This window comes from Afifella marina DSM 2698, from assembly GCF_900102695.1.
GTDB lineage: Bacteria > Pseudomonadota > Alphaproteobacteria > Rhizobiales > Afifellaceae > Afifella > Afifella marina.
The window spans coordinates 967,529-1,019,668 of record NZ_FMVW01000001.1 but is presented as its reverse complement, the minus strand read 5'-3'; the positions used below and the strand labels follow the sequence as shown (position 1 = coordinate 1,019,668).

The window sequence follows — 52,140 nt, the reverse complement described above, 5'->3', positions numbered from 1 at the left end:
CGGTCGTGATCGGCCTCCGACGCCTGCATACGGAGCTTTTCCATGCGCTCATGCGCGGCCACATCCATGGCGCGCGCCGGATACTCATAAAGCTCGCGTTTGGCATTCTCCGGCAGCTCGACGAGCGAGGGCGTCTCGGCCGAGGGCACCGTGTTCGGCGTCTCGAAGTTCCAGTCTGCGCCGGAGCGTTTGCCCGACACATAGGAATAGCGCCGCCGCCATGCGTCGATGCGATTGCGGTCGGATGATCCTTGCGCGATGCGCATCGCCGCCTCGCCCTCAGCCGCCGCTGACGGCTTCGACCAGGCGCTCTGGTGGTCGCCCACCATCAGCTTGTGCCGGCCCTCCTCGTGCTCGAACCAGTAGAACAGGCCATCCTCTTCGAAGCGGCGCAGCACATAGGCGAGGTCCGTCTCGTTCCATTGCACCGAATAATGCTGCGCCGGCGGATTGAGGATCACCCCGGAAAAATCCGGCGCCGTCAGGCCGTGCTCGGCAAACAGGAGCTCGCAGACCTCCATCGCCGTCTTGTCGAGAAAGATGCGGCAGTCGGAACGCCGCGACAGAAGCCACATTTCGGGACGCAGCGTCAGCGTGTAGGAGCGCACGCCGCGCGTCACCATCGGCCCCTCGTCGAGATCGGTGACGAGCGCGTTGAAGGGACGGCGGATCTTGGAATCCTCGCCGCCCCCGCCGCCGAAGCCGCCGCCCTCCTCGCCGGCACCCTGCTGGATCTCCACCAGCACGTCGATCCGCCGCCCGATCAGTTCGCCCGGCTCGACCGCCTCGCGCTTGGCCCTGACCACCAGCTCGATGGAAAAGAGCTCGTTCACCCCTTCGACGATCGTCGCGCGTTCCGGCAGAAGCACATCCTCGCCCAGGGGCGAGACCACCTTCAGAACACGCCCGGCCTGGATGAAATCCGAAGCCGAACCCGTCTCGATCGTATCCGTCAGGTCGTCCATCACTTTCTCCAGTTAGCGCGGGCCAGTTGGCGCAGGCCGTTGCCCGCTCTGCGAGCCAGCCAATCAGCCGACCAAGGCCTCGCGATTGCCGAAGCGACGCAGGAACTCCGGCAGCAGACGCGCCCGCTCCGGGCTCTCGATCACCTCAAAGCGGCGCGTGCGCGTGTTGTAATAGGCGGCGGCGAGCGGCGGCAGGTCGCCGCGCTGGACGAACGGCACCATCGGGTTGCCGTAAAGCACCTTATCGGGCGCCGGATCGTCGCCGACGAGATCGACGAAAGGGGTGGCGAAGTCGACGAGCTTCTTCTGCATGGCGATGGCCACGACGACGTTCTTCTTGCCCGTATAGGCGTGCAGCACCGAATAATTGCCGTTCGGACGGCTGGTGATCTGCTCGCCGGGCTTCAGCCATTCGGTGACGAATTCACGGATGCCCGGCATATGATCGAGCCGGCGGCCCTCGAAATAGACGTCCTCGGCTTCGACCAGCGTGTAGACGTAGCGCATGATCTGCACATGCAGCGTCTTGGCGACGGTGATGCCGCGCGTCTTGAGGCTGGGACCGGCCATATTGGCCACACTTTCCGTCGACGTGTATTCGACGATGAGGTGCTGCGCGGTCGGCGACACCTTTTGGATATCATCAAGCGCCATCGCGAATGGCCTCCCTGCGATCAACGGGATATCGCCCGCGCGCTGTGCGTCCGCGGGCAGGTAGCCGGCCGCCAGCCTCATGCCGGCGGCCGGAGATCGGTTGAGGCAGACGTTACGCCGCCTTCGTCGTCGCCAGATCGTAGGAGGCGATCATCGGCGATTGCGGCGTCTGGTTCTCGTCATAGGGCGTGTACTTCACTTCCATCTTGGTGAAGTTCAGCTTGATCGTCTCCACCGGGCGATCGCCCGAGGAATCGATCGAATAATTCGCGATCAGCGTGTTGGTGAGCGTGTATTCGAGATAGGTGTTTCCAGGATTACCCGTCGTCACCATGTGGATCGTCGCCCTCTTGCCGGTGGACCCGGAACAGGCCTCCTGAAACAACTTGGTCGCCGAGGAATCGCTCACCTTGGTCAAAACGACTTCCGAAACGGTTGGCTCGGAGGCTTCGCGGTTCGCAGCCGAGCCGGCCGACGTATTCATATTGCGCGACACGTTCCAGTGGATCGCCTCGATATCCATCCACTTGCGGTGCTGCTCGTGAGTCGCATCGCCTTGGATACCGTCGATTTGGAGATAGATGGGCATGACGTCTTACTCTCCTGTTATCCTCGTTGGGACGAAAAAATTGTCAGGACGCGGATGCCTGACGGCGTTTCGCGGCGTCCGGTCCGCGCAAGGCGGTGCCGGGCATCACGCGATCCGACGGCTCGTCTTTTGAACCGCCGAATTCTTGCTCTGGCTCGCCATAAGTCGGCTCGACGCCGAAGCCTGCGATCTCGTCGTAGCCGACGCTCACCCGACAAACGCGTCGACCTTCAAGCGTCGACTGCAGAAAGAGGCTCGAAATCTGCGGCAGCAGATCCCGGCCGATCATCGCCTCGATCACGCGCGCTCCCATTTCGCTGGCGCGCGCGACCGACACCAACCGATCGCGGGCCGCATCGCTCAGCGCGAGCTCGGCGCCGTAGCGCTCAGCGACGCGCTCGCGGATCTTCTCCAGCTGCAGCGCCACGATCTTGGCGAGCGCCGCCTCATCCAGCGGCCGATAGGGCAAAATGGTGGTGCGGCCGAGGAATGCCGGTTTGAAATGCCTCTTCAATTCCTCGGCAATGAGCGCTTCGAGCGCATCTCCGGCCGGCATTGTGTCTGGATCTTCGGCAAGCTGCGCTAGGAGTTCCGCGCCACTGTTCGCGGTCATCAGGATGGTCGTGTGCTTGAAATCGACATCCCGACCTTCGCCGTCGCGCAGCATTCCCTTGTCGAAGACCTGGAAGAAAATGTCCTGGACGCCCGGATGGGCCTTGTCGATCTCGTCGAGGAGGAGAACCCCGTAGGGGCGGCGACGCACGGCCTCCGTCAGTACGCCGCCTTCGCCGTAACCGACATAACCGGGAGGCGAGCCGAGAAGCATCGAGACCTTATGCTCCTCCTTGAACTCCGACATGTTGATCGTCGTCATGTGCTGTGGCCCGCCGTAAAGAAGATCGGCCAGAGCCAGCGCCGTCTCGGTCTTGCCGGTGCCGGACAAACCGACGAGGAGGAACACAGCGGGCGGGCGACGCGGATCCGACAATCCGGCACGGGCAGAGCGCATTGAGGCTGAGATCCGCTCAAGGGCCGGATCCTGGCCGATGATGCGCTCCTTCAAACGCTCGTCCAGCGACCTGACCGTAGCGATGTCATCGGCCAACAGCTTGCCCACCGGGATACCGGTCCAGCGGGCGACAACGGCGGCGACGGTGTCGCCGTCGACGACACGTGGCACCAAGGGGTCGGCTCCGGCCTCCTCCTTCATCCTCCGCTCGGCCTCGGCGAGCGCGTCCTGAAGCGCACCCCGATCCTGCTCGCCATCCAGAGGCAAGGCCACGATTGCATCATCATTTTCCCGTGCATGGCGGGGTGAGGATTCGTCGTTCGAGCCGCTCTCCCGGCCCGGCTCGGAGCGAGCAAGCAGCGCCTCGATCCGATCGGCATCGTCGGCGAGCCGGCGCTGGGTCTCATAGCGCCGCTCGACATCGGCGATCGTCTCTTCAAGCTCGCCCTGCCGCGCCAGAATGGCGGCGAGCCGCTCGCTTGCCTCGGTGTTCGCCGGTTCGCGCGAAAGCCACCGATGTTCGGCATCGAGACGCTGTTTCTCAGCCTGCGCCGCGCGGATTGAATCTGGCAAGCCATGGCGGCTGAGCGCGACGCTCGCGGCCGCCGTGTCGATGAGGCTGATCGCCTTGTCCGGCAATTGCCGGTCGGGAATGTAGCGCGCGGACAACGAGACGGCGGCGGCCAGCGCGCTATGGCGGATGACCACCCCATGGTGCGCTTCGAACCGATCGGCGATGCCGCGCAGCATGGCGACGGCGCGGCTTTCGTCTGGCTCGTCCACCTTGACGGCCTGAAAGCGGCGGGTCAGAGCCGCATCCTTTTCGATATAGCGCTTGTACTCGGAGAAAGTGGTCGCTGCGAGCGTGCGCAACTCGCCTCGCGCCAGCGCAGGCTTCAACAGATTGGCCGCATCGCCCTGGCCAGCCTGAGCCCCCGCCCCCATCAGCATGTGCGCTTCGTCTATGAACAGAATGATCGGCTCGGGGCTCGCCTTCACGGCATCGATCACACCGCGCAGCCGCCTCTCAAACTCGCCTTTGATTCCGGCGCCGGCCTGCAAGAGGCCGAGGTCGAGAGACAGGAGACGGACGCCGGCCAGCTGTTCCGGTAGCGCACCAGAGACGATCTCGAGCGCCAGCGCTTCAGCGATCGCGGTCTTGCCGACACCCGCCTCGCCGACAAGAATCGGGTTGTTCTGACGCCTGCGCATCAGGACGTCGACCACCTGCCGCAGCTCGCGCTCACGTCCAATCACCGGGTCGATCTGCCCCTCGCGTGCCGCCACCGTCAGATCCTGAGTGTACAGAGCCAGAAAATCGTCGCCCTTACCGGCTCCGGCGGCCAACGGCAGCACGCGCGCGTCTTCCTGATCGCCTCCCGCCGCCAAAAGTTCAGCGTCCAGCGCCTCACTCGACAGAGCCCTCAGGGACGGTGCGGCGCCTCGCAGAATCGCCCGCAACGTCGGCTCATCCAGGAGTGCCGCGAGCAAATCACCCGACGAAATTCGGGATCGACCATATTGCAGATTGGCGAGCGTGAAGGCTTCCCGCGCCCAAAGGATGAGGTTCGGCGAAAGCGTCAGCGATTGTCCGTCGGCTCGGGGCAAATCATCGAGCGCGAACGTCAATTCGCGCCGTGCCGATTCAACTGAAACGCGATTACGATCAAGCAGTTCCTGCACCTCCCGCTCATCGAGAAGCGCGGAAAGCCAGTGGGGGATGTCCACCGTCACATTAGATGATCCGGCCGCAATTACAGCAGCTCTCTCCAGAGCTGCCCGGCAAACCGAATCTAAATTCTCTATAATTTTATCTATGCTGATCCGCGACATGGATAAATCACTCGCCCACCAGTCAGGCCGCTATCATCGCGGGCAGCCCATTTCAAGAATATGGCAGAATTAAAAAACTCCAAGATATTTTTTTTTGCGAAAGCCGTCTTTACTGACGAGATATTGGCGATAAAACAATCTTTCCTGAGCTTCTGCGCAGCGACGTTTTCGCCGCGTAGGGGCCCATGTTTCAGAAGGGTCGCTCTTTGACGGCCTCGTCGATTAGGTTGCGCTGTAATCCGAGGTTGTATCGTGCATTTGGACATTCCTGCCATCACGGCCACGTTCGATTCACGGACGCCATGCGGTGGGAATCCACGCAGCTCTCCGGAGACACGGGAGCTCTATTACCGGATCAAGGACAGCCGGAACGCCGCTCGCAGCGAAGAGCGTTCGATCGCTCCCGGCGAGCCCATCCGGCTATCTCAGAAATGGCGCGAGGTTCATGAGCTCGCAAACGACATCCTGATCAACCGCGCGAAGGACCTCGAAATCCTCGCTTGGCTCGCCGAGGCTCAATTGCGGCTGGAGGGCTTCGCGGGGCTGCGCGACGTCTTCACGGCCATGACAGCGCTCGTCACGGACCAATGGGATCATCTGCACTCGGTCGGCGATGGCGACTTGGAGGACAAGGTGGCTCCGTTGGCCGGCTTGAACGGCATCGGTGGCGAGGGCAGCCTCATTCAGCCTGTCCGCCTCACCCCTCTGGTCCCAGGAGCGCATTTCGGCGAGCACAGCCTGTGGGATTACCAATTGTCGCAACGCGACGACAACGCCGACCGGAAGGAGGCGCTGGAAGAAGCGGTCAGCGAAGCCGGAACCGGCGCGATGGCCACCCGCCATCAGGAGGCGATGGAATGCCTGACCGCGTTCAACGAACTGGTGGCGGTCGTCGATGAGCGGTGCGGCGCCGGCGCTCCAGCGAGTTCCAACACGCGCACTGTCCTCGCCGAGGCAGCCGCTGCTATTCGTGTCCTCGCTAACCTCAAAGACGATAGCGCGGCAGCGGCCGACGAGACCGGCGCACGCCCCTTTTCCAAGGCAAAAGAAGAAATCTCGCAGCGCACGCCCGGCAACGGCGCGGATGAAACCGAGGGCGCTGTCGAACTGTCAGCACCCAGGATCGGGTCTCTGGTCATCGGATCGCGCGATGATGCGTTTGAGGCGCTTGGGCTGATCGCTCGGTATTTCCGCAGGAGCGAACCCCATTCGCCCATTGCGGCTTCGATTGAAACGCTGGTGCGCCGCGGGCGGATGGATTTCGTCGATCTGCTCGGCGAGCTTTTGCCCGATCCGGCAACTCGCAAGCAGGTGCTTACGGCCGCCGGCATCCAGCCACCTAAAGCTGGGGCCGAAAACGGCGAGGCCGCATCGTGACCATGGCGAGCATGTCGTCGCAACGTCCGTCAATTGCTTGAAGGAGCGAACCAATGGAAAGCGTCCACCAGAAACTGGAAAGGGTCCGCAAGCCGAGGGTCCACATCAAATACGAGGTGGAAACCGAAGGCGCGATGGTGGTCAAGGAGCTCCCCTTCGTCGTGGGTGTCCTCGGGGACTTTTCCGGCGATCCGACCGAACCTCTAAAGCCGTTCGGCGAGCGCAAGTTCGTGCAGATCGATCGCGACAATTTCGATGAGGTGATGCGGCGCATGACGCCAGGCCTCAACCTCTCGGTCGAGAACACGTTGGCGGACGACGGCACCGACATGCAGGTGTCGCTGCGCTTCGATAGTCTTGCCGACTTCGAGCCAGGCGCCGTCGTCAATCAAGTACCTGCACTGAAGGCTTTGCTCGATGCTCGCAACGAATTGCGCGACCTGATGAGCAAGGCCGATCGCTCTGAAGATCTGGAGCGGCTTCTGGAGGACGTTCTGCAGAACAAGGGCGACCTCGACAAGCTTGTCGGCGAACTGTCCACGCGCCGACGGACCGAGGCGACCAGTCGTGAGCCCGAATAGAGTCGAGGGAGACCTGACATGAGCCAGGAAACGCAACTTGAGCCGAAGGCAGAGGTCGCGGTCGAGGAGGAAAATCTTCTTGCCAAGGTCGTCTCCGCCACCCGGCAAACGACGCCCGACCGTGCCGAAAACCTCTTGCGTACCCTGACAGATCAGGCGCTCAAGGGAACAGTTGTCTACGACCGCAACCTCACCGTCACACTGAACAAGGCGATCGCCGAGATCGACCACGTCATTTCGCGTCAGCTCGCTGCCATCATGCACACGCCTGAGTTCAGCAAGCTCGAGGGGACATGGCGTGGCCTTCACTATTTGGTCAAAAACTCCGAGACCAGCGCCAATCTCAAGATCCGCGTACTCAACGCGACCAAACGGGATCTGACCCGCGACCTCGACAAGGCCGTGGAATTCGATCAGTCGCTGCTATTCAAGTCGATCTACGAAGATGAGTTCGGCACGCCCGGCGGCGAGCCCATGGGCGCACTCGTCGGCGACTACGAATTCGACAATTCATTCGAGGACGTGCAGCTCCTACAGGGCATCTCGGCAATCTCGGCAGCATCGTTCGCGCCTTTCATCGCCGGCGCCAGCCCGAAGATGATGGGCTTCAACGATTTCCGGGAGCTGGCTCGTCCACGAGACCTCGAGAAGATCTTCGAGACCGTGGAATACACGAAATGGCGCTCCTTCCGCGAAAGCGACGATTCTCGCTTTGTGGCACTCGCCATGCCTCGGGTTCTCGCCCGAATGCCCTATAGCCCCGAGACGGTGCGCATCGACGAATTCGCTTTCGACGAGACCGACGGCGCGAAGGGCGCAGAACTCCCGCACGAGCATTATTGTTGGATGAACGCCTCTTATGTCATGGGCACACGGCTCACCGACGCCTTCGCAAGAAGCGGCTGGTGCACGGCAATCCGCGGTGCCGAGAACGGCGGCAAGGTGGAAAACTTGCCGACACACGTTTTCGCCAGCGACGACGGCGATATGGATTTGAAATGCCCGACCGAAGTTGGGATTACCGACCGTCGCGAGGCGGAGCTCGGTAAGCTCGGTTTTCTGCCGCTGTCGCACTACAAGAACACCGATTATGCGGTCTTCTTCGGCGCGCAGACCGCCCACAAGCCGAAGATCTACGACCTGCCCAGCGCCACGGCCAACGCAGCGATCTCGGCACGGCTTCCCTACATGATGGCGACCTCGCGCTTTGCCCATTACCTGAAGGTGATGGGACGCGACAAAATCGGCTCGTTCATGGAAGCCGATGATGTCGAGAACTGGCTGAATCGCTGGATTTCAAATTATGTGAACGCCAACGAGGAAGCCGGCGAGGAGTCGCGCGCAAGCTACCCCCTGCGCGAAGCCAGGGTAGAAGTTCGCGAAGTCCCGGGACGGCCAGGCTCCTACAACGCAATCGCCCATCTTCGGCCATGGCTGCAGCTCGAAGAGCTGACCACGTCGTTGCGCATGGTCGCGCGTATTCCATCGAAGGGTTAGAGGCTCGACTTGGACCGGCCTTCTTGGCGCCGGTCCGGCCAGTCGCGGGGGGCGACATGGATACGACTGGCAATTCGGAATGGCGCAACGAGGTCGTTCGGCTGATCGCGCGCATCGACATTGCGCTCGAACGCCAAGTGAACGCCATTCTCCATCATCCAAGGTTCATGGAGATGGAGGCGCGCTGGCGTGGTCTGGCCCTCGTCGTGCGCACGGCGGCGCGCAGCGAGGAGGTCAAGGTGCGCATCATCTCGGCAAGCCGCCGAGAGCTGGCGCGCAGCCTGGAGCGGGCGGGCGATTTTGACCAGAGCCATCTCTTCGAGCTCGTCTACAGCCGGGAGTTCGGTATGCCGGGGGGCGAGCCGTTCGGCCTTCTCATCGCCGAATACATGATTTCGCCGGGAGACAGTGGTGAAGAAGGCGACCCGATCGGGATGCTGACCGCCATCGCCAGCGTCGCCGCGGCGGCGTTCTGTCCAGTCGTGGCCGGCGCTTCACCAAATGCGGCCGGCCTCGGCCATTTTCGCGATCTCAATCGCGTGCAGAATCTGGCGCAGGCGCAGAGTGACCCTTCGATGATCCGTTGGAACACGCTGAGAGCACATGACGATGCGCGTTTTCTCGGGCTAGTGGCTCCGCGGATCCTTCTGCGTTCGCCACATCGTGCCTACGCTCGCCACCGCGACGACGGCTTTCCATTTCGCGAGACCATTGCGGCCGACGCGTCAACGCTTCTCTGGGGCAACGGCGCCTTCGCCTTTGCAATGGTCGTGATCCGAACTTTTATCGAAACCGGCTGGTTCGCAGATCTGCGGGGCGTCAGCCAGGACCGGATCGATGGCGGCATGCTTGGCGCAGCCGAGCTTCAGCCATACGACTTTGCCACAGAAAGCGGCGGTCTCTCCGCCCAGCCGCCGGTCGAGGCGCGCATCACCGTCCGACAAGCACAGCAATTGTCCGATCTCGGCATCGTGCCAATCGAGACGATCTATCTGTCGTCCGGCATCGTATTCAACTCCAATCAATCACTGCACGCACCACCGCACCATTCCAGCGAGAGCGTACGCCAAAACGCGCGGTTGGCCGCAATGCTGCAATATGTGCTCTGCGCCTCGCGCTTTTCGCATTATCTGAAAGTGATCCTGCGCGACGAGATCGGCCGCCTGTCCGATGCGCCGACAATCCAACGCCGACTGGCGGACTGGTTGGCCGGCTATACGCTCGGCAACGACGACGCCAGCAGCGAACTGCGCACACGCTTTCCTCTACGCTCTGCCGGCATCGAGGTCGGCAATCTTCCGGGCAAGCCGGGCAGCTACATCTGCACCGTGCGTCTGCAGCCACATTTCCAACTCGACGACGTCACCACGAGCTTCCACCTCGTCGCCGAGACAGAGGCCGAGACCGCCCGACCTCAACGCGGCGAGGCGGGTCCCGAGGAAAGGATCTTCGCATGATGATCGCCGACACAATCGCTGACTATCTCGATAAAAATGCTCTCGAAGAGGCGATAGAGCATGCGGGTGCAGCAGTCCGCGAAACTCCACAAGACCGAAAGACACGCGGACTCTTCATCGATCTTCTCATTCTGGCCGGCGCCTATGAACGCGCCGACAAACAATGCGCTCTGGCCACGTCCCTAGATCCGGAAGAAGCGGTAGGCCTAGGCCGGCTCAGGGCCGAGTTACGCGCCATGGCTGCGCGCGACGCTTTTTTCGAAACCGGGGCCGTGCCTGATTTTCCGGGCGGACCAAGCGAGCGCGACCAACTCGCGCTGAAGCTCTCGATCGCCCATCGTGAGGCCGATCGGGATACGGCCTTGGCCACGCTGGAAGCCCTGGAGACGGCTCGCGGCTCCCAAGCGATGACGGTCAACGGAACAGCTGTCCAGGATTTCCGGGATTGCGACGACCGCATTCCCCACGCCCTGGAGGTTCTGACGTCCGGCGGCGCCTATCTGTGGATCGACTTTGAGCGAATCCAGACACTTTCGGTGGCGCCGATGACGCGGCCGCGAGATCTCGCCTTCCGTCCGGCAGAACTCGGCCTCACCGATGGCAGTGCCGGACCAATTCTTCTGCCGATCATTTATCATGGCGCGGATGCCGGACCAGCTCTGCGGCTCGGTTGGGAGACCGCGTGGGACGAATGTCCGAGCGGAATCATTGTCGGGCGTGGCCAGCGCTGCTTCCTTGCAGGCGATGCGCTCATGGCCGCGCGCGAGATCGAAAGCCTCGGTCAGGCTGCAGGTGATACAGGCGCGGCGGAGGCAAGCTATGGCTGACCCTCTCGACCGTTTTGTGCCTGGTCGCGGCAGCATCTCGCAGCCGCTGCTCGACCGTCTGCTCGATGCCGAGCCGGATCGCGACGAAGACCAACCATTACGGCCGGTGGACGAAGTGCGTCGCTTGCGCGAGGCGATACGCCGCGATCTGGAGGCGTTGCTCAATACACGCCAGCCCCCGGTTTCGCCGCCTCCCGGTCAACCGCATCTGGACAGCGCACTCACCTCCTTCGGCATCGAAGGTTTCGTCGGGGCCAGCCTCGGCTCGCCCGCCGCCAAAGCGCGTTTCGCACGGGCGATCGAACGGCGCATCGAACTCTTCGAGACGCGGCTGTCCAACGTCCAGGTCACCGTTCTCAAGGGTCGCGGCGACGGCGACCGCGCGTTGCGGATGCGCATTCAAGCTCACTTCCGGGTGAACGAGGCAATGCCGCCGATCCGCCTGGAATCGATGGTCGACCCCTCCACCAACCGCATCGAGCTCGAGGCGCCCGGTGACTGACGGTTTTTTCGCACGTTATAACGAGGAACTCGACGCGCTGCGCCAGCGTGCCTCCCGCTTTGCTGCGGCGTTTCCGAAAGTGGCCGGGCGCCTGCGACTGACAGGAGAGGTCGCCGACGATCCTCATGTGGAACGACTGGTTCAGAGTTTCGCCTATTCGGCGGCACGCGTGCGCCAGAAGCTCGACGACGAGTTTCCTGAGCTGACCGACGGACTGCTCGAAACTCTCTATCCGCACTACCTCGCACCCATTCCCTCCATGTCCGTGGTGCGTTTCGAGCCGGATGCAAATCTGGCGAACGTGCGGCTGATCCCGCGCCATTCGGAGATCCGCGCGGAACCCGTGGGCGGAGAGAGCTGCCGCTTCCGCACCACGCAGGATGTTCCCGTCGCGCCGATCAAACTCACTGCCGCGAGCCTCGCTGGCCAGCCATTGGATGCGCCGGCTCCCCATCACGGGGCGGCCTCCTGTCTTCGACTGTCGCTGCGCGCTCGCAGCGGCCAAGGCGGTATTGCCGGTCTAGGCCTCGACCGGCTCCGCCTGTTCCTGGCTGCCCCTTGGCGTCAAGCAAGCGCCCTCGCCGAACTTCTGATGAACCACACGCTGGGAATAGCGCTCGCCCGACATTCGGGAGATACAGAGCCGATACTTTTGCCGGCGTCGAACCTCAGCCCCATTGGCTTTGGCGAGGGCGAAGGAATGCTGCCCTATCCGGCCTCAAGTTTCGTCGGATACCGGCTGCTCACCGAATTCTTCGCCCTGCCGCAGAAATTCCTGTTCCTCGATGTTCATGGGATCGGGGACTGGACCGGCGATGCCGTCGAGATCTTCGTCTATCTCGATCAGACGAATAGCGCGCTGGAGCAGTCGGTCTCCGCCCGTGATTTTGTTCTCAACGCGTCGCCTGTGGTCAATCTGTTTCGGCAGAGCTGTGAGCCGATCACGCTCGATGGCACCCGCACCGAATATCGTCTCTTGCCGGATTCGCGCCGTCAGAAGACCCGCGAGATCCAATCGATCGATAGCGTAAGCATCAACGAGCGGAGCGGCGCCAGCCACCGAATCCAGCCCTTTTTCGGACGCATGCGCACCTCCGGTCCGCCGGTCTTCTGGCAGATCACCCGCCGCTTCGACGAAGAGGATCGTACCAGCGACGTCGACATCTCCTTTGTCGACGAAGCCAGGCGAATGACCGGGCCGCTCGACGCCGTGGCGAGTGTGGAAACCCTGTGCCTCAACCGGGATCTACCCGAGCACCTGCCTTTCGGCGGCGGACATCCTCGCCTTGAGTTGGTGGATAGCACCGACGGCGTCGGTGCCGTGGAGGCATTGTTGCCGCCGACGCCCTCGGTTCGGCTAACTGACACCGATGGGCGCAACTGGCGGCTCGCCTCCCATCTCCTGTTGAACCATCTGTCTCTGGCCGATCGCGGTGGCGGCGCACTGAAAGATGTTTTGAAGCTATATGCGTTCCGCGACACTCCGGAAACACGTCAAATCATCGATTCGATCTCCGGCATCGAGGTGCGGAGTGCGACGGCACGGATCGCCGGCGGCGGCATGGTTCCAGGCACAGAAATCGATCTGACCTTCGACCCTGCAATGATCGACCGTCCCTCGGCCTATCTGTTCGCCGCCGTTCTCGACGACTTCTTCGGCCTTTACACCGCCATCAACAGCTACAGCCGACTCACCGTTCACCTGAGGGGCCAATCGCGACCGGTTGCCCGGTTCCCTGCCCGCGCCGCGGAAAGGCCGCTCATATGAGCGCCGTGCAAGAGAGCAGCATCGTGACGCCTGAAGGGACGGAGCAGGTGGACGACCTGTCACGCCTGCGCCAGCGCCTGGTCGAGGAGCCCGGCCTGTTCGAGCCCTCGACAGCGTTCCGTCTGGCGGCAGAGGAAGACGAGGTTTCCATCACCTCGCCCTTTGGCGTGGCTCCGACTCCGGTGCCGGTTGTGCTTGAACAAGGCCGCAACGGCACGATTGCCGCCACGACACCGGTGTCGGGCCTGATCGGCCCGCTTGGTGTGTTGCCGCCTTCGTATGACGAAGCGGTGATGCGCGAAGAACGCAACCGCTCGCACGCATTGCTTGCGTTTTTTGACATCTTCGGCGCCCGATGGGCAGCACTTTTCTTTGCGGCAGCGGAGAAGTACCGCCTCGCCAGACGGCTGCGCTGGCGTGGGCGTGTTGCCGGTAACGCGTTCCTGACAGCGCTGTTCTCGCTGACCGGCTTCGGGACGCGCGGTCTCAAGGAGACGAGTGGCGTCGATACCGACGTGATCCTCCGCTTTGCCGGTTTCTTTGCGCAGCGCACCCGCAACGCTTCCAATTTGAGAGCAATGCTCGCCGACTTTACGGGCGTCCCGGTGAAGATAGAGCAGTTCCGCCCACGTTGGCTGACGGTTGCCGAGCACGACCGCACCGCAATTGGGCCGACCGCTCGCCTTGGCGTCAACACGATGGCCGGCACTGCCGTGAGAGACCGTTCCAGCGGGTTTCGGATCGTGCTCGGGCCGCTGGACTATCGCGATTATTGCGCGTTTGCACCGGGGAGCGCCGCAGCCGCCGAGTTGGTCGCGCTGACGCGACTCTTCGTCGGAATCGGGCTGACCTTCGACGTTCAGGTGATCCTCAAAAAGGAGCAGGTCCCATTTTGCCAATTGGGCGGCGCGGACGCCGCCCAGCCGCGGCTCGGCTGGAACAGCTGGGCACGCGTTGCCCCGGCAGGGCGAGACAGCGACGAGGCTTTCTACACGGCGGAGGCCGGTGAGAGAGGAGCCTCGCATGCGGCTTGAGCTGCGACAGACCGGAGGACCGCAGCTTCGAGCCCCGCGTCGGCCCTGGTCGTTCGAACGCGGTCATCGCAGCCTCGGCGGCAATCCAGACTGCGATTGGGTCATCGAGGATCAGGACGGCACACTCTCCGATTTTCACTGCATCATCAGCCGCGATCGCTCATCCTTCGTGGTCGAGGATCGCAGCGCTCATGGCATCCGCGTCGACAGCAACCTGTTGCGCCAGGGCGAGACGGCGCGCCTCGCATCCGGTTCCGTCATTGCGTTCGGCGCACTTGTCTTCGAGGTGGCACTCTACGGAGAAGCCGAGCCTGATCTGGATGACCCCGACGCCAACTTACGTCTCAGCGACGAGGCGCCGACCATTTCCGCGATCCTGGCCGATGTCGCGCCGGGTCGCCAGCGGGGAAGTGGTCTCGGCGGCGCCGCATCTTGGGATGACGGCGAGCCCTCGAACCGTAGCCGCAATAATGCACCCGATAGGCGAGACACCTTCTCAGTCCCCTCCTCCCGACAGGTTGAGATCGGCTGGGGCGGACCACCCGAAACAGACGCAACGCACCCGCTCCTGCCCAACGACTGGAATGCCGACGCTGGCGGCGAGTATGCCAGCAATATCGAGCACCGGCCCGCCCTAAGCACAGCGGTTCCGCGCATGGGCGCGCGGCGGCGCCGGCGTGCACCCGACCCGACTGCCGGTATTCCTGACGACGCCTTCGATGCCCTGGCGCCCCCTCGACCGGAGGCGGGGGATACGGATGGCGTTTCGACGCCGGCGAGCCGGACGGAGACGCCAACCGCACCGACGTCCGAGAACACGGCGCTTTCGACGTCAGGGCCGGATCATGAAGTCGAGCAACACGCGCCGTTAGCCGAAAGCGACCCGGCCGGGCTTGAGCCCGAGAGATCGCCGGATGTGACGCCGGTGGCTTCAGCGGGGCAGCCCGCCCCGGACCCTACAGACCGGGCTATTGCAGATATCCTCGGGCCTCCCCGAAAGGCTGGATCAATCCCGGCCGAACACCCCGATCAGCCGACGCAGCTCGGACAGACGGGGCAAACGGCCGAGCCGCCGCGCGCCAGCGGACATATTGGCGGGCCCGATGTCGGACCTAACGTGCTGACTCTCCTGCGCGACTGCGAGGATTCGCTCGATGAAGTCTGCCGTCTATTCGGCATCGAGACCGGTCATGCCAACGCCGGACCGCTCCGCAGACAGGCAGACATCGGCTCTCGCATCGCGGCTCTGACACAGCGCCAGACCAAACTCCGCGATGAGATGGAGCGATTGCTGCGCGAGCTCGGACCGAAACTGGAGCCCCGAGCGCTCGAAGCCCGGGTGGATGCCGGCGCGGGCACAGTTCTGCCATGGCCACGCCGCGACTACTGGCGCGCCTATCGTGCGCAGTTCCGGCGGGATGGCCGCGATCTTTCGGTCCAAGAATTTCTAAAGTCTCTCATCGCAGGCGATGAAGACATCGATACCGCCAGTAGCGTCGAAGACAGGTTGAAGCGAAGCCAATGAAGGACGAAAACCGTGTCGCGTGGAGCGAGGGCATGTTCCTTCGCGTACAACACTTCCAGCAGGCCGACCGCTGGACGGAGCGCCTCGTGCGCACCTCCAGTCAGGAAACGGTCGCCTATCCCTGGGGCATCTCCGAGATCGAAATAGATCAAGGCGCGCTCGCCGTCGGCCAATTCGCCTTGTCCCGCATCCGAGGCATTTTGCCCGACGGCACTCCGTTCGAGGCACCGGGCGACGCCGATTTGCCTCCGCCGATCGCGCTTGAGGAAACGGCAAAGCAGGAAATCATCTATCTGGCGCTGCCCGGACGGCGCCCCGGCCGCGCTTATTCGGTCATAGAAGCCGGCGACGCGCGCGCCGGCGTCAGACTCGCCGCTTCGAACTTCGACGCGCCCGATGCAAATCTCGATACCGACTTCATTGCGCCGATCGATATCTCCCGACTGAACCTGCGTTTCCTGAAGACCGGCGACGAATTGGCTGGTTACGATCTCATCGGATTGGCCCGTGTCGTCGAGGTTCGTTCCGACCGGGCCATCATCCTCGATCCCGAATATCTGGCCCCATGCCTGAACTGCGCGGCCGAACCACGCCTCGCTGAACTCATCCGCGAACTTCTCGGCATCGTGCGCCATCGCGCCGAGGCCATCGCGGACCGCATCGGTGATCCAACGATCCGGGGCACGGCCGAAGTCGGCGACTTTTTTCTTCTGCAGATTCTCAATCGCGCAGATCCGTTGCTAGCCCACATCGCGGCGAATGCGACCCGCCTCCATCCTCTCGTGTTCTACGAATTCTGCATCGGGCTGGCCGGTGAACTCGCCACCTTCACCACAGAGGAGAAACGCGCCGCCGATTTTCCGCCCTATCGCCACGATGACCTCAAGGCGACGTTTGCCGCCGTCTTCGATGATCTGCGCACATCGCTCTCTGCCGTGCTGGAACAGACGGCCGTCGCCATCGATCTGGTCGAGCGTCGGCATGGCGTTCGGGTTGGAACGATCCCGGACCGGTCGCTTCTGGCCAGTGCGGGCTTTGTCCTGGTGGTCGGCGCCGACATGCCGGGCGAGGAGATCCGCCGGAAGCTGCCCGCGCAGATCAAGGTCGGCCCGGTCGAGCGCATCGTCGAACTCGTCAACGTGGCTCTACCCGGCATCCCAGTCCGTCCGCTGCCGGTGCTGCCACGACAACTGCCTTACCGCTCCGGTCGGGTCTATTTCGAACTCGACACCGGCTCGCCGCTATGGCGCCAGCTCGACACGTCAGCCGCCATTGCGCTGCACCTGGCGGGAGACTTCCCCAACCTTGAAATGGAACTGTGGGCGCTACGCGAATGAGCGACCTTCCCTCTCCAGGCGATCCGAACGACGCCAACGCCGAACCGAGCCGCACCGGAACGCAGGATGACATGGCGTTCGATGACATCCTGGCATCTGGCAAGGAGGCAGGAGCGTCTGTCGAGCCTAGACCGGCCACGGGCTGGTCGGCGGCCGCCATTATGCGCGACTTCCGTTTCGGCGGCGAAGAGGTGCCGGTTCTCGTCGCGTCGGCCGCTCCGCTTCTCAATCTCGCTCACGAGCTCCGCCAGCGTACCAAAGCCCCGGACATGGACGAGATGCGCGGGGCAGTGATCGATGCCGTGCGACGTTACGAACGCGATCTGGCCAGCGCCCGCATCAGTCCAGAACGGGCGCGCGCCGCCCATTACGTCGTATGTGCCACAATCGATGACGTGATCCTGTCGAAGCCGTGGAGCGAGCGGATGGGCTGGGCCCGGTCCGGCCTCGTCTCGACCTTTCACATGGACGTCACCGGTGGGGACCGCGTCTTCGATCTGCTCGACCACTTTCATCAAAGCCCCGGCGCCAACAAGGATCTGCTTCTCCTTATCTATCTCTGTCTGTCGCTCGCCTTCGAGGGCCGCACGCGGGTTTCGCCGCGAGGCACGCTGGAGCTGGAGCGCATCCGCGAAAGCCTCTACCGAACGCTTCTCGGCCAGTACGGTGTCTTCGAGCGCGAACTCTCGCCTCATTGGCGCGGGGTGGTGGCTCGTCACAAGCCTTTGCGCACAGCTACGGTGCTTTGGACACTGCTGGCATGTCTCGTTCTGGCGCTCGGGCTAAGTTATTTTCTGTTCACTCTCTGGCTGAACCAGGATTCCGACGTGACGGCACGTCGCCTGGCTGATCTGCCGCCGAGCGAAGCGCCGAGCCTCGCCGCCATAGCTTATCGGAGCGAGCCCGAGATGCCGCCGGAGGTGGATAAGGAGCCACCAGCGAAGGAGGAACCGGTTACGCGCACGGCCGTGGTCGAGCAGCCGGAGCCCCCAGAAGAGCCGACCCGCCTCGACAATCTCTTGGCCTTTCTACAGCCCGAGGTCGACGCTGGCCTCGTGACACTATCGGACGCGAACGGCCGACTGCGCGTGCGCATCGCCAATTCAGGCTTGTTCGAGACGGGCAGCGCCGACGTGAACCCCGATTTTCGCGGCCTCATCGAGCGTATCGGCGGCGCGCTGTCATCGGAGGGATTCAAAGCCATCGTCGTCGGGTACACCGATGACGTGCCGATCCGCACGGTTCAGTTCCCCTCAAATTGGGATTTGTCGGAGGCACGCGCGAAAGCTGTCGGCGACATTCTCGCTCTCTACACCGGGCCGGACGCCATCACCACAGAGGGACGTGCCGACAGCGATCCGCTCGCCAGCAACGACACACCTGAGGGGCGCGAAATGAACCGGCGAACCGAGATCCTCGTCATGACCGACGCGGCGGCCCGGCTCAACCAGACGTCTTCGGGCACGCCGGCGCAGGAAGGCGCGCCACCGATCGCCCCCTCCGACCAGCCCGAAGTGCCGGCTCCGGCCGCTCTTGAAGGCGGAGACAAGACCCAATGAACCCGCTGAGCTACTTTTACACGATCCGCTCCTACGTCGACGCCTATTCCGGCTTCATCGGCCGCCGATTCCTTTCGGTCATCTGGGTCGTCGCGATCGGGTTCGTCATCTGGTTCTACGGCTATCTCCTCAAATTCGGCGATTTCCAACCGCTGGCGAGTGCGGGCAATCGCATCATTGCCATCGCGGCCGTGCTCGCCGTCTGGCTGCTCTATCTCGGCGTCTCATTTTTCCGCTCGCGGCGGCGCGACAATGAGCTGGTCGAAGGCATCGAACAGGATGCCGAGGCGCTCGCCGAGGGCGAGCGGACCGCCGAGGTAGATGAAATACGCAGTCAGCTCCGGCAGGCCCTGGCTCTCTTGCGCCGCGTATCGCGCAAACGCTTCGGCTATATCTACGAATTGCCCTGGTATGTGCTTTTCGGTGCGCCGGGCTCCGGCAAGACCACAGCCATCACTCATTCCGGCCTGACCTTCCCGGTTGGCATGGCCGAAGGGGAAGGCACACGCGGCATAGCCGGCACGCGAAGCTGCAATTGGTGGTTCTGCGAGGAGGCGATCCTCGTCGACACCGCTGGCCGCTATACAACGCAGGACGATCTGTCCGGCGCGGCCAAAGCAGGGTGGGACGGTTTCCTCAATCTCCTGCGGAGATATCGCCGCTCACAGCCAGTGAACGGCGTGTTGATCACCTTGTCGATCGCCGACCTCGTTGACCGCCCTCCCGAAGCACGGCTGGAGGAAGTTCGCGCCATCCGAAAGCGCCTCAATGAGATGGACGAGGTGCTGAAGGCTCGCATACCGGCCTATCTGGTCTTGACCAAAGCTGATCTTCTGACCGGCTTTATCGAGTTCTTCGACGGCTTCAACCGGTCCGACCGGGAACAGGTCTGGGGCATGACCTTCGACCTGGCCGACAGCGATAAGGCCAAAGACCTGCCCGAGCGCTTTCTCGAAGAATTCTCGCTCCTGCAGGAGCGCGTCGGATCCATGTTGATCGAGCGCCTGCAGCAGGAGCCCGATGTCGCGGTGCGCGGTCGCATCTTTCGCTTTCCAGCCGAATTGTCGGCACTGAAGGATACGGTGCACGAGATTCTTGTCGAACTCTGCTCGGGCTCGAAGCTGGTGGAAGCGCCATTGGTGCGCGGCGTCTATCTCGCATCGGGAACTCAGGTGTCGGAAGGCGAACGGGGATCGTCCGCCCAGCCGATCCCTCGGATGCGGCGCAGCTATTTTCTTACCCGGCTTTTCAAAGACGTCATTTTCGGCGAGGCATCACTCGTCAATCGCGATCGGCGTCTGTCGTCACGCCAGCGCATGTTGCGCCGGATAGCCTACGGCGCAGCCGCCGTCCTTCTGGCTTTCGTGCTCACAAGCTGGACGCTTACCTATTTTCGGAACACGGCGGCCCTCGCCCAGGCTGAAGAACGGATTGACGCCTACCAGGACGCAGTCAAAGGCATACCCGTTCGAAATGTCGACGATGCGGACTTCCTGCGCGTCCTACCCGCCCTTAACAGTCTTTCCGCCATCACCGACAGCTTCGAGCGTACCAGCGTTTGGCCGGCCAGCTTTGGGCTCGACCAGCGGCCTAAGATCGAAAGCCGCCGACGTGCGGCTTATCAGAGAGCTCTCAACGCACTTCTGTTGCCGCGCCTGTTGGTGCAGCTTCAGACCACGCTGCGCGAAAGCGATGATCCCGCCGCGCTTTTCGATGCACTCAAGCTCTATGGGATGCTGGGCGGCCTCGGCAGTCTCGATCCCGACTACGTCGTCTCGCAGTCGAAGCGGCTATTCTACGAACTCTATCCCGAGGAGGGGCGAGCAGGCGTGCGCGAGGCTCTGGCCGCGCATACACGCGCCATGGCGACGGGGACTTTGCCACCGCTCACTCTGGACACCCGACTGATTGCCGAGGCGCGGTCCAAGATCGCAGACCGCAGCTATGCGCAGCGGGCCTTCGATATTCTCGCGGCGAAGCCCGCAGCACGCACTCTCGCTTCTTTTGTGCCTGCCGATGCCTTGGGCCCCGTCGGCGAGCGAGCTTTTGAGCGAGCTTCAGGCGACAGCCTGCGCGCAGGTATCGACGGACTTTATACCGGTAACGGCTACCGAATGGCCGTGTTGCCATTCCTCGGCGAGGCGGCCAGCGAAGCCTTGAGCGAAACCTGGGTCCGCGGTTCTTCGTCGACCGTCCAGCCGACGACGATCGATGCCGTGTCGAACGCAGCACTCGACATCTACTTCGATACATTTCGGCAGCGCTGGTCCGAGCTTCTCAGCGACATCAGAGTGCGCCCCGGTCAGACATTGGCAGAAGAGACAGAAACCACGCGGCTCCTGACGACCGACCCCGGCCCAATTGAGTCCCTGGCTCAAGCCGTTGCCAAGGCGACCGACCTTCGACCAATCGCTGCAGAAGGCAAGACCACCGAAATCGGCGAGACCGCTGAAGCGGTTGCGGCCTCCAGCTCGGCCTCTCCACTTGCGCTCGCCAATGCGCCAGATCCATACGGACCATTGCGCGCAGCCTTGGAAGTGCCGGAACAAGCCGACGGTCCGAACGTCGGCACAACCTCGACCTCTGCCGACGCAGGGGAGAGACAGTCGCAGATCGCCGCGCTCCGGCCTTTGATCGACACGATTTATCAGCAGCTCTCCCGCGCATCGACGTCGACAGCGGCCGTGGCCGAGGTTTTCAATGCGGAGGGCGAACTTACCAAGGCGAACCAGGACTTGCTGCAGACCGCCCGACGGTTGCCCGAGCCGGTTGCCACTTGGATGGCAGGTCTCTCCGCCGATATCAGCGCACTGGCGGTTAAAACGGCTCGAACGAGCGCCCGAGAAGCCTGGGCGAGCAGCGGAGCAAATCTGTGCGCGGCCGCCGTGACCAATCGCTATCCCTTCAACCGCGATTCGCCGAACGATGTGTCGCTCGCCGACTTTACCCGACTGTTCGGACCGCAAGGGCTTTTCGCGACGTTCTTCGAAGAGCGGCTCGCGCCCTTCGTCGATACCTCCGCGAGCCCTTGGACGTGGCGCGGGACCTTCGGTGCCGATGGTCTGGAAGCGCAGGCGATCACGCAATTTGAGCACGCTCACAAGATCCGCCGCGCGTTCTTTCCGCCCAACAGCGACGAGCCGTCTGTGGCGATCAACGTGGAACCCGTCTCGCTCTCGGAAAACGCCAACGCGGTCCTGCTGGAGATCGAGAATGAGCGTGTCGTCTATTATCACGGACCAAAGATCGGGAAGACGATCCGTTGGCCGTCAAGAGAGGCCGACAATCAGTCGCGCATTGCATTCCAGCCCGGAGACATCAGCCAAGCGATGACGCGCACTGGAGACTGGTCGCCCTTCCGGATCTTCGATGAGGCGACGATCGTTTCTCATCGCGATGATTTAATGCAGGTGCGCTTCAACGATGGCCCACGCCAGGCGGTCTTCGACGTCCAGTTCGGGTCCGTTCTCAATCCTTTTCAGCTGCCCGCTCTGAGCGAATTCCAATGCCCGTCGCAATTCTAGCAACCGTCGACAGCGACCGTATATTTGGTCCCCATGCCCTTCCTCGTGATCCGGACGAGGGAGGCGGAGGATGATCGGCCGGAGGGGGCGCAGGGCAGAACAGCCTGTCGAAGCGGCTCATCCTGGATTCTTCGGCAAGGTGCCGACGCATGGCGACTTCGTCTCGGCCGACCTCGACTCCCGCTTTCTCGAGGCATTCAGCGCTTGGTTGCAGCAAGGTTTGGTCGCCAGTCGTCAGGCGCTTGGCGACGCTTGGCGGGACAGCTTTCTCGCCGCGCCGCCCTGGCGCTTCACACTGACAGCCGGACTTTGTGGTCCGCATGGCATGGCCGGCGTCTTGCTGCCGAGCCGCGACCGCATCGGGCGCTGCTTTCCTCTCATTGCTGCGGCCCGTCTCGACACGGCCACGGACCCGCAGCGTGTCGCCGAGGACAGAACCTGGTTCACCGCCTTGGAAGCGATGGCCGAAACGGCCCTTCAGCCGGATTTCGATCTCATCATCTTTCGCGATAAGCTCCGCCGCCTGCGCCCGCCGATTGCCGTCGGCCACGGCTCCCCCCCTTTGGTCTCGATCTCAGAATGGTGGACAGAACGTGGACCGCACGATTGGCCAATCGGATTTACCGCCGAAGGACTCCCGACACCGGCCGCCTTTCTCAACCTTCTGTCTCCTAGCCCTCCCCTTGCCCCGAACCAATCGACGCCGCTAGAGCATGTCTGGCGGCCGAGGAGCTTGCAAACCTCCGTCGGTCAAGGTCCCCCGCCTGCCGCCGACGAACCGGATGAAGCTTTAGAACAGCAGAGGGTTGCCAACTCAGGAAAGATCAGCAGCGAGCTTAACCCGATCGAGGCGGTCGGTCCGCCACTGCGATTGGTGTCGGCTCTTGGCGAACATTCAGGGCTGCGCGCTCCTCTTCATGCGGATGCCGCCGTACAGCGCGACCATCCCTCGATCTTGGCTGTGATCGACGGCATTGGCCACGACGGTGCCGCGCTGAGGGCCGCGCAGGCCGTAGCCCGAGCGCTCAACGAAGTCCCGCAGCATGAGAGGTTGGAGCAGCTTGTCGCCGATATCAAAGGCAAGCTGGGACGGGTGCACGCGCTGATCCGGGCTGCACAACCGCGACAGGGAGGCGTTGCTGCGCCCGACAGCGCGTCCGGTGGCGCTAGCGTGGTGTTGCTCGCCCAAGCTGCGGGGCGCTTCACGGTCCTGTGGTCGGGCGACGCTCGCTGCTACCTTTTGCGGGACGGCATGATGCGTGGCTTGACGCGGGATCACGTGGAGGTCGGCATACGTCGACGCCTCTCGCGTTCCGTCGGCGGTCTGGAAACGTCAGTGCTTCTGGATGCGTTCAGCGACGGGCTGCAGCCGCATGACCGGTTTCTCCTGTGTTCTGCCCCTCTGGTGCGGGCCCTCCCCGAACGGGCGATCGCCGAGATCTTGCTTCGTGAAGAAAGGCCGCGCGCCGTGGACCTTCTCGTTCAGGACGCGCTCCTTGCTCAGGTCTCCGACAATGTGACGGCGATCGTGATCGACGCCGAACCGACGTAAGAGCTTTGCCCTAAGAAGACGCGCTCGGCGCAGGCGCAGCCGGCAATGGGGGCGGCGACGATTTGAGGAAGTTCAGATACTTCGCCCAATCCACCGACTTCGCATTGGTGGCATAGAGTATGTCGCCGTCACGCATCTTGAAGCTTTGCATCTGGATGAAGCTCGCCGGGTCCTTCATGTTCACCCTGACAATGATCGGCCGCAGCACCATCGGCGCTGGCGCTCCCGGGGCCTTGCCGGCACTTGCTGCCGCGGCGACGGCAGGAACCTTCTGGGTGCGGAAAAGATAGACATTCAACGGATCGGCCTGATCGTCACGCAATCCACCTGCCCGGCCGATCGCCTTGTCGAGCGTCAACGTTCCGGGCTCGAAGGGAAATTCGCCCGCGCTCTTGAACGCGCCGTAGGTCGTGTAAGAGGTCTTAGCCGCTTCGTCGTCCTCACCGAGAAAAATGCGATCTCCGGGTGCGAGCGGAATGTTCTGCGATGCTGAAGCGAGCACGCGGTCCAGAGTGGCCGACGCGCGGTGTCCCTTCCGTTCGACCGTGACCGTGGTTTCCTGTGGCTTCGATTGCGCTCCACCGGCCAGGGCAATGGCGTCCAGCACCGACACTCCCCCTGAAATGGGGAAGCGTCCGGGCGAACGCACCGCTCCATCGACTGTAACAACCGCTCCAGGCTTTTCGATGACGTTGACCACGGCCTGAGGATTGACCGCCGACCCACGCAAACCATTGACGATCTGGTCCTGCAGCGCGGCGGGCGTAGACTCGACCACACGTTGGCGCCCAACGAAGGGCAGAGTCACAAAGCCGGAGGAATCGACCGTGAACTGACCAAGTGCCAGCGATTTGCTCGCAGTCGAGGCGAACAACCCCTCTTCACCGGTGTCGAAGATGGTGACCTCGATCACGTCGCCCGGACGCAGTCGGGCAGAATTGTAACCAACCCGGCCAAGGCGCGAGAGATCGCCGCGCGGGGCGCCCCGGAGCTCTGCGCTCTCATCCAGTCCGGACTGCTGAGGCTCCATATAATAGGCGGCGACAGAAAGATCGACGACCGGAACAGGCTGACCGGACGGCGAAATCGTGGTGTTTCGAATCGCCCCGCTCTTCGGTCCGCCCGATGGCAAATACGAAGACCCGCATCCCGCCAACGAAAGTAAGACCACCAAAGTGGCGGCACCTCGGTACATTCAATCGCCCCCCAGCAAATCTAAGGGAGGCATAGCGAGGCGCTTCTATGAAGACAACGTTATTCTGGCATCTAGGCAATTATCTAATAAGCAATAGGAAAATAAAAAAGTACCCAAAATTCCCAGCCCACTGAACGACTTAATATATTTCGTCGATTTGAAATAATCTATCGCAACTATGACAGTCGCTAGGTGTTGCGCGATTAACACAGTGAGATCGAGCGAGCGCCCTAAGAGAGGTACAGCATTCGCTGACCAAAAGCGGCACGTCATGTCGACCGGAAACGGCCACCATTGTCATCAACGATGAGGAGACAAGCTTTGTTCGACGGATTGGCCGAAGCGACGTCGGCACTTGCGAACTGGTTCGACCCGCCCCGGCTGGAGCGCGTGGTAGAGGCGTTGGCGCCTGCCATCGTGTTCAAGCCTGCAGACGCCGGGACAAGGCGCGTCGGCGGCACCCATATCGGCGGCGTGCCCGACGTGCCGGAAGCCTTCGTCTGGCCTCGGCCGCCGATGCCGAGCGATCCGCAGGAGATTGCCGCGCGCGCGAATGCCGATATGGGCCGCGAGATGCGCGCCCATATGGAGCGCGGCCTGCCCTACGCGTTCATCGCGCAGATGGACCTGCAGGAGGCGGAAGCGCTGGGCGAGGTGGCGGAGATCCTTCCGCCTGAGGGGCGGCTTCTCTTCTTCTACGACCATGTGACGGGGCCGTGGGACACGGGCACGCGCGCCGCTCGCGTCATCTGGGACACCTCGCCAACTTCAAACCTCTCGCAGGCTCGCATGCCTTTCGACCTCGCCGAGGCTGCGCAAGCGGAGCTCGACGCGCTTGCGGACATAAGGCACGACGATGCGGAAGGCACGGTCTACGCCGCGCCGCAACGCGAGATGAAGCTGGCCGCGACCTGGCGCCTCCCGCACCCAGCGTCACTTGACGCCGAAGGGCTCCCCGAATTGCGGTGGGACGCCTCCGGGGACGAGAGCGAACGTTTCCGGGAGGACTATGAAGCGGCCTTGGTGGAATACCACGACATGTACACGGAGGAGCACTGGCGACGTCAGCAATTGCTCGGCAGCCCCGAACCGGAACAGGATGATCCCCGCCTCGATGCGGCCGTGGTTTCAGAGTTCGCGGTCCAGCATCTGCCGCCGGAGCTTTGGCGCGAAAACCTTCCCCGCATCAAGGCGGAAGCCGAGACCTGGACACTTCTGCTGCAGCTCGACGTCGCCGATTGGATGCAGGCAAGATTCACCGAGGGAACGGTCTACTTCCTGATCCGCCGCAGCGATCTTAAAAAGCGCCGCTTCGATGAAGTCGTCGCCGTTTATCAGCAGACTTAGAGCTGAAAAAGCCAACGGCGTCCGTCCCTGTTCCCCTCTCTCGGCATCGGTTACTCGAACCGGCAAAGCGGAGGCCGGGGCGCGCCTTTTTGTGTGGCGCTGGTTCCCACGAACCAGCCGCCGCCGAGGGCCATCAGCTTCACCTCGAAGGACATAAAGACATTGCTGTTCTCGCCACCCGTAAGTTTCTCCGCAAGCTCCATGAAGCGGTAACTGGGGGCGTCATCGCGAAGGCATACGACTTCCCGGGAATCGGCGCGCACAAGCGTGTCGAACTCCTGGTCACGAAGCACCTGCGATCGCCGAATGTCTTCGATATTCGGCACATCGGCGCAATCGCCCGTCAGAACCTGGAATCCGGGAGGCGTTTTGAGCATATCATCGCTATAAAAGGTAATGTCGTGGCTGCGAAGATTTTCCGCAAGGAACCGCAGATACTCACGAAACGCTTTCTCCTGCCCCCATCCTCGCGTCTCTTGAACGCGCTCGGTGATCTCCTGCCCACTTAAAAAACAGCCGATCTCGTCGTATTCAGCATAGGCGTCGATAGATGTCGTCACCGCCTGCACCTCGGGATCATCGAGACGGATTTCGCTTCTGACATCGGGAGGCGAAATGCGGCAAAGGCTTGTCGGAAGGACGATCCAATCTCCGGTCCGAATGGTCTCGGCAGTGTCATCGGCTTCCGCGACCAGAGCGTCGATATCCGCGTTGGAAAAGCCAGCGCTTCGGGCGACGGCCCTCGTTAAAGGTCCGATCGCGCAGCCCTGTTCGACAAAAAAGTCGACCAGATCCTGCTTTGGCGCAGCATTCGCGATGCCCATCCCTGCGATCAACATGAATACTGGAATCACTGCGATCTTTGCATTCATGCAACTCTTCTCCTCATCTATGCCCTCCAAAGATTCGTCTGAACGCGAATGAGGGCATCGCAGCTCCGTTTGAACCTGGAGACAAGCATGACCGACAACGAGCTCGTTCGCTTCGGCGACGAGGTTCCACCCCCTCGGTGTTTGATATTCTTGCGTGATTCTGAGCCGAAAAGCCGGTTCACACGGATCTGTTCACAGAGATCTCTGCCCGCTCCCATCCTCAACCGGAGGGCTTCTGAGCGTGAGCACGATTCAGCACGTCCATCGTTTGGCTCCAGACCCTAAGAGCAGCTCTGTCAAGAGGCGATTGGGCGAAGCGCCGTACTCGACGCACGCATTCTCAGGAGAGTGCGCACACTGATCGAGAAGAGGCGTCGTGAACTCGCCAAGAACCGGCTGCCCCAGGCGACGCTTCCGCGACCAGTGCGCCTGCGTGTTCCATCAAACATCACACGACCAGATCCAGAGGCCGAAATTTTAGCTCCGCCGCCGGAGGCTTACCAGTGCTGAAGGGCATCCTTGTGAGACCCGGCGATTGCTATGTCCTAGCGGGAATGCCTCCTTGTGGACGAGACCCGCAGTCGATGAAATCTTGTGACGGCCTTGAGACCCAGCGGCGAAATGGGCCTGAGCCGAACCAAATTCCGCGATCTAAGTCTCGGCGACACAAACTGCCGTGGCCACGGGGCGAACGCGCCACCTAACCGGAGAGGGACAAATATCACCCGCATCAAAACGGATGACATTAGATTTACCTGATATTTCAATTTAATATAATTAATTTACGAAAGATAATATCTCTTTACAAGAGTCCACATCACCCATGGCAGCGATAGCGTGTAGAACAACGCGATCAGTCCTGCTGCAACCGCATCGCGTCTCTCGGACGGAGGCCAGTTTTGTCCCGCAACGGCCACCCCAAAAACAGCCGCGATCGGCAGAAAATAACGTCCTTGGACGCCCTCAACCAATGGGTAGCCAACCGGCGTCCACCCGACGTAAAGGGATGCGAAGATCAGGGCCGAGGACAGAATTGCCGCACCGGCCATAGCTACAGAAAACAATGTGCCGTCGTGAGTGCGTCTCGAGATATCAATCGCCAAAACAGCAACCAGAACGAACGCAGAAAAGCCATAAAACGAAAAACCAAAAAGCGGGTCAATTGGCGTGTCCAGCCAGCCAAGAACACCCACGAACTGAAAAAGATAACCGGCTCCATGAGCTGCAAGCGTTTTCCATGCTATACTTGGTAGGAGGGCCAGGTTCGCCAACACATACTGGACCTGCATGCCCGCATCCGCTCCCGACTTCAGCAAGCGCGGATCAACTTGTCCGGAGACCGCGACCGCGGTCCACAGAAGTGGAGGCAAGAAGGCAACAGCGACGGCCAACCCCGTAGTCCATCCGCGACCCCACCCCGACATCGGCAGCCGACACCATCCAACGACGCCTAGAGGGAGAGCGAGAGCGATCATCGGGATGCGAATGGCGGCAACCAAAGCCACCAATCCTGCCATCGCCATCAGGGTCCCCGGCCGTAAGAAAGAAGATGCGGCTGCTCGGGCAAGCATAGCTACAACTACAAGGGAAATTGCGAAGACTGCGCCGTCGCTGCTAATCCCAGCAGCTTGCGCCATGAACATAGGCAACAGGCAGAGAGCGACGAGGAACCATTTACCGCGCGGAGTCAAGGCAATCGCGATGGAAGCCGCAACGAGAACCAACAGACCATTGGCAAGGCGAGCCAAACGGAAACCATCAAGTTGTGAAAGCCCGACAGCTCTCGCGGCCGCGAGGACGGCCGAAGGCGCAGCGTAGGCATAGGGAGGATAGAGAGTGGCCGCGGAGAACCAGGTAGGCGCCGAAGGGCCCTTAAAATCGTACATACGGGCTTGATCGAGCTTGTCGCGCGTTACTTTTTTATTAGGATTGAAAAAAAGATACCTAAAACTTTTTACAAACTCTACTGCGGATACATCGACAGCCCCTCCAGTTCCTTCCTGCCCGTCGTTAGACGGAAGCAACCTTCCTTCTGAAATCGAAACAGAGCGCAGATAATGATGACCTTCATCGGGTATCTGGAATGGAGGAATTATTAAAACGAGGGAAATCAAATATGGAACGGCCAGCAAAAGATAAACACTAGCCGGATTGGGCAATGAGAATGATATCAGTCGCTCAGAAGGTAGAGACACCATCTTGGCCCCGCGAAGTCGATGAATAGTAATTTTCTATGAACGCTGACGCTCGACGCATGGCACCGCGCCAATCCTCGACCGCCCGCATCTCGACCGAGATCCAGCCCTCATAACCAGAGGCGACGAGCGCCGCCCCTGTCATCGCGTGGTCTACCGAGCTGCTTTTCGCTTCGCCTGCACCAAGCGGCACCAAACCGGGCTCGCTCACATGGCAATGGCAAGCCATGCGCCCCGCGCTTTCCACGGTTTCAGCCGTCTCACCGTTCGCGAACACCGTCCCGAAATCGAGCTGAAGAGCGAATCCCGGCTCCCCAACTGCCTTCACCAGCCGCATCGCCTCTTCCGTCGTCGTGACGAAGCGGCAATCGTACATCGGCGGGTTCGCCTCGAAACACAGGCTGGTTCCGCGAGAGGCGAAGCGTGGTGCGATATCGGCGAAAAATTCCACTGCCCTCGCCCATGCTTCGCCGGCATCGAGATCACCCGGATCACGCAATTTCGGGGCGCCGAAGACACAGGCCCCTGCCCCCAATTCCGCTGCGAGCTCCGCCACCCGATCCAGCCGCTGTGCAAGGCGGAGGCGCGCTTCATCGCTAGCAAACAGATGAACATCGTCGGCACCGAACAGGATGCCCTGAAGCGCCGGGATCGACAGGCCGCGTGCAGCAAGACCGTCTCGGTATCGGCGCACGTCGCCAAGCTCGACGGCGTCCAAAGGACCCAGCGCCTTGGCGGGAGCAAGCTCGACGCCGTCGAAGCCGAGCTCGGCAGCAAGGTCCAAAGCGGCGATGTCCTCCTGGATCGGCCAGGCGATGTTCGAAATCGAACGCCGCTCCATCTTCATCGCGCCTGCCCCCGGGTTCCTGCGAGCATACGCTCCGGGTTCGCACGCGCAGCCGCAACGAAGTCCGAAAGCTCGTTCAGCACCTCTTCGGCGGTCATGATGTAATGCCCGACGCCGCCAAAGAGCGCAGCATACCGCGTCTGCAGGGCGTAATGGGGTGCCGGATCACTCGCCGGAGCGACCTGTGCGCCCGGGAAAAGCTCAAGAAGACGCCGCGTCGCCAGAGGCTCCGGAAAAAGATTGACGAGCTTCAAATCCGCGCTTTGCGCCGCCGCCAGATCTGCAGCAAGGCGACGAACGGGATACCACTGGAAGACCGTAGCCGGATTGATCTTCTCAGTCTGATTTTCCGTCAGAAGATCGAAGATGACGTTCTTCTTCAAACCCGGGCCGAAGAGGGCCGGCAGCCGGAGCACGAAAGCCTCATCGAAACGCTCCTCCACGAAACGCTCGATCTTCAGCCGATGACGACCATAGGGCTGGCCATCCTCGTATGGCAGCATCGTCGTCTCGTCATCAGGCTGCGACGGATCAGGATAAACGTCGATGGTAGAGATCAAGGTGAAACGCCGTGCTGTGACCCGCGAAAGCACATCGAGCAACGCCGAAATCTCCTGCCAGTCGCGCTCGGGCTCCTTGTTGGCAAGCCATTTGACGGCCGAGACGCCAGCGCACACGACTTCGTCATAGCTCTCGCCGGCCATGTCACGAAAATTGCGGGAATTGTAGAAGTCCGTAAAACCGCCGGCCGTCTTCAAGTTCGAGCCGACAAAACCAGTGTAGCCGATCAGCGCACGGCGCATGGGTCATCCTCTCTGGGTGGTTGGGTGTCCGACGCAGAGCGGTTGACCCCACCCCCGACGACGCGCCGCACAATGACATAATTGACGATGAACGATGTGCCGGTCGCCAGAAGCAGCTGGAAGAGCACCCAGTTATCGCCAAGTCCTGCAAGCCGAGAGGTGGCATAAAGGATTCCGGAACGCACCGCCAAGGCGACGAGCGCCGAAATCACCGTTCCGGCCATTCGAGCGAAGGAAAACCGTCTCTCACTGGAGCGGAAGGTCCAGAACTCATGCACCAGATACATGAGGGCTGCCGCCGTCACGAGAGAGACAGCCGCCGAGGTGATCAAAGCAAGGCCGACTAGCCGATTGAGTGTTGCCGCAAGCGCGACATCAAAGACAAGGCCAGCAAGGCTTGCCGCGAAGAAACGCAGGAACGAAGCCGAGAGCAATTGGGCGAGGCGCGTGTGGATGTGAGACACTCCCCGCCCCTCTTCACCCGACCGCATCGTAGAGATCGTAGATATTGTCAATCTTGCTGCCAAGAACAGACCAGAGTCCCGGCACCTCGGAATGGGCGTGCAAGAGAATCGGACGCCCGTCGTCTGCTTCGTTTTTCACCGGCACCGTCTTCACGTCGAAAAGGGAAGTACGCCAGCGCGCCTCGCCAAAGGCCGGCATATAACGGCGGGCGTCATTGATCATATGGCGCCAACGCGTCTCGTGTGGCAGCCGCTGGGCCATTTGATATGCGCCCTCTCCTGCGTTGTCGTCAGTCCAACCGAAATGCGGGGTGTAGCGGACATGGGTGAGCGAATAGGCGTTGGCCGCAGGAAACGGCATGGAGGAGAAGAAAGCACCGTCCATGACGGTCACCGCAAGACCGCCCAGTTCCGCCGGCGGATCGATGATGGCGATCTCGACAAGCTCGTGCTTCAACGGCAATGGCTTGAGACCGCTCGACCTCAGAACCCCATTGATTTGCGAATAGGTGATATTGAAGACCTGACCCGCTTCAACAATCCGCCCATCGCCCAGCGTCACGAGGATGCCCTCACCTTTTCCAGGAGCTACCTGCGCCACCTCGGTGCGAAAAACGAGATCGACAGAAAAGGGTCGGAGACGGGAGAAGAGAAGTTCGCGCAGCACCGAATAGTCAAAAGCGTATTCGGTGCAGGCAAAAACATCCTCCACGAGATCGTTGGAGAAGAGCGCCCGATGAGCAGCTGATGCCGGCCTTAACGGAGCCCCCATCGCTTCGAACATGCCATGGAAGCGACGCGCATTCACACGCGTGCGATACCGCGCGATCGCGTAAAGCATCTGAAAGTCGGAAACGATAGCTGGGCGGAACTCGTCAACGAAAGGGTCGAAGTTGTGGCACGAACGCAAGGCCGTGGGAAAACTGCGAGGATAGTGAAAACCCGCATGCACCCGCGCCTGGTTGACCTTCGAAGCGCGTCCCATCGCCTCTTCTGCGATTTCGCAAACGAGAACGCTCCGACCGGCTTTCCCGAGATGCGCGGCAAGCGCCAGACCGTAGAAGCCAGCGCCAATGATGATGACGTCGTAAGCGGTCCTGGAGGGCGTGGGCAGGATTTGCATCGTTCCGTTACGGGTTGTAGCGGCCCGCCAGGGTGCGGAAGAGGATCCTCATCAAGTCAGCATTGCCGTGTGCGGTTAACTTCGTCGGCACAGGCTCGTTTGCCGGATAGCTTCGGGTTGTTGGGATCTCCCGCGTCTTCAGTCCGAGCTGCGAGGCGCGCACGGTCAAATAGGCGAGCAGCTCATAGGTATCGAAGCAGGTTCGAAAGGGCCGCACGTCCGGATGTTCGAGATAGCGCCGGCTGTAAGCACGGAAACCTTGTGTGGTGTCGGTGAAGCGACGCCGCGCGGCTAGACTCAAAAGAGGGGCATGGACAAGCCGAATGGCGGCCGTGCGGATCGGCGGCGTGTTCAATGCCTTGCCACCCTCGATGAACCGCGAGGCCTGAGCGTAATCGATCCCGTCATCAAGCGCCTCGACAAAAAGCGGTATCGATTCGACGGAATCCTTGCCATTGCCGTCGATGGTGACGATGCCGTCATATCCTTCATCCAAGGCAAAGGCGTAGCCCATGCGCAGCTGGGCAGAGAGCTTTCCCTTGTCGTTTTTGACGAGCAGCGCTCGAACACCCAAAGCCTGCAGGCGTTCTGTCTCCATCGAGCCATCCGTCGAGCCGCCGTCAGCAATGACAATGTCGGTCAGCTGATCGATCGCAAGCTCCCGCATGCGGGTGAGCTGCGACACGATCCTCTCACCTTCATTGATAACCGGGATGACGGTGCAATAGCGGGTCGCCCGGTCGCGAAAAATATAGGATTCGTAACTTGGGACAGCGCGTTCGGAATTCGGCTCGTCAGACATTTATCCTCTCAGGGCGGCCAGCGGCCTCGCTAGCACACAACCTTCAATATGACAGTTCCTCCGGAGAAGATGACCGCCTTGCGCGCATCAGGCTGGGGAAGGCTTTCACCGCTTGGTCTCCGAATGCGGCTCCGATACCTCCACATTGAGCACGCTGGCATTTCCGAACAGGTCGCTGACCGTCATCTCGTTGAGGAGCCGAGGGGCACGCGAGCGTTCCTGTCGATCCAGGAGGCGGGAAAGACCGAGGCACAAGATCGCCGTAGCCGCAAGCTGAACGAACATCCAGGCACCCAGCATCGTTGTCATCGTCGTCCAGCCTTCCGCCACATCGCTCTTCATCAGCCAGATGGCGAAAACGTAGAGAAGCGAAGCCAGGGCAGCGATTGCAAACAGCGTACAAACAGCACTCCCAAACCGTAAAAGCCGGGGCGCAGAGGTGGCAACCAACCGCGCCACCAGATCGATGCGGCGCAATAGACGCCTGAAGCCTCCTCGCACAGGGGCAGCATCGGTCTTAATCACACGCTGGCGACCGAAAAGGTGATGTGCCTTGAAACGGAAGAGCTGGATTTCCTCCGGATATGCGAGGAGTTCGCTCAGCAATTGTCGGCTGAGGGCAAGGGTGCGGTAGAAGCGTGTATCGACCTCGAAGCCAGTGACCGAGCGGATTATAAGCGAGCTCGTTTTCTCGAACAGGGAGCCGGACTTGCGCCGAAGTCGGACGAGATTTTCTCCCCTCTGCATCGGTTCAATCAAGGTGGCGAGGTCAATGAAGGGCAGCTCGTCGGCCGATGTCAGCACGACGATGTCACCGATGCATTCCTGATAACCATGGATGGCCAGCCGGTCGAAATCATTGGCACCATCGATCTGAAGCAGACGGATCTGCGGTGTGACACGAGCAATGTCGGCGACGAGATCATCGACCGTCTCACCCGATGCCGGTGCGATGAGCAAAATCTCGAAAAAAGCGTAGCGACTGCGTAAGAATGACGCGATGGACAGAAGTTGTTGCTTATGAGGCGCAAACGCACTGGCAACGACCACAACGCTTACCAGACAAGAGCGATCGCGTCCGTCCCCGCACGGAGTAAACATCTCCCGTCGTTGAGAAATACCATCCGGCGCGGGGTCGACAGCAGCTTCAAATGTGTTGGCGATGGGAAATTCTCCACCAGAACTCATAAGATGATTCTGTAGGACCCATAGGCTCTTACCAGGAACTCTGCAACGAAGCTGCTTTCAGAACTCACTTCTTTGCGGACTTCAAAGTCGCGGCTGCTTTTGGCATCCCTCAGCAAAGTACAAGTAGGGCCTCAGCCCTCCGACCGCGAAGTGTGTCCTAGGCGATCCTCCACTGGAACCGCAAGTCCGGCATTGTCGCGCCCGGAGGGCGGCATCAATCCGTGTTTGCCGACGGCATGAAGAGGGTTGGGAATTGATGGCAGACACTGCAAAAGAGCGTCGAGGGGGAATGCGCCTTGTGGCACTCCGTGCAGTCGATCTCGCCCAAATGTGAGGCGTGCGGATTGGGTGACATTCCTTCGGACCGCAAGGTCTGCGTAACTGCCGTGGCAGGCGAGACAGGCGGCATCCGTCGCCGGCGAGGTAGGCGCCTGCGCGCCATGGCAGTTTTCGCAGGTGATGCCCTTTTGCGGGTGCAGGGCATCGAGAAAGGCAGCCTCGACGGGCGGCCCGCGCTATGACCCGAAGGGTCGGGTGATCGACGCCTTCGGCAAGCCGATCCCAAAGCTCTACAAAGCGGGCGAACTCGGCTCAATGTACGGCGAACGCTATCCTGCAGGTGGCGGCAATATCGCCGAGATCCTTGCCTTCGGACGCATCGCCGGTCGCAACGCCGCGGGCGAAGCCATCTGAACCACACGAAGCTTAGAAGACGGCGGTCGTTGCAGTTGCGGCCGCCACGCTTCCGCAAGCTTTTCATTCAGCCCAGAAACAACCCCATGAGTGTTCTATCTGCATCTTCATAATATAAAATAAGACAAGTATACGCCGACTAAATATAAGTCGAATTTTTTTTGGAACAGGCTTGCCCTCCCCGTGTTGCCAGCACGCGAACAACAACGGAGACGAATCCATGGCAACGACAGTCGGCAGCGAAGGCGATATCAAGACGCTGATCACCAATTTCGTCTATTTGGAACGGGACGCAATCGCCGCCTACGACGCTACGATCGAGCGGCTGGAAAACCCTGAACTCAAGCGCCAGATCGAGGAGTTTCGCAGCGATCATCACCGGCACCTGTCAGAGCTGCGCGACCTTGCGGCCCAGCATGGCGCAGAAGTGCCTGCGGAAGGCGACATGAAGGAGATGCTGACGACGGGGAAAGTCAAAATGGCAGCCATCGCGGGCGACAGCACCATCCTAAAAGCGATGAGCAGCAACGAAAGCGATACGATCGCCGCCTATTCCAGCGGCGCGGGAAATTCCGCAGTTCCACCCGAAGCACGCCCGATCTTCGAGCGCGGCCTAGAGGACGAGCGCCGCCACAAAGCCTGGATGGACAGCGCCTCCTCCTGAGGCGCGCGAATAGGAGAGCGAGCCGTGGCGCTTCGCCCCGGCCCGCTTTTCTCCGTCCCTCGCTGGCCAGGAGGCGCGCTCCTTGCGAGTTCCCCCTTCCTATTCGGCTTTGCCAGTGAGGTTTGGGTGCCGCTCATCGCCGTCGGACTTTTCGAGATCGTGGCGGCACTCGTGACCAAGACGACGCCGTCCAAAAGCGCCCAAAAATGGAACTGAGACGCAAGATCCCGCTGCCAAACGAGCGCGCATGACGGCCGGATCCTCCTATCGGGATACGATAACCCTACAGATTCGTCATCGGCCTCGGGCGGCTGCCATCGCTGAAGCGCGACAGGCGGAAGGCATGCGGATCGGCGATCGGCTTTTCGCCAGTCACGAGATCGGCGACGAGATGCCCCGCCCCCGGACCGATGCCGAAACCGTGGCCCGAAAATCCCGTGGCGACGATGAGGCCCGAGCAGCTTTCGACCGGCGAGATCACCGGCACGACGTCCGGCGTCGTATCGATGAAGCCCGCCCAGGTCTGCACGAGGCGCGCATCGTTGAAGACCGGGAAACGCCGTTTCGCTTCCTCAAAACACTTGCGCACATAGCCAAGGTCCGGCTTCGGATCGAGGACGCGGCAAGCCTCATAAGGCGACGGCTGATCGTAGGGCACCGGCTTGCGCTCGCGCCATTCGCTGAAGAAGCGCTCGTCGAGACGCAGGCCGACATGGCGCCAATCCATGGCGAGAACCGGCAGGAAATCGAAGAAGAAGCGGAAACTGTCGGGCGTCAGAGGTGCCGCGTTGGAAAGCCCGTTCGCCAGTGTGTAGCCGCCATCGGCGCGCTTCCTGAGACCCAGAACGTCGTCCCAGATGGAGACCTCCGGCCCACCCTCAACCGGCGAGGTGCGGGCAACGCTCGCCCGCACCTTGAGCTGCGGCAGGACGACATCGAGATCACTCAGGATGCGCCGGCTCCAGGCACCGCCCGCGACGACGACGTTCTTTGTCGCGATGCGGCCGCGCTCCGTGACGACGCCGGCGACCTCGCCTCCTGCCGTCTCGATCCCGCGCGCGGCGCAATCGGTGAAGATGCGGGCGCCGCGGGCCCGGGCACCGAGTGCAATTGCGGGCGCCGCCTTCTGCGGCTCGGCACGCCCGTCGCCCGGACACAGAAGGATGGCCTTCGGCAGGTCGCGATCGCCCGGCAGGTGTTTCTCCATCTCGCTGCCGGAAAGAAGCTCCGTCGCGATGCCGGAAGCGGCCGCCTTTTCAGCCCAGGCGCGATAGGCTTCCACGTCCTTGTCGTTGCGCGCGCCATAGAGAATGCCGCATTGGGTGAAGCCGGTCTCGCCGCCGATGCGCTGATCGAGCCCCCGCCACAGACCGAGCGCCTCGCGGATCAGATCGAATTCGCGTGGATCGCGATAGAGCTGGCGCACCCAGCCCCAGTTGCGGCTCGATTGTTCGCCGGCGATGTGGCCCTTTTCGACCACCACGACATCCATGCCGCGCTCGGCCATGAACAGGGCCGAACTGACACCGATGATGCCGCCGCCGATGACGACGACATCGGCCTTTTCAGGAAATGCCCGATCGGAGACGACCGGATCGACCTGCGGTCCCATAAAACTCTCCTCTTTAGGGTTGGCACCAGACGGCACCGCCCTGCCCCGGATAGAGGGCGAGGCCATGCCTCAGACGGAAGGAAAACTCAAACGGCATTGGCCTGATGCCGGCTTTTGATCTTGTAGCGGCCGCCCGGAACGACGAGCCTGACTGCGGTGACGACCTTCTCCCCCGCAAATGTGCGGCGGCGGATCGACAGGCACGGATCGGCACGCCCGATCGCCAGAAGTCGCGCCTCCCACGCCGCCGGCAGGACGGCCTCGACGGTATGCTCCGCCTCCGTCCACGCAATGACAGCGTTCAGATAGTCGTTGGGCGTGCGGGCGGTGAAATCCTGCATGAGATAGTCCGGCGCCAGCCTCGGATTGACCAGCCGGTCTTCGAGCTGGACCGGGATTCCATCCTCGCGATGGACGACCAGGCTGTGGAACACCGAGATGCCAGGCTCGACTGCGAGATCCTCGGCAATCTCCCGGCTCGCCTCCAGCGTCTCGAGCAGAACGACCTGGGCGGCATAGTTGTGGCCGCGTTCGGCAATCTCGTCGGCGATGTTGCGCACGGCGAAGACGGAGGTCTGTCCCTTGCCCTCCGAGACGAAGGTGCCGAGCCCTTTCACCCGCGTCAGCACCCCCTCGCCCGCGAGTTCGCGCAACGCCCGGTTCACGGTCATGCGGCTCAGGCCAAGCTTGGCGGAGAGCTCGTTTTCCGACGGCACCCGATGACGCGGCGGCCAGTCGCCCGCGGCGATCCGCTCGACAATCATGCGCTTTACCGCGGCATAACGGGGCGTCTCAGCGCCATCACTGATCCTGCCGGCTTCGATGCCCATTTCTTAGGCCCTTTTCGCCTGTGCACAATTTGATGTCGGATTTCGGCTTGCGAGCGTTGCGATTTTGGATACAGTCACTTGTATGTACAAGCTAGAGCGCTGCGAGCCGCGATGGCAATCGAAAAGCGCGGCAAGGGCGAACAGGCCGGTTTCGCAGCCTTTTTCGTCCCTCGCCCGGCCTGCGAGGACGCTGTCTTCGCGGTTTCGAACCACGGCACATACAGCTCTCCGGGGTGTGCGTCAGCAAAGGGGGCGGATACGCTCCGCACAGAGGAGAACGGGATGAGTTTCAAGAAGATTGCGCTGGCCGGCGCGCTCGCGGCGGTCGTTCTGGTACCGGGCGTCGCTTCGGCGAAGGATTGGAAGAAGGTCACCGTAGCGCTCGAGGGCGGCTATGCGCCGTGGAACCTCACCGATGCGAGCGGCCAGATCGTCGGCTTCGAGCCCGATCTCCTCAAGGTCCTGTGCGAGCATGCCGATCTTGAGTGCACGATGATCTCGCAGGATTGGGACGGCATGATCACCGCCCTCAATGCCGGCAAGTTTGACGTCATCATGGACGCTTTGTCGATCACGCCGGAGCGCCAGAAGGTGATCGACTTCACCGTTCCCTATGCGGCAACGCCCGCCGTCTTCGCCGCCCCGAAGGATAGCGGTCTCGCCGATCTGCCGGGCACCGGCACGGTCATCAAGCTGAAAGACGTGCGCGACCAGGCTGACGCGATCGCGCCTTTGCGTGAGGCGATGAAGGGCAAGACAATCGGCATCCAGAGCTCCACGGTCTATGCCAATTTCGTCTACGAGAACTTCGGCGACGTGGCGACGATCAAGGAATACAAGACCGCCGCCGAGCGCGACCTCGATTTGTCGGTCGGCCGCATCGATGCCGGCTTTGAGGATGCCACCTATCTGCTCGGCACTTTCGAAGCTTCCGAGAACAACAATCTCGCCTTCACCGGCCCGGAGATCGGCGGTCAGATCTGGGGCGAAGGCGAAGGGCTCGGCCTGCGCAAGTCCGACACCGACCTCAAGGCGAAGTTCGACGAGGCCATCAAGGCTGCGATCGCCGACGGCACCGTCAAGACGCTCAGCGAGAAGTGGCTGAAGGTCGACGTCACGCCCTAAGTCAAGCGATGCCGGCCCGGCGCACCTGAAGTTGAGGATGCCCGAAAGGCTTCCGCACCCGGGCACGCCTCCCTGGCCGGCATGCGGTTCGCGGCAGGCGGACGACCACAAGCTCGCCCGCCTGCCACAGGCTCCATCTCACCCGGCGGCGCCTCGCGCCGACCGGCGGTGCGCACCGCCGCAGCAGCAACAAGAGAGACGCGATGTCCTGGATCGACCTGATCGGATTCGGACCCAACGGCCGCGGCGGCCTTCTGTTGTGGGCGACGTTGATGACCCTGTCGGTCACGGCCGCCTCGCTCGCCATAGGCGCCGTTTTTGGAGCAGGCGTGGCGGCGGCCAAGCTCTCCTCCTCGCGCGTCGCCCGCGTACTCGGCGATGCCTATACGACGATCCTTCGCGGAGCGCCGGAACTCCTCGTCATCTATCTCGTCTATTTCGGCGGCTCACAGGCGGTGAGCGCCGTCGGCCGTCTCTTCGAATACGAGGGCTTTCTCGGCCTGCCCTCGTTTCTCGCCGGCGCGCTTGCCGTCGGCATGATCTCAGGTGCCTATCAGGCGGAGGTCTATCGCGGCGCCTTTCATGCCATCGCCAAGGGTGAGATCGAGGCAGCACGCTCCATCGGAATGGGCCGGGTCCTGCGCTTTCGCCGTATCATCATCCCGCAGATCCTGCGCTTCTCGCTGCCGGGCCTCGGCAATGTCTGGCAGCTGAGCCTTAAGGATTCGGCCCTGATATCGGTCACGGGCCTCGCCGAACTCATGCGCACATCGCAGCTCGCCGCGGGCTCCACGCGCCAATATTTCCTCTTCTTCATCGTCGGCGGCATCCTCTATCTGGTGCTCACCACGATCTCCGGCCAGCTTTTCGCAGCAGCCGAGCGACGCGTCGCCGTCAGCTTCTCGCACGGCCTCGGGCGGAGCTGAGCCGATGGATTTCGAGTTCCTCGCCTCCACCTTCGTCACGCTGGTCAAGGCGGTGCCGACGACTTTGGCGCTCTTTGGCGCCTCCGTCGTCCTCGGTGCAGCCCTTGCCGTCGTCCTCGTCGTCATGCGCACGGCCGGCGGGCCCATCCTGTCGGCCTTCTCGCGCGTCTATGTCTTCATCTTTCGCGGCTCGCCGCTGCTCATTCAGATGTTCCTCATCTATTATGGGCTCGGCCAGTTCGCGGTCATTCGCGACAGCTTCGCCTGGCCGGTGCTGCGCGAACCCTATTGGTGCGCCGTTCTCGCTCTCGCCTTCTGCACGGCCGGCTATCAGGCGGAAATCATTCGCGGCGGGCTGCAGGCGGTGCCACCGCGCGAGATCGAGGCGGCGCGTTCGGTCGGCATGTCGGGCTTCCTGCTCGTGCGCCGGATCATCGCCCCGATCACTTTGCGCGCCATGCTGCCCGCCTATTCGACGGAAATCATCCTGATGGTGAAGTCGACGGCACTCGCCTCGCTCGTCACTGTCTGGGAAGTCACCGGCACGGCGCAGCGGCTCATCTCCCAGACCTACCGCACCATGGAAGTCTTCCTGGTCGCGACGCTCATCTATCTCGTCATCAATTTCATCATCGTCCGCCTGATCGCCCTTTTGGAGCACCGGTTGTCGCCGCATCTCCGTGAGCGGCCGCGCATCTCCGGTGAAGGCCGCACGGTGACATCGCTGGAGACCCCCCATGACTGAAGCCCCGGTCCCGGCCATCTCGGTCAAGAACATCCACAAATCCTTCGCCAACCTCGAAGTCCTGAAAGGGATCTCGCTCGAAGCGCAGGACGGGGATGTCATCTCGATCCTCGGCGCGTCAGGCTCGGGCAAGAGCACTTTTCTCAGATGCATCAACCTTCTCGAGACACCGGATGAAGGTGAGATCACGGTCGCCGGCGAAACGATCAACATGCGTCGCGACCGCCAGGGCCGGCTGATGCCGAAGGATCGCTGCCAGGTCGACCGCATTCGCGCCGAGCTCGCCATGGTCTTCCAGAGCTTCAATCTTTGGTCCCACATGACGGTTTTGCAGAACCTGATCGAAGGCCCGGTGCATGTGCAGAAGCGGCCGAAAGCGGAAGCGATCGCGGAAGCGGAAGCGCTGCTTGAAAAAGTCGGGCTCGCGGAACGCCGCGATTACTATCCCGCGCATCTTTCCGGCGGCCAGCAGCAGCGCGCCGCGATCGCGCGTGCGCTCGCCATGCGACCGAAGGCTTTGCTCTTCGACGAACCGACCTCGGCGCTCGATCCGGAGCTCGTCGGCGAAGTCCTGAAGGTGATGCGCAGCCTTGCCGATGAAGGCCGCACCATGCTCGTCGTCACCCACGAAATGTCGTTTGCCCGCAACGTCTCCGACAAGGTGATCTTCCTGCATCAGGGCCAGGTGGAGGCCGAAGGGCGGCCGGAAGAAATCTTCACCGAATCCTCTTCGGAGCGTTTCAACCAGTTCATCACCGGCTTCAGAGGTTGAAGCCCCGGAGAGACGGAATGCGTCGCGTGTCGCTCGATGGCTCCCTCGCATGGAGAGAGATTGTCGAGGTCGCGGAGGGGTCCCCTCTCGATCTCACGCCCGCCGCGCTCACGCGCATCGACAACGCCGCCGCCATCGTGCAAGCGATCGTCGAGCGCGGCATCCGGGCCTACGGCGTCAACACCGGCGTCGGCGCGCTCTGCGATGTCGTGGTCGAGCGGCCGCTGCAACAGCAGCTCTCGCACAACATCCTGATGAGCCATGCCACCGGCGTCGGCGCGCCGCTTCCGGTTGCCGAGACACGCGCGATCATGGCAGCGGCGATCAACAATTACGCGCACGGCCATTCCGGCGTTCGCCGCGAGATCCCGCAAGGCCTCGCTGCGCTGTTGAATGCCGGGCTCACGCCTCTCGTGCCGGCGCGCGGCTCCGTCGGCTATCTGAGCCATATGGCGCATATCGCGCTCGTGCTCGTAGGGGTCGGTTCGGTGCGGGACGGCGACCGCATCCTCTCCGCGGCCGAGGCGTTGGCACGAGCCGGGCTTGAACCGCTCCGGCTCCAGGCGAAGGAGGGACTGTCGCTCGTCAACGGCACGCCCTGCGCCACGGGTCTTGCCTGCCTCGCGCTTGCGCGTGCGGACCGGCTTCTCGCCTGGGCGGATGCAATCGCCGCCATGACGATGGAAAATCTTGGCACCAACCCGGCCGCTTTCGCGCCCGAGGCGCTGGCGCTGCGCCGCTCCGACGGCCTGCAACAGGTCGGCGCCCGCCTGCGGCACTACCTTGAAGGCAGCAGCATCGTCGCCGCCGCCATCGGCAAGCGCACGCAGGATGCCCTGTCGCTGCGCGCCGTGCCGCATGTGCATGGGGCCGCCCGCGACCTCCTTGCAGACGCAGCCGCCACCGTCGACCGCGAGCTCGCCTCCGTCACCGACAATCCGCTCGTCACCGGCACGCCCGAGGCACCTCACGTGCATTCGCAGGCCCATGCCGTCGGGGCGGGACTGGCGCTTGCCCTCGACGGCCTGGCGACGGCGATTGCCGAAGTGGCGGCGATGTCGGAGCGACGTCTCGACCGGCTTCTCAATCCAATGGTGAGCGGGCTTCCGGCCTTTCTCGCGGCAGAAGGCGGCGCAGCATCCGGCTTCATGATCGCGCAATATGCGGCCGTCTCGCTCGTCAACGAAAACCGCCGCCTCGCCGCGCCGGCAAGTCTCGACGGCGGCATCACTTCGGCATTGCAGGAAGATCATCTGGCGCATCCGACGCCGGCCGCACTGAAAGCGCTTGCGATCGTCGAGAACGCCACCCGCCTCCTTGCGATCGAATGGCTTGCTGCCGGCCAGGCCTACGCCTTTCAGACCGAGGCACGTGCGCCCGCAACCGACAGGCTTTTCGCCCAACTGCGTAGCTTGATTGCCTTCTATTCCGACGACCGGCCGCTCTCGCAGGATATGGAGACGGCGTTCCAGTTTCTCTCGTCGGAACAACCCGCTACGCGCTAAGCCTCAGCCGCGGCGCCGGCCGATCTTGCGTACATAAAGCTCAAGCCGGTGCGAGACGATCTCGTAACCGAGCGAGCGGGCAATCTCTTCCTGCAGAGCCTCGATTTTATCGGAGCGGAACTCCACCACCTCGCCCGTATCCGTATCGATCAGGTGGTCGTGATGCGTGCCACCGGCCGGCTCGAAGCGCGACGGCCCGCCCTCGAAAACATGCCGTTGGATGGCGCCGCGATCCTCAAGAATTTTCATCGTCCGGTAGACGGTGGAGAGCGAGACAGTGGCGTCGATCTCTGAGGCGCGTCGGAATATCTCCATCGCGTCGGGGTGCTTTTCTCCCTCCTCCAGGATCTTCAAGATCGTCTTGCGCGCCCGCGTGATCCGGATTCCCGCATCGCGCAGCTCTTTCTCGTAATCGCGGCGTTTCTTGGCTTCACCCATTGTCCCCCTCTAGCGCCTGACGGGACGGCTGCAAAGGCCGCAGCGCCTGCCGACGCCAGCGTCCCATGCAGATTTCATCCGCGACTTCCTCCCGCCTCGACGCGAGGTCATTGGACGAAAGCAGCATATTTTTGCAAATGATTTGCACTTGCATCTAAAAAAGAAGGCTGGCATGTGAAAGAGGCACCCTGCGGCGCGACCGCATCGCTTGATGGAGAACAACTTGACGAAACGTCGATTGCTTGCCGCGTTGAGCGCGCTGTCTTTCCTCTGGGCCGGCGCCCAACAGGCCGTAGCAGCGGACAAGCTGAAAGCTGTCACCACCTTCACGGTCATCGCCGACATGGCTCAGAACGTCGCCGGCGAGGCGGCAAATGTTGAATCGATTACCAAGCCCGGAGCGGAGATCCACAATTACCAGCCGACGCCGCGCGATCTTATGCGCGGGCGCAATGCGCAGCTCGTCCTCTGGAACGGTCTCAATCTCGAAGTCTGGTTCGAACGCTTCCTCGCCAATCTCGGCGACGTCACCAACGTCGTCGTCTCCGACGGCGTAGAACCGATGAGCATTTCGCAAGGCCCTTACAACGGCAAGCCGAACCCGCATGCCTGGATGTCGCCGACGAGCGCCCTCATCTATGTCGACAATATCCGCGACGCCTTCATCGCCGCGGATCCCGACAATGCCGCCACCTATGAGGCGAATGCCGAAGCCTACAAACAGAAGATCCAGGACGCGATCGCGCCGATCCAGGCGGAGCTTGAGAAGATCCCGGAGGACAAGCGCTGGCTCGTCACCAGTGAGGGCGCGTTCAGCTATCTCGCCCGCGATTTCGGTCTCAAAGAACTCTATCTCTGGCCGATCAACGCCGATCAGCAGGGCACCCCGCAGCAAGTGCGCGCCGTCATCGACGCCGTCAACGCGCACGACATCCCTTGCGTCTTCAGCGAAAGCACCGTCTCCGCCAAGCCAGCACAACAGGTGGCGAGAGAAACGGGCGCAAAATATGGGGGAGTTCTTTACGTTGATTCTTTAAGCGCAGAAGACGGCCCGGTGCCGACCTATATTGATCTCCTCCGGGTGACGTCCGACACCATTGCTCAATGCCTCGTGCCATGATGATGTCTTCTGAAAACGTCTTGCCAGACTCGATGCCGGACCACGTGCCCGGCATCGCAGTCCGCCACGCCACCGTCACCTATCGCAACGGCCATACGGCGCTGCGCGACGCGAGCTTCGAGATACCGACCGGGACGATCACGGCGCTCGTCGGCGTCAACGGCAGCGGCAAGTCCACGCTCTTCAAGGCGATCATGGGCTTCGTGCCGGTCGCCGGCGGCTCGATTTCCGTGCTTGGCGGCAGTGTCGAGGCGGCGCTCAAAAGGAACCTCGTCGCCTATGTACCGCAGAGCGAGGAAGTGGACTGGAATTTCCCTGTCCTCGTGGAAGACGTCGTCATGATGGGCCGCTACGGGCGCATGAACTTCCTGCGGCAGCCGAAGCGCGCCGATCATGCCGCGGTCGCGGAGGCGCTTGAGCGCGTTGGCATGAGCGATTTCCGCAAACGCCAGATCGGCGAGCTCTCCGGTGGTCAGCGCAAACGGGTGTTTCTCGCCCGCGCACTCGCCCAGGATGGACGCGTCATTCTCCTCGACGAGCCGTTTACGGGCGTCGACGTCAAAACCGAGGATGCGATTATCGCGCTCCTGCGCGACCTGCGCGACGAGGGACGGGTGATGCTCGTCTCAACGCATGATCTCGGCTCTGTGCCGGAGTTTTGCGATCGGGCCGTTCTCGTCAAAGGCACGGTGCTCGCCTCGGGGCCGACGGACGAAATCTTCACGCGTGCCAATCTGGAACGCACCTTCGGCGGCGTTCTGCGCCATTTCGATCTTGCCGCCACCGATCAGGGGCGGCCGATCGGGATGATCTCCGACGACGAAAAACCCTTCCTTGTCTATGGCGAGCGCGACGAAACCACCTCGCCGGAGAAGGATGCGGAGCGGTCATGAGCCAGCTTCTGGAACCGTTTGCCTATCAATACATGGTCAACGCCATGTGGGTGAGCGCGCTCGTCGGCGCCACCTGCGCCTTCCTCTCCGCCTATCTGATGCTGAAAGGCTGGTCGCTCATCGGCGATGCACTCTCCCATTCCATCGTGCCGGGCGTCGCGGGCGCCTATATGCTGGGCCTGCCCTTTTCCTTCGGCGCCTTTCTTTCCGGCGGGCTTGCCGCCGGCGCCATGCTCTTCCTCAACCACCGCACCAAGCTGCGCGAAGACGCCATCATCGGCCTCATCTTCACGTCCTTCTTCGGGCTCGGGCTCTTCATGGTGTCGCTGTCGCCCGCCGCCGTCGACATCCAGACGATCGTGCTCGGCAACATTCTGGCGATCACGCCGGCCGACACGATGCAGCTCGTCATCATCGCCGCGGTCTCGCTCACCATCCTCATCGCCAAGTGGAAGGATTTGATGGTGGTGTTCTTCGACGAGAACCATGCCCGCTCGATCGGCATCAATCCCGGTCTGATGCGGCTCGTCTTCTTTACGCTGCTGAGCGCTTCCACCGTCGCCGCGCTGCAGACGGTCGGCGCATTCCTGGTCATCGCCATGGTGGTGACGCCGGGCGCCACAGCCTATCTTTTGACCGACAGGTTCCCCCGCCTCATCGTTCTCAGCGTGGTCATCGGGGCGACAACGAGCTTCGTCGGCGCCTATGCGAGCTATTTTCTGAACGGGGCCACCGGCGGCATCATCATCGTCCTGCAGACGCTGATCTTCCTCGTCGCCTTCGTCGTGGCGCCCAAGCATGGGCTTCTCGCCGCCAGGCGCCGCGCCCGTGAGGCGCTGCAGGACGGAGAGCGGCAGGACGAGGCGCAGCCGATGCCCCAGTTTTCGACGGGGGATCTGTCATGAGCTTCTTTGATCAGGCGATGCTTCCCTTCACCCTGCCCTTCATGCGTGAGGCGATGCTGATTGCGGTTCTCGTCGCCATCCCCTCGGCGCTTTTGTCGTGCTTTCTGGTCCTAAAAGGCTGGTCGCTGATGGGCGACGCCATCTCGCATGCGATTTTTCCGGGCGTGGTGATCGCCTATCTCGTCGGGCTGCCGCTCGTCGTGGGCGCCTTCGCCGCGGGCATGACCTGCGCCATCGCAACCGGCTATCTCAGCCAGAATTCCCGCATCAAACAGGATACGATCATGGGCATCGTGTTCTCAGGCATGTTCGGCTTTGGCCTCGTCCTCTACACGAAGATCCAGACCGAAGTGCATCTCGACCATATCCTCTTCGGCAACATCCTGGGCGTGCTGCCTTTCGATCTTTGGCAGAGTGCTGCGATCGCTATCCTCACCGTCGCCATCATCGCCGCCAAATGGCGCGACCTTCTCCTGCATGCCTTCGATCCGCAGCATGCGCGTGCCATCGGGCTACCCGTGCGGGTGATGCATTACGGGCTTCTCGCCATCCTGTCGTTGACGATCGTCGGTGCGCTCAAGGCAACCGGCATCATTCTGACGATCGCGCTCCTGATCGCGCCCGGCGCGATCGCCTTCCTGGTAACGCGCCGTTTCGGGGCGATGATGCTGGTGGCGGTGACGCTGTCGCTCGCCTGCGCGTTCCTTGGCGTCTATGCGAGCTTTTTCATCGACAGCGCGCCGGCGCCGACGATCGTGCTCCTGCTCGCCGCCTGTTTCGTCGCGGTTTTTCTGGCGACGACGCTGTCCGGCCGGTCGCGCGGCCAAGTTTCGGGAGCCTCGACCGAGCCCGAGAAACTCGGCTAAGCCCTGCCGAGCGCAATAAGCTCCGGCGGCTTTCACGCCTCACGGGAGACGCAAAAGCCGCCGGAAATGTCTCAGATCATTCCGGAACGCGGCGAACGGCGCCCTTGTCGGCGCTCGTCGTCAGCGCCGCATAGGCCTTGAGTGCCGTCGTCACCTGGCGCTTGCGCGGTTTCGCCGGCTTCCACCCAGCTTTATCCTGCTCGGCGCGCCGGCTTGCGAGCTCCGCATCGTCCACCAGAAGGTTGATGGTGCGGTTCGGAATGTCGATCTCGATCATGTCGCCGTCGCGCACGAGTCCGATCGCCCCGCCCTCGGCCGCTTCCGGCGAGGCATGGCCGATCGAGAGACCCGACGTACCGCCGGAGAAACGCCCATCGGTGACAAGCGCGCAAGCTTTGCCGAGGCCTTTCGACTTCAGATAGCTCGTCGGATAGAGCATCTCCTGCATGCCGGGGCCCCCGCGCGGTCCCTCGTAGCGGATCACCACGACGTCGCCGGCGGCAACCTTGTTCGACAGAATCGCATGCACGCTCTCGTCCTGGCTTTCGAAGACCCGCGCAGGGCCTGAGAATTTCAGGATCGAGTCGTCGACGCCCGCCGTTTTCACGATGCAGCCGTTGAGCGCGATGTTGCCCTTCAGAACGGCAAGTCCGCCATCCTTGGAGAACGGATGCTCGGCATCGCGGATGACGCCCGCTTCGCGATCGAGGTCGAGCTCGCGCCAGCGATTATCCTGGCTGAAGGCTTCCTGGCTCGGCACACCGCCCGGCGCGGCACGGAAGAATTCCGTGACCGTCTCGGAGGCCGCGCGGCGCACGTCCCAGCGCTCGATCGCATCGCCGAGCGTCTCGGCATGGACGGTCGCCACGTCGCGGTTGATCAGACCCGCACGGTCGAGTTCGCCCAGGATCGCCATGATGCCGCCAGCGCGGTGCACATCTTCCACATGCACGTCGTTCTTGGCCGGCGCCACCTTGCACAGGACCGGGACATGCCGCGACAGGCGGTCGATGTCGTCCATGGTGAAGTCGACCTCGCCTTCCTGAGCGGCCGCCAGGATGTGGAGGACGGTGTTGGTGGAGCCGCCCATGGCGATGTCGAGCGCCATGGCGTTCTCGAACGACGCCTTGGTGGCGATCTTGCGCGGCAGGACGTTCTCGTCGTCCTGCTCGTAGCAGCGCTGGGCGAGATCGACGATCAGATGTCCCGCCTCGACGAAGAGCCTGCGGCGGTCGGCATGGGTCGCAAGCGTCGTGCCGTTGCCGGGCAAGGAGAGGCCGAGCGCTTCTGTCAGGCAGTTCATGGAATTGGCCGTGAACATGCCCGAGCATGATCCGCAGGTCGGGCAAGCAGAGCGTTCAATGACCTGCACGTCCTCTTCGCTGACGCGGTCGTCGGCCGCCGCCACCATCGCATCGATCAGATCGAGCGATTGCGACTTGCCGTCGAGCACCACCTTGCCGGCTTCCATCGGGCCGCCGGAGACGAAGACGGTCGGAATGTTGAGGCGCATGGACGCCATCAGCATGCCGGGAGTGATCTTGTCGCAATTGGAGATGCACACCATCGCATCGGCGCAATGCGCATTGACCATGTATTCCACGGCATCCGCGATGAGCTCACGCGACGGCAGCGAATAGAGCATGCCGTCATGGCCCATGGCGATGCCGTCATCGACGGCGATGGTGTTGAATTCCTTGGCGACGCCCCCCGCCGCTTCGATCTCGCGGGCCACGAGCTGGCCGAGATCTTTGAGGTGCACATGGCCCGGTACGAACTGCGTGAAAGAATTCACGACGGCAATAATCGGCTTGCCGAAATCATTGTCCTTCATGCCGGTGGCGCGCCAAAGGCCGCGCGCGCCGGCCATGTTTCGTCCATGGGTGGTTGTGCGTGAGCGATAAGAGGGCATTGGTTTTTGGTATTCCTTCTGGCCTTGTGAGGCCGGAGGCACGACAGCATTGTGCGAGGCCGGATCGGCCCGTCGCGCCACGGCATGGATCCGCGAAAGGCGGACCGTCCCAGCTAATAAGCATCCCCGCCCGGCTCGGCAACGGCCTGAGCGCAAAAGGATAAACTCAGGGCCAGCATCCAGGTTTGCGGCCTCGCCGGTCGCTCTCGCGGCATCCGCATGAACAGACGACGTTGCCGTCATCTTCGTGCACCTCGCGAGACAGCAAATTCCACAAGCGCGAAGAGGTTCAGGCCAGAATTGCGCCGCGCCGAATTTTTAGGCTTGCAACTGGTATACCAGTCAGCCAGTCTGATCCTTATGGCAGTTTCCTTCGAGTTCGAGCGTGACCGCGCCTATAGCCGCCTCGTCGATTTGATCTTCGGGGGCAGCTTCGAGACGGATCATCCCTTGTCGGAGCGTAAGCTCGCCCAGCAGCTCGGCATCGGGCGCATGCCGGTGCGCGACGCGTTGCGCCAGCTCGAGCAGGAAGGCGTCGTGGAGGTTAAGCCGGCGCGCGGAACCTTCATCCGGAAGCTCTCAGCGGGCGACATCAGCGACATCTACGAGCTGCGCGAGGCGCTCGAATGTCTGGCCGCGCGCCGGGCTGCCGAACGAGGACCGAGCCTCGCTTTGAGCGCATGCGGAGAGAAGATGCGCATCATGGCGCGCGATCCCTCCGCCTTCACCTCCCGCGAGATCGACGACGTCGGCACCGACTTTCACGACGCGCTCATCCAATCTTCCGCCAGCGCCCCTCTTGCCGAGATGGTGCGCCTGATGCGCATGCGATTCCGCCTGGCATTCCACCTGCCGCGGTACTTCGCACACGCTCTCGTCCAGGAAATCCTGGTCGAGCACATCACGATCTTCGAAGCGATCGTGGACCGCCAGCCCGAGAAAGCCGCCGAACTGATGCGCAGACATCTGAAGCGCGGCCTCGAGATCAGATTGGAGCTCGATCGGGCACCCGGAACAGACAAAACCAAAGACAAGACAAGAGGCACAGAGAACATATGATGAAGCACCTATTTGCCGGCGGGCTTCTCGTCGGCGCGATCTCCGCGGCCGGCTTTCAGACGCCGGCCATCGCCGGCACCCTCGACGACGTGAAAGCGGCCGGCGTCGTCACCTGCGCCGTCAACGGCAGCCGGCCGGGCTTTTCCTCCGTCGACAGCCAGGGCGCCTGGCAGGGCCTCGACGTCGACACCTGCCGCGCCATCGCCGCCGCCACCCTCGGCGATGCGAGCAAGGTCAAGCTGCTCAAGACCAACAATCAGACGCGTCTCACCGCCCTGCAGACCGGCGAAGTCGACGTTACCGTCGCCAACACCACCTGGACGCGCGGCCGCGACACCGATCTCGGCCTCGATTTCGTCTCGCCGACTTTCTACGACGGCCAGGGCCTGATGGTGCCGAAGGAGCTCGGCGTCACCAGCGTTGCCGAACTCGACGGAGCGAGCGTGTGCGTGCGCCCCGGCTCCACTTCCGAGCGCGTCGTCTCCGACATTCAGAAGAAGTACGGCATCTCCCTGCAACTCGTGGTGATCGAGGACCAGAAGGAAATCAACACGGCCTTCTTCGGCGGACGCTGCGACGTTGCCGTGCAGTCCTCCTCCGGCCTGTCTTCGACGCGTGCTGCCGTCGCCCCCAATCCGGACGATTACGTCATCCTGCCCGAGCTCTTCGGCAAGGACCCGATGGGACCGGTCGTGCGGCAGGACGATCCGCAATGGCGCGACATCGTGCAGTGGACCGTCTTCACGCTCTTCCAGGCCGAAGAGAGCGGCGTCACCTCCGAAAACGTCGATGAGGTGAAGGAAAGCAGCGACGACGCGGCCGTGCGCAGGCTGTTGGGCGTCGACAAGGCCGGCGGCGACGGGCTCGGGCTCGATCCGGACTGGGCCTACAAGGTCATCAAGCAGGTCGGCAATTACGGCGAAGTCTTCGACCGCAACGTCGGCAAGGGCTCTCCCTTGAAGCTCGATCGCGGCCTCAACGCCCTCTACACCGACGGCGGCCTCATTTACTCGCCGCCGCTCTGAGAACAGTTGAGCTCACTCGTGAGATCGATGCGACCGAGGTCATGACCCACACCCCCTCGACAAATGGAGAGAGCGCGGTGCCTTTCTGGCGCCAGCCGCGCTCTCGCGCCATCGCCTGGCAGGCACTGCTTCTCGCCGCGCTTGCCGCGCTCGGCATCTGGCTCGTGCTCAACGCGCGTCAGGCGCTGATCGACCGTGGCATGACCTCTGGTCTCGGCTTTCTCTTCGACGAGACGCAATTCGCCCTCGGCGAAGCCTTCTTTAGCTTCACCTCCGGTGACACCTATTTGAAGGCCTTCGCCGTCGGCCTCGGCAACACGGTGTTGCTGTCCGCCGTCAGCATTGTCACGGCCAGCATCATCGGCGCGATCGTGGGCTTCGCACGGCTTTCGCCCAACGCGCTCGCAAGCAGCCTTGCCCGCGCCTATGTCTACGCCTTCCGCAACACGCCGCAGCTCGTCCAGATCGTCTTCTGGTACACCTTCTTTACGTTGTTTCCGGCGGCGCGCCTGTCCTGGTCCTTCTTCGACTTCGTCTTTGCCTCCAACCGGGGGCTGACCATTCCGGCGCCGGAGAACATGACGGCGTTCACCGCAGTTGCCGCCGCCTTCCTCGCCGGCTGTG

46 protein-coding genes and 1 pseudogene (1 of these 47 running past the window's edge) are annotated in these 52,140 nt (G+C 62.3%); 29 read left to right on the top strand and 18 right to left on the bottom strand.

What is annotated here, in order from left to right; all coding sequences use genetic code 11:
• The 4 genes from tssI to tssH all read right to left on the bottom strand — a co-directional run.
• A partial coding sequence (tssI, locus tag BLP76_RS04760) for a type VI secretion system tip protein TssI/VgrG (RefSeq protein ID WP_139163687.1) occupies positions 1 to 965 on the bottom strand: 965 nt, incomplete at its 3' end.
• A gap of 63 nt (positions 966 to 1,028) precedes the next feature.
• Positions 1,029 to 1,619, bottom strand: coding sequence for a hypothetical protein (locus BLP76_RS04755; protein ID WP_139163686.1), 591 nt, complete (start codon positions 1,617 to 1,619; stop codon positions 1,029 to 1,031).
• Positions 1,620 to 1,731: 112 nt separating this feature from the next.
• Positions 1,732 to 2,208 (bottom strand): Hcp family type VI secretion system effector, encoded by a 477-nt coding sequence (locus BLP76_RS04750; RefSeq protein WP_092809956.1) that lies wholly within the window; start codon positions 2,206 to 2,208, stop codon positions 1,732 to 1,734.
• Positions 2,209 to 2,251: 43 nt separating this feature from the next.
• A complete protein-coding gene (gene tssH, locus BLP76_RS04745) occupies positions 2,252 to 5,050 on the bottom strand; it encodes a type VI secretion system ATPase TssH (protein WP_092809953.1) in 2,799 nt (932 codons plus the stop codon).
• Positions 5,051 to 5,308: 258 nt separating this feature from the next.
• On the opposite strand from tssH, the gene tssA reads away from it, so the two are divergent.
• The 13 genes from tssA (at position 5,309) to tagF (ending at position 23,590) form a co-directional block, all read left to right on the top strand.
• On the top strand, positions 5,309 to 6,427 hold the full coding sequence (gene tssA, locus BLP76_RS04740; RefSeq protein ID WP_207145355.1) for a type VI secretion system protein TssA: 1,119 nt from the start codon (positions 5,309 to 5,311) through the stop codon (positions 6,425 to 6,427).
• 53 nt (positions 6,428 to 6,480) lie between these two features.
• The gene (gene tssB / locus BLP76_RS04735; RefSeq protein WP_092809951.1) at positions 6,481 to 7,008 is read left to right on the top strand and encodes a type VI secretion system contractile sheath small subunit; all 528 of its coding nucleotides are present in this window, start codon (positions 6,481 to 6,483) and stop codon (positions 7,006 to 7,008) included.
• An 18-nt stretch (positions 7,009 to 7,026) separates the two neighbouring features.
• On the top strand, positions 7,027 to 8,505 hold the full coding sequence (tssC, locus tag BLP76_RS04730; protein ID WP_092809949.1) for a type VI secretion system contractile sheath large subunit: 1,479 nt from the start codon (positions 7,027 to 7,029) through the stop codon (positions 8,503 to 8,505).
• A gap of 56 nt (positions 8,506 to 8,561) precedes the next feature.
• Positions 8,562 to 9,962 (top strand): type VI secretion system contractile sheath large subunit, encoded by a 1,401-nt coding sequence (tssC, locus tag BLP76_RS04725; RefSeq protein WP_092809947.1) that lies wholly within the window; start codon positions 8,562 to 8,564, stop codon positions 9,960 to 9,962.
• Positions 9,959 to 10,789 carry a type VI secretion system accessory protein TagJ gene (locus BLP76_RS04720; RefSeq protein WP_092809945.1) on the top strand — a complete coding sequence of 277 codons (831 nt, stop codon included), beginning with the start codon at positions 9,959 to 9,961 and terminating at the stop codon, positions 10,787 to 10,789. Before tssC (BLP76_RS04725) ends, BLP76_RS04720 begins: the two co-directional genes overlap by 4 nt.
• Positions 10,782 to 11,291 (top strand): type VI secretion system baseplate subunit TssE, encoded by a 510-nt coding sequence (gene tssE, locus BLP76_RS04715; protein WP_092809943.1) that lies wholly within the window; start codon positions 10,782 to 10,784, stop codon positions 11,289 to 11,291. The genes BLP76_RS04720 and tssE overlap by 8 nt, the downstream gene beginning before the upstream one ends.
• Positions 11,284 to 13,059, top strand: coding sequence for a type VI secretion system baseplate subunit TssF (gene tssF / locus BLP76_RS04710; protein WP_092809941.1), 1,776 nt, complete (start codon positions 11,284 to 11,286; stop codon positions 13,057 to 13,059). Before tssE ends, tssF begins: the two co-directional genes overlap by 8 nt.
• On the top strand, positions 13,056 to 14,093 hold the full coding sequence (gene tssG / locus BLP76_RS04705; protein ID WP_092809939.1) for a type VI secretion system baseplate subunit TssG: 1,038 nt from the start codon (positions 13,056 to 13,058) through the stop codon (positions 14,091 to 14,093). The genes tssF and tssG overlap by 4 nt, the downstream gene beginning before the upstream one ends.
• A complete protein-coding gene (locus tag BLP76_RS04700; RefSeq protein WP_092809937.1) occupies positions 14,083 to 15,618 on the top strand; it encodes an FHA domain-containing protein in 1,536 nt (511 codons plus the stop codon). The genes tssG and BLP76_RS04700 overlap by 11 nt, the downstream gene beginning before the upstream one ends.
• The gene (gene tssK / locus BLP76_RS04695) at positions 15,615 to 16,955 is read left to right on the top strand and encodes a type VI secretion system baseplate subunit TssK (protein ID WP_092809935.1); all 1,341 of its coding nucleotides are present in this window, start codon (positions 15,615 to 15,617) and stop codon (positions 16,953 to 16,955) included. Before BLP76_RS04700 ends, tssK begins: the two co-directional genes overlap by 4 nt.
• Positions 16,952 to 18,514 (top strand): type VI secretion system protein TssL, long form, encoded by a 1,563-nt coding sequence (tssL, locus tag BLP76_RS04690; RefSeq protein ID WP_092809933.1) that lies wholly within the window; start codon positions 16,952 to 16,954, stop codon positions 18,512 to 18,514. Before tssK ends, tssL begins: the two co-directional genes overlap by 4 nt.
• Positions 18,511 to 22,038, top strand: a complete 3,528-nt coding sequence (tssM, locus tag BLP76_RS04685) for a type VI secretion system membrane subunit TssM (RefSeq protein ID WP_092809931.1) — start codon at positions 18,511 to 18,513, stop codon at positions 22,036 to 22,038. Before tssL ends, tssM begins: the two co-directional genes overlap by 4 nt.
• A 70-nt stretch (positions 22,039 to 22,108) precedes the next feature.
• Complete coding sequence (gene tagF / locus BLP76_RS04680; RefSeq protein ID WP_092809929.1) at positions 22,109 to 23,590, top strand: type VI secretion system-associated protein TagF; 1,482 nt, start codon at positions 22,109 to 22,111, stop codon at positions 23,588 to 23,590.
• A 10-nt stretch (positions 23,591 to 23,600) separates the two neighbouring features.
• On the opposite strand, the gene BLP76_RS04675 is transcribed toward tagF, so the two are convergent.
• The gene (locus BLP76_RS04675; RefSeq protein WP_092809927.1) at positions 23,601 to 24,785 is read right to left on the bottom strand and encodes an SLBB domain-containing protein; all 1,185 of its coding nucleotides are present in this window, start codon (positions 24,783 to 24,785) and stop codon (positions 23,601 to 23,603) included.
• A 321-nt stretch (positions 24,786 to 25,106) separates the two neighbouring features.
• Here BLP76_RS04675 and BLP76_RS04670 point away from each other — a divergent pair, with 321 nt between their 5' ends.
• The gene (locus BLP76_RS04670; RefSeq protein WP_244514414.1) at positions 25,107 to 26,132 is read left to right on the top strand and encodes a DUF1963 domain-containing protein; all 1,026 of its coding nucleotides are present in this window, start codon (positions 25,107 to 25,109) and stop codon (positions 26,130 to 26,132) included.
• Between the two features lie 50 nt (positions 26,133 to 26,182).
• On the opposite strand, the gene BLP76_RS04665 is transcribed toward BLP76_RS04670, so the two are convergent.
• The 9 genes and pseudogenes from BLP76_RS04665 to BLP76_RS19235 all read right to left on the bottom strand — a co-directional run bounded on the left by BLP76_RS04665 (position 26,183) and on the right by BLP76_RS19235 (position 34,905).
• On the bottom strand, positions 26,183 to 27,004 hold the full coding sequence (locus tag BLP76_RS04665; RefSeq protein WP_092809923.1) for a hypothetical protein: 822 nt from the start codon (positions 27,002 to 27,004) through the stop codon (positions 26,183 to 26,185).
• Between the two features lie 782 nt (positions 27,005 to 27,786).
• The gene (locus tag BLP76_RS04660) at positions 27,787 to 29,202 is read right to left on the bottom strand and encodes a DUF2142 domain-containing protein (protein WP_092809922.1); all 1,416 of its coding nucleotides are present in this window, start codon (positions 29,200 to 29,202) and stop codon (positions 27,787 to 27,789) included.
• The gene (locus BLP76_RS04655) at positions 29,183 to 30,040 is read right to left on the bottom strand and encodes a sugar phosphate isomerase/epimerase family protein (RefSeq protein ID WP_244514413.1); all 858 of its coding nucleotides are present in this window, start codon (positions 30,038 to 30,040) and stop codon (positions 29,183 to 29,185) included. Before BLP76_RS04655 ends, BLP76_RS04660 begins: the two co-directional genes overlap by 20 nt.
• Positions 30,041 to 30,042: 2 nt before the next feature.
• Positions 30,043 to 30,849, bottom strand: a complete 807-nt coding sequence (locus BLP76_RS04650; protein WP_092809920.1) for an NAD-dependent epimerase/dehydratase family protein — start codon at positions 30,847 to 30,849, stop codon at positions 30,043 to 30,045.
• Entirely contained in the window at positions 30,834 to 31,313 is a 480-nt protein-coding gene (locus BLP76_RS04645; RefSeq protein ID WP_244514412.1) for a GtrA family protein, read from the bottom strand. The genes BLP76_RS04650 and BLP76_RS04645 overlap by 16 nt, the downstream gene beginning before the upstream one ends.
• A gap of 13 nt (positions 31,314 to 31,326) precedes the next feature.
• Positions 31,327 to 32,436 (bottom strand): NAD(P)/FAD-dependent oxidoreductase, encoded by a 1,110-nt coding sequence (locus BLP76_RS04640; protein ID WP_092809918.1) that lies wholly within the window; start codon positions 32,434 to 32,436, stop codon positions 31,327 to 31,329.
• 7 nt (positions 32,437 to 32,443) lie between these two features.
• Positions 32,444 to 33,238 carry a glycosyltransferase family 2 protein gene (locus BLP76_RS04635; protein ID WP_092809917.1) on the bottom strand — a complete coding sequence of 265 codons (795 nt, stop codon included), beginning with the start codon at positions 33,236 to 33,238 and terminating at the stop codon, positions 32,444 to 32,446.
• Between the two features lie 105 nt (positions 33,239 to 33,343).
• Positions 33,344 to 34,426, bottom strand: a complete 1,083-nt coding sequence (locus BLP76_RS04630; protein WP_139163685.1) for a glycosyltransferase family 2 protein — start codon at positions 34,424 to 34,426, stop codon at positions 33,344 to 33,346.
• Between the two features lie 214 nt (positions 34,427 to 34,640).
• Positions 34,641 to 34,905: pseudogene (locus BLP76_RS19235) on the bottom strand (cytochrome c3 family protein).
• A 55-nt stretch (positions 34,906 to 34,960) separates the two neighbouring features.
• On the opposite strand from BLP76_RS19235, the gene BLP76_RS18745 reads away from it, so the two are divergent.
• The 3 genes from BLP76_RS18745 to BLP76_RS04615 all read left to right on the top strand — a co-directional run bounded on the left by BLP76_RS18745 (position 34,961) and on the right by BLP76_RS04615 (position 35,999).
• Positions 34,961 to 35,119, top strand: a complete 159-nt coding sequence (locus BLP76_RS18745) for a hypothetical protein (protein WP_170130378.1) — start codon at positions 34,961 to 34,963, stop codon at positions 35,117 to 35,119.
• Positions 35,120 to 35,339: 220 nt separating this feature from the next.
• A complete protein-coding gene (locus BLP76_RS04620; protein WP_092809914.1) occupies positions 35,340 to 35,783 on the top strand; it encodes a DUF892 family protein in 444 nt (147 codons plus the stop codon).
• Positions 35,784 to 35,807: 24 nt separating this feature from the next.
• On the top strand, positions 35,808 to 35,999 hold the full coding sequence (locus BLP76_RS04615) for a hypothetical protein (RefSeq protein ID WP_092809913.1): 192 nt from the start codon (positions 35,808 to 35,810) through the stop codon (positions 35,997 to 35,999).
• Positions 36,000 to 36,066: 67 nt separating this feature from the next.
• On the opposite strand, the gene BLP76_RS04610 is transcribed toward BLP76_RS04615, so the two are convergent.
• Together BLP76_RS04610 and hutC are read right to left on the bottom strand one after the other, a co-directional pair.
• Complete coding sequence (locus BLP76_RS04610) at positions 36,067 to 37,395, bottom strand: NAD(P)/FAD-dependent oxidoreductase (protein WP_092809912.1); 1,329 nt, start codon at positions 37,393 to 37,395, stop codon at positions 36,067 to 36,069.
• An 86-nt stretch (positions 37,396 to 37,481) separates the two neighbouring features.
• Positions 37,482 to 38,225, bottom strand: a complete 744-nt coding sequence (gene hutC, locus BLP76_RS04605; RefSeq protein ID WP_092809911.1) for a histidine utilization repressor — start codon at positions 38,223 to 38,225, stop codon at positions 37,482 to 37,484.
• 282 nt (positions 38,226 to 38,507) lie between these two features.
• Between hutC and BLP76_RS04600 the strand changes: the two genes are divergently transcribed.
• From BLP76_RS04600 to BLP76_RS04580, 5 genes are all read left to right on the top strand, one after another.
• A complete protein-coding gene (locus tag BLP76_RS04600; protein ID WP_092810160.1) occupies positions 38,508 to 39,350 on the top strand; it encodes a transporter substrate-binding domain-containing protein in 843 nt (280 codons plus the stop codon).
• Between the two features lie 203 nt (positions 39,351 to 39,553).
• A complete protein-coding gene (locus BLP76_RS04595; RefSeq protein WP_092809910.1) occupies positions 39,554 to 40,276 on the top strand; it encodes an ABC transporter permease in 723 nt (240 codons plus the stop codon).
• Between the two features lie 4 nt (positions 40,277 to 40,280).
• Positions 40,281 to 41,021 carry an ABC transporter permease gene (locus BLP76_RS04590; RefSeq protein ID WP_092809909.1) on the top strand — a complete coding sequence of 247 codons (741 nt, stop codon included), beginning with the start codon at positions 40,281 to 40,283 and terminating at the stop codon, positions 41,019 to 41,021.
• A complete protein-coding gene (locus tag BLP76_RS04585) occupies positions 41,014 to 41,793 on the top strand; it encodes an ABC transporter ATP-binding protein (protein ID WP_092809908.1) in 780 nt (259 codons plus the stop codon). The genes BLP76_RS04590 and BLP76_RS04585 overlap by 8 nt, the downstream gene beginning before the upstream one ends.
• Before the next feature lie 17 nt (positions 41,794 to 41,810).
• Positions 41,811 to 43,298, top strand: a complete 1,488-nt coding sequence (locus BLP76_RS04580; RefSeq protein ID WP_092809907.1) for an HAL/PAL/TAL family ammonia-lyase — start codon at positions 41,811 to 41,813, stop codon at positions 43,296 to 43,298.
• A 3-nt stretch (positions 43,299 to 43,301) separates the two neighbouring features.
• On the opposite strand, the gene BLP76_RS04575 is transcribed toward BLP76_RS04580, so the two are convergent.
• Positions 43,302 to 43,736, bottom strand: a complete 435-nt coding sequence (locus BLP76_RS04575) for a Fur family transcriptional regulator (RefSeq protein WP_092809906.1) — start codon at positions 43,734 to 43,736, stop codon at positions 43,302 to 43,304.
• Between the two features lie 250 nt (positions 43,737 to 43,986).
• Here BLP76_RS04575 and BLP76_RS04570 point away from each other — a divergent pair, with 250 nt between their 5' ends.
• The 4 genes from BLP76_RS04570 to BLP76_RS04555 are packed head-to-tail and all read left to right on the top strand — an operon-like array spanning position 43,987 to position 47,520.
• Positions 43,987 to 44,856 (top strand): metal ABC transporter substrate-binding protein, encoded by an 870-nt coding sequence (locus BLP76_RS04570; RefSeq protein ID WP_420867617.1) that lies wholly within the window; start codon positions 43,987 to 43,989, stop codon positions 44,854 to 44,856.
• A gap of 32 nt (positions 44,857 to 44,888) precedes the next feature.
• Positions 44,889 to 45,749, top strand: coding sequence for a manganese/iron ABC transporter ATP-binding protein (locus BLP76_RS04565; RefSeq protein ID WP_139163689.1), 861 nt, complete (start codon positions 44,889 to 44,891; stop codon positions 45,747 to 45,749).
• A complete protein-coding gene (locus BLP76_RS04560; RefSeq protein WP_092809903.1) occupies positions 45,746 to 46,654 on the top strand; it encodes a metal ABC transporter permease in 909 nt (302 codons plus the stop codon). The genes BLP76_RS04565 and BLP76_RS04560 overlap by 4 nt, the downstream gene beginning before the upstream one ends.
• Positions 46,651 to 47,520 carry a metal ABC transporter permease gene (locus BLP76_RS04555; RefSeq protein ID WP_092809902.1) on the top strand — a complete coding sequence of 290 codons (870 nt, stop codon included), beginning with the start codon at positions 46,651 to 46,653 and terminating at the stop codon, positions 47,518 to 47,520. The genes BLP76_RS04560 and BLP76_RS04555 overlap by 4 nt, the downstream gene beginning before the upstream one ends.
• A 76-nt stretch (positions 47,521 to 47,596) precedes the next feature.
• Here BLP76_RS04555 and ilvD read toward each other — a convergent pair whose 3' ends face one another.
• Positions 47,597 to 49,432: a dihydroxy-acid dehydratase gene (gene ilvD, locus BLP76_RS04550; RefSeq protein WP_092809901.1), complete on the bottom strand. Its 1,836-nt coding sequence runs from the start codon at positions 49,430 to 49,432 to the stop codon at positions 47,597 to 47,599.
• Positions 49,433 to 49,792: 360 nt separating this feature from the next.
• Here ilvD and BLP76_RS04545 point away from each other — a divergent pair, with 360 nt between their 5' ends.
• The 3 genes from BLP76_RS04545 to BLP76_RS04535 form a co-directional block, all read left to right on the top strand.
• Positions 49,793 to 50,491 (top strand): GntR family transcriptional regulator, encoded by a 699-nt coding sequence (locus BLP76_RS04545; protein WP_170130379.1) that lies wholly within the window; start codon positions 49,793 to 49,795, stop codon positions 50,489 to 50,491.
• Positions 50,488 to 51,516, top strand: coding sequence for an amino acid ABC transporter substrate-binding protein (locus BLP76_RS04540; protein WP_200170539.1), 1,029 nt, complete (start codon positions 50,488 to 50,490; stop codon positions 51,514 to 51,516). Before BLP76_RS04545 ends, BLP76_RS04540 begins: the two co-directional genes overlap by 4 nt.
• Positions 51,517 to 51,593: 77 nt before the next feature.
• A protein-coding gene (locus BLP76_RS04535; RefSeq protein ID WP_170130380.1) for an amino acid ABC transporter permease crosses the window boundary here: on the top strand, positions 51,594 to 52,140 show its start. The gene runs 602 nt beyond the window's last position; the window shows 547 of its 1,149 coding nt (coding positions 1–547); it begins with the start codon at positions 51,594 to 51,596; the stop codon falls past the right edge of the window.

Excerpts from the sequence above, each read along its gene's own strand:
- tssB (WP_092809951.1), top strand. The coding sequence starts at position 6,481 with ATGGAAAGCGTCCACCAGAAACTGGAAAGGGTCCGCAAGCCGAGGGTC.
- BLP76_RS04585 (WP_092809908.1), top strand. The coding sequence starts at position 41,014 with ATGACTGAAGCCCCGGTCCCGGCCATCTCGGTCAAGAACATCCACAAA.
- BLP76_RS04635 (WP_092809917.1), bottom strand. The coding sequence starts at position 33,238 with ATGTCTGACGAGCCGAATTCCGAACGCGCTGTCCCAAGTTACGAATCC.
- BLP76_RS04610 (WP_092809912.1), bottom strand. The coding sequence starts at position 37,395 with ATGGGACCGCAGGTCGATCCGGTCGTCTCCGATCGGGCATTTCCTGAA.
- BLP76_RS04755 (WP_139163686.1), bottom strand. The coding sequence starts at position 1,619 with ATGGCGCTTGATGATATCCAAAAGGTGTCGCCGACCGCGCAGCACCTC.
- BLP76_RS04565 (WP_139163689.1), top strand. The coding sequence starts at position 44,889 with ATGCCGGACCACGTGCCCGGCATCGCAGTCCGCCACGCCACCGTCACC.
- BLP76_RS04595 (WP_092809910.1), top strand. The coding sequence starts at position 39,554 with ATGTCCTGGATCGACCTGATCGGATTCGGACCCAACGGCCGCGGCGGC.
- BLP76_RS04620 (WP_092809914.1), top strand. The coding sequence starts at position 35,340 with ATGGCAACGACAGTCGGCAGCGAAGGCGATATCAAGACGCTGATCACC.
- BLP76_RS04675 (WP_092809927.1), bottom strand. The coding sequence starts at position 24,785 with ATGTACCGAGGTGCCGCCACTTTGGTGGTCTTACTTTCGTTGGCGGGA.
- BLP76_RS04700 (WP_092809937.1), top strand. The coding sequence starts at position 14,083 with ATGCGGCTTGAGCTGCGACAGACCGGAGGACCGCAGCTTCGAGCCCCG.
- BLP76_RS04580 (WP_092809907.1), top strand. The coding sequence starts at position 41,811 with ATGCGTCGCGTGTCGCTCGATGGCTCCCTCGCATGGAGAGAGATTGTC.
- tssC (WP_092809949.1), top strand. The coding sequence starts at position 7,027 with ATGAGCCAGGAAACGCAACTTGAGCCGAAGGCAGAGGTCGCGGTCGAG.
- BLP76_RS04640 (WP_092809918.1), bottom strand. The coding sequence starts at position 32,436 with ATGCAAATCCTGCCCACGCCCTCCAGGACCGCTTACGACGTCATCATC.
- BLP76_RS04540 (WP_200170539.1), top strand. The coding sequence starts at position 50,488 with ATGATGAAGCACCTATTTGCCGGCGGGCTTCTCGTCGGCGCGATCTCC.
- tssG (WP_092809939.1), top strand. The coding sequence starts at position 13,056 with ATGAGCGCCGTGCAAGAGAGCAGCATCGTGACGCCTGAAGGGACGGAG.
- hutC (WP_092809911.1), bottom strand. The coding sequence starts at position 38,225 with ATGGGCATCGAAGCCGGCAGGATCAGTGATGGCGCTGAGACGCCCCGT.
- tssM (WP_092809931.1), top strand. The coding sequence starts at position 18,511 with ATGAACCCGCTGAGCTACTTTTACACGATCCGCTCCTACGTCGACGCC.
- tssH (WP_092809953.1), bottom strand. The coding sequence starts at position 5,050 with ATGTCGCGGATCAGCATAGATAAAATTATAGAGAATTTAGATTCGGTT.
- tssE (WP_092809943.1), top strand. The coding sequence starts at position 10,782 with ATGGCTGACCCTCTCGACCGTTTTGTGCCTGGTCGCGGCAGCATCTCG.
- BLP76_RS04720 (WP_092809945.1), top strand. The coding sequence starts at position 9,959 with ATGATGATCGCCGACACAATCGCTGACTATCTCGATAAAAATGCTCTC.
- BLP76_RS04560 (WP_092809903.1), top strand. The coding sequence starts at position 45,746 with ATGAGCCAGCTTCTGGAACCGTTTGCCTATCAATACATGGTCAACGCC.
- tssL (WP_092809933.1), top strand. The coding sequence starts at position 16,952 with ATGAGCGACCTTCCCTCTCCAGGCGATCCGAACGACGCCAACGCCGAA.
- BLP76_RS04575 (WP_092809906.1), bottom strand. The coding sequence starts at position 43,736 with ATGGGTGAAGCCAAGAAACGCCGCGATTACGAGAAAGAGCTGCGCGAT.
- BLP76_RS04555 (WP_092809902.1), top strand. The coding sequence starts at position 46,651 with ATGAGCTTCTTTGATCAGGCGATGCTTCCCTTCACCCTGCCCTTCATG.
- BLP76_RS04665 (WP_092809923.1), bottom strand. The coding sequence starts at position 27,004 with ATGAATGCAAAGATCGCAGTGATTCCAGTATTCATGTTGATCGCAGGG.
- BLP76_RS04660 (WP_092809922.1), bottom strand. The coding sequence starts at position 29,202 with ATGGTGTCTCTACCTTCTGAGCGACTGATATCATTCTCATTGCCCAAT.
- ilvD (WP_092809901.1), bottom strand. The coding sequence starts at position 49,432 with ATGCCCTCTTATCGCTCACGCACAACCACCCATGGACGAAACATGGCC.
- BLP76_RS04650 (WP_092809920.1), bottom strand. The coding sequence starts at position 30,849 with ATGCGCCGTGCGCTGATCGGCTACACTGGTTTTGTCGGCTCGAACTTG.
- tagF (WP_092809929.1), top strand. The coding sequence starts at position 22,109 with ATGATCGGCCGGAGGGGGCGCAGGGCAGAACAGCCTGTCGAAGCGGCT.
- BLP76_RS04630 (WP_139163685.1), bottom strand. The coding sequence starts at position 34,426 with ATGAGTTCTGGTGGAGAATTTCCCATCGCCAACACATTTGAAGCTGCT.
- tssC (WP_092809947.1), top strand. The coding sequence starts at position 8,562 with ATGGATACGACTGGCAATTCGGAATGGCGCAACGAGGTCGTTCGGCTG.
- BLP76_RS04750 (WP_092809956.1), bottom strand. The coding sequence starts at position 2,208 with ATGCCCATCTATCTCCAAATCGACGGTATCCAAGGCGATGCGACTCAC.
- tssK (WP_092809935.1), top strand. The coding sequence starts at position 15,615 with ATGAAGGACGAAAACCGTGTCGCGTGGAGCGAGGGCATGTTCCTTCGC.
- BLP76_RS04600 (WP_092810160.1), top strand. The coding sequence starts at position 38,508 with ATGAGTTTCAAGAAGATTGCGCTGGCCGGCGCGCTCGCGGCGGTCGTT.
- BLP76_RS04590 (WP_092809909.1), top strand. The coding sequence starts at position 40,281 with ATGGATTTCGAGTTCCTCGCCTCCACCTTCGTCACGCTGGTCAAGGCG.
- BLP76_RS04655 (WP_244514413.1), bottom strand. The coding sequence starts at position 30,040 with ATGGAGCGGCGTTCGATTTCGAACATCGCCTGGCCGATCCAGGAGGAC.
- BLP76_RS04545 (WP_170130379.1), top strand. The coding sequence starts at position 49,793 with ATGGCAGTTTCCTTCGAGTTCGAGCGTGACCGCGCCTATAGCCGCCTC.